General features: G+C 59.3%; 46 protein-coding genes (1 of these 46 running past the window's edge). 22 read left to right on the top strand and 24 right to left on the bottom strand.

Annotated features, from left to right (window positions below):
* Nucleotides 1-197: 197 nt before the first annotated feature.
* The 3 genes from AC1DD5_RS20195 (at nucleotide 198) to AC1DD5_RS20205 (ending at nucleotide 3160) form a co-directional block, all read left to right on the top strand.
* On the top strand, nucleotides 198-869 hold the full coding sequence (locus AC1DD5_RS20195; RefSeq protein ID WP_477522568.1) for a bifunctional 4-hydroxy-2-oxoglutarate aldolase/2-dehydro-3-deoxy-phosphogluconate aldolase: 672 nt from the start codon (nucleotides 198-200) through the stop codon (nucleotides 867-869).
* On the top strand, nucleotides 866-1828 hold the full coding sequence (locus AC1DD5_RS20200) for a sugar kinase (RefSeq protein WP_477522569.1): 963 nt from the start codon (nucleotides 866-868) through the stop codon (nucleotides 1826-1828). Before AC1DD5_RS20195 ends, AC1DD5_RS20200 begins: the two co-directional genes overlap by 4 nt.
* A 315-nt stretch (nucleotides 1829-2143) precedes the next feature.
* Nucleotides 2144-3160, top strand: coding sequence for a DUF4862 family protein (locus tag AC1DD5_RS20205; protein WP_477522570.1), 1017 nt, complete (start codon nucleotides 2144-2146; stop codon nucleotides 3158-3160).
* A 130-nt stretch (nucleotides 3161-3290) separates the two neighbouring features.
* Here AC1DD5_RS20205 and AC1DD5_RS20210 read toward each other — a convergent pair whose 3' ends face one another.
* Nucleotides 3291-4877: a GMC family oxidoreductase gene (locus tag AC1DD5_RS20210; RefSeq protein WP_477522571.1), complete on the bottom strand. Its 1587-nt coding sequence runs from the start codon at nucleotides 4875-4877 to the stop codon at nucleotides 3291-3293.
* Nucleotides 4878-5035: 158 nt separating this feature from the next.
* Nucleotides 5036-5989: an AraC-like ligand-binding domain-containing protein gene (locus AC1DD5_RS20215; RefSeq protein ID WP_416416352.1), complete on the bottom strand. Its 954-nt coding sequence runs from the start codon at nucleotides 5987-5989 to the stop codon at nucleotides 5036-5038.
* A 310-nt stretch (nucleotides 5990-6299) separates the two neighbouring features.
* On the opposite strand from AC1DD5_RS20215, the gene AC1DD5_RS20220 reads away from it, so the two are divergent.
* The 4 genes from AC1DD5_RS20220 to AC1DD5_RS20235 are packed head-to-tail and all read left to right on the top strand — an operon-like array spanning nucleotide 6300 to nucleotide 10759.
* Entirely contained in the window at nucleotides 6300-7484 is a 1185-nt protein-coding gene (locus AC1DD5_RS20220; RefSeq protein ID WP_416416353.1) for an ABC transporter substrate-binding protein, read from the top strand.
* Entirely contained in the window at nucleotides 7484-8341 is an 858-nt protein-coding gene (locus AC1DD5_RS20225; protein WP_416416354.1) for an ABC transporter permease subunit, read from the top strand. Before AC1DD5_RS20220 ends, AC1DD5_RS20225 begins: the two co-directional genes overlap by 1 nt.
* Nucleotides 8328-10073 carry a branched-chain amino acid ABC transporter ATP-binding protein/permease gene (locus tag AC1DD5_RS20230; RefSeq protein ID WP_416416355.1) on the top strand — a complete coding sequence of 582 codons (1746 nt, stop codon included), beginning with the start codon at nucleotides 8328-8330 and terminating at the stop codon, nucleotides 10071-10073. Before AC1DD5_RS20225 ends, AC1DD5_RS20230 begins: the two co-directional genes overlap by 14 nt.
* A complete protein-coding gene (locus AC1DD5_RS20235) occupies nucleotides 10070-10759 on the top strand; it encodes an ABC transporter ATP-binding protein (protein WP_416416356.1) in 690 nt (229 codons plus the stop codon). Before AC1DD5_RS20230 ends, AC1DD5_RS20235 begins: the two co-directional genes overlap by 4 nt.
* 84 nt (nucleotides 10760-10843) lie before the next feature.
* Here AC1DD5_RS20235 and AC1DD5_RS20240 read toward each other — a convergent pair whose 3' ends face one another.
* Nucleotides 10844-12136, bottom strand: coding sequence for a PucR family transcriptional regulator (locus AC1DD5_RS20240; protein ID WP_477522572.1), 1293 nt, complete (start codon nucleotides 12134-12136; stop codon nucleotides 10844-10846).
* A gap of 255 nt (nucleotides 12137-12391) precedes the next feature.
* On the opposite strand from AC1DD5_RS20240, the gene AC1DD5_RS20245 reads away from it, so the two are divergent.
* The 4 genes from AC1DD5_RS20245 (at nucleotide 12392) to AC1DD5_RS20260 (ending at nucleotide 15496) form a co-directional block, all read left to right on the top strand.
* On the top strand, nucleotides 12392-12955 hold the full coding sequence (locus tag AC1DD5_RS20245; protein WP_477522573.1) for a cupin domain-containing protein: 564 nt from the start codon (nucleotides 12392-12394) through the stop codon (nucleotides 12953-12955).
* Nucleotides 12952-13383 (top strand): nuclear transport factor 2 family protein, encoded by a 432-nt coding sequence (locus AC1DD5_RS20250; RefSeq protein WP_416416359.1) that lies wholly within the window; start codon nucleotides 12952-12954, stop codon nucleotides 13381-13383. The genes AC1DD5_RS20245 and AC1DD5_RS20250 overlap by 4 nt, the downstream gene beginning before the upstream one ends.
* A 131-nt stretch (nucleotides 13384-13514) precedes the next feature.
* Entirely contained in the window at nucleotides 13515-15086 is a 1572-nt protein-coding gene (locus tag AC1DD5_RS20255) for a long-chain-fatty-acid--CoA ligase (protein ID WP_416416360.1), read from the top strand.
* Nucleotides 15083-15496: a carboxymuconolactone decarboxylase family protein gene (locus tag AC1DD5_RS20260; RefSeq protein ID WP_416416361.1), complete on the top strand. Its 414-nt coding sequence runs from the start codon at nucleotides 15083-15085 to the stop codon at nucleotides 15494-15496. Before AC1DD5_RS20255 ends, AC1DD5_RS20260 begins: the two co-directional genes overlap by 4 nt.
* Nucleotides 15497-15766: 270 nt before the next feature.
* Here AC1DD5_RS20260 and AC1DD5_RS20265 read toward each other — a convergent pair whose 3' ends face one another.
* From AC1DD5_RS20265 to AC1DD5_RS20295, 7 genes are all read right to left on the bottom strand, one after another.
* Complete coding sequence (locus AC1DD5_RS20265; RefSeq protein ID WP_477522574.1) at nucleotides 15767-16786, bottom strand: Gfo/Idh/MocA family protein; 1020 nt, start codon at nucleotides 16784-16786, stop codon at nucleotides 15767-15769.
* Nucleotides 16783-18189 carry a glycoside-pentoside-hexuronide (GPH):cation symporter gene (locus AC1DD5_RS20270; protein ID WP_477522575.1) on the bottom strand — a complete coding sequence of 469 codons (1407 nt, stop codon included), beginning with the start codon at nucleotides 18187-18189 and terminating at the stop codon, nucleotides 16783-16785. Before AC1DD5_RS20270 ends, AC1DD5_RS20265 begins: the two co-directional genes overlap by 4 nt.
* 231 nt (nucleotides 18190-18420) lie before the next feature.
* Nucleotides 18421-19974, bottom strand: coding sequence for a sugar ABC transporter ATP-binding protein (locus tag AC1DD5_RS20275; protein WP_416416364.1), 1554 nt, complete (start codon nucleotides 19972-19974; stop codon nucleotides 18421-18423).
* A gap of 32 nt (nucleotides 19975-20006) precedes the next feature.
* Nucleotides 20007-21008, bottom strand: coding sequence for a substrate-binding domain-containing protein (locus tag AC1DD5_RS20280; RefSeq protein WP_477522576.1), 1002 nt, complete (start codon nucleotides 21006-21008; stop codon nucleotides 20007-20009).
* A 22-nt stretch (nucleotides 21009-21030) separates the two neighbouring features.
* Nucleotides 21031-22065 (bottom strand): ABC transporter permease, encoded by a 1035-nt coding sequence (locus AC1DD5_RS20285; RefSeq protein WP_477522577.1) that lies wholly within the window; start codon nucleotides 22063-22065, stop codon nucleotides 21031-21033.
* A 140-nt stretch (nucleotides 22066-22205) separates the two neighbouring features.
* The gene (locus AC1DD5_RS20290; RefSeq protein WP_416416367.1) at nucleotides 22206-22850 is read right to left on the bottom strand and encodes an SIS domain-containing protein; all 645 of its coding nucleotides are present in this window, start codon (nucleotides 22848-22850) and stop codon (nucleotides 22206-22208) included.
* Nucleotides 22851-23007: 157 nt separating this feature from the next.
* Nucleotides 23008-23946 carry a sugar-binding transcriptional regulator gene (locus AC1DD5_RS20295; RefSeq protein ID WP_416416368.1) on the bottom strand — a complete coding sequence of 313 codons (939 nt, stop codon included), beginning with the start codon at nucleotides 23944-23946 and terminating at the stop codon, nucleotides 23008-23010.
* Nucleotides 23947-24216: 270 nt separating this feature from the next.
* On the opposite strand from AC1DD5_RS20295, the gene xylB reads away from it, so the two are divergent.
* Genes xylB through AC1DD5_RS20310 form a run of 3 tightly spaced genes read left to right on the top strand, consistent with a single transcriptional unit; the run spans nucleotide 24217 to nucleotide 26893 of the window.
* Nucleotides 24217-25683 carry a xylulokinase gene (gene xylB, locus AC1DD5_RS20300; protein WP_416416369.1) on the top strand — a complete coding sequence of 489 codons (1467 nt, stop codon included), beginning with the start codon at nucleotides 24217-24219 and terminating at the stop codon, nucleotides 25681-25683.
* Nucleotides 25656-26348 (top strand): beta/alpha barrel domain-containing protein, encoded by a 693-nt coding sequence (locus AC1DD5_RS20305; RefSeq protein ID WP_416416370.1) that lies wholly within the window; start codon nucleotides 25656-25658, stop codon nucleotides 26346-26348. The genes xylB and AC1DD5_RS20305 overlap by 28 nt, the downstream gene beginning before the upstream one ends.
* Nucleotides 26345-26893, top strand: coding sequence for an SIS domain-containing protein (locus AC1DD5_RS20310; RefSeq protein ID WP_477522578.1), 549 nt, complete (start codon nucleotides 26345-26347; stop codon nucleotides 26891-26893). Before AC1DD5_RS20305 ends, AC1DD5_RS20310 begins: the two co-directional genes overlap by 4 nt.
* Nucleotides 26894-27017: 124 nt before the next feature.
* Here the strand turns inward: AC1DD5_RS20310 and AC1DD5_RS20315 are convergent, their stop codons facing one another.
* From AC1DD5_RS20315 to AC1DD5_RS20330, 4 genes are all read right to left on the bottom strand, one after another.
* Nucleotides 27018-27812 (bottom strand): SDR family NAD(P)-dependent oxidoreductase, encoded by a 795-nt coding sequence (locus tag AC1DD5_RS20315; RefSeq protein ID WP_477522579.1) that lies wholly within the window; start codon nucleotides 27810-27812, stop codon nucleotides 27018-27020.
* 103 nt (nucleotides 27813-27915) lie between these two features.
* A complete protein-coding gene (locus AC1DD5_RS20320) occupies nucleotides 27916-28932 on the bottom strand; it encodes a zinc-dependent alcohol dehydrogenase (RefSeq protein ID WP_416416373.1) in 1017 nt (338 codons plus the stop codon).
* A gap of 31 nt (nucleotides 28933-28963) precedes the next feature.
* On the bottom strand, nucleotides 28964-31225 hold the full coding sequence (locus AC1DD5_RS20325; RefSeq protein ID WP_477522580.1) for a beta-glucosidase: 2262 nt from the start codon (nucleotides 31223-31225) through the stop codon (nucleotides 28964-28966).
* Between the two features lie 31 nt (nucleotides 31226-31256).
* Nucleotides 31257-33722, bottom strand: a complete 2466-nt coding sequence (locus tag AC1DD5_RS20330; protein ID WP_477522581.1) for a glycoside hydrolase family 2 TIM barrel-domain containing protein — start codon at nucleotides 33720-33722, stop codon at nucleotides 31257-31259.
* Between the two features lie 191 nt (nucleotides 33723-33913).
* On the opposite strand from AC1DD5_RS20330, the gene AC1DD5_RS20335 reads away from it, so the two are divergent.
* The 3 genes from AC1DD5_RS20335 (at nucleotide 33914) to AC1DD5_RS20345 (ending at nucleotide 39194) form a co-directional block, all read left to right on the top strand.
* On the top strand, nucleotides 33914-35278 hold the full coding sequence (locus AC1DD5_RS20335; RefSeq protein WP_477522582.1) for an MFS transporter: 1365 nt from the start codon (nucleotides 33914-33916) through the stop codon (nucleotides 35276-35278).
* Nucleotides 35279-35346: 68 nt separating this feature from the next.
* On the top strand, nucleotides 35347-36519 hold the full coding sequence (locus tag AC1DD5_RS20340) for a glycoside hydrolase family 1 protein (protein WP_416416377.1): 1173 nt from the start codon (nucleotides 35347-35349) through the stop codon (nucleotides 36517-36519).
* Nucleotides 36520-36557: 38 nt separating this feature from the next.
* Complete coding sequence (locus AC1DD5_RS20345) at nucleotides 36558-39194, top strand: glycoside hydrolase family 3 N-terminal domain-containing protein (RefSeq protein WP_477522583.1); 2637 nt, start codon at nucleotides 36558-36560, stop codon at nucleotides 39192-39194.
* A 242-nt stretch (nucleotides 39195-39436) separates the two neighbouring features.
* On the opposite strand, the gene AC1DD5_RS20350 is transcribed toward AC1DD5_RS20345, so the two are convergent.
* Nucleotides 39437-40399 carry a LacI family DNA-binding transcriptional regulator gene (locus AC1DD5_RS20350; protein WP_416416379.1) on the bottom strand — a complete coding sequence of 321 codons (963 nt, stop codon included), beginning with the start codon at nucleotides 40397-40399 and terminating at the stop codon, nucleotides 39437-39439.
* A gap of 563 nt (nucleotides 40400-40962) precedes the next feature.
* Between AC1DD5_RS20350 and AC1DD5_RS20355 the strand changes: the two genes are divergently transcribed.
* Nucleotides 40963-41562, top strand: coding sequence for a GDSL-type esterase/lipase family protein (locus tag AC1DD5_RS20355; RefSeq protein ID WP_477522584.1), 600 nt, complete (start codon nucleotides 40963-40965; stop codon nucleotides 41560-41562).
* Between the two features lie 198 nt (nucleotides 41563-41760).
* Here AC1DD5_RS20355 and AC1DD5_RS20360 read toward each other — a convergent pair whose 3' ends face one another.
* The 4 genes from AC1DD5_RS20360 to AC1DD5_RS20375 form a co-directional block, all read right to left on the bottom strand.
* A complete protein-coding gene (locus tag AC1DD5_RS20360) occupies nucleotides 41761-42432 on the bottom strand; it encodes a response regulator (protein ID WP_477522585.1) in 672 nt (223 codons plus the stop codon).
* Nucleotides 42429-43565 (bottom strand): sensor histidine kinase, encoded by a 1137-nt coding sequence (locus AC1DD5_RS20365; protein WP_477522586.1) that lies wholly within the window; start codon nucleotides 43563-43565, stop codon nucleotides 42429-42431. The genes AC1DD5_RS20360 and AC1DD5_RS20365 overlap by 4 nt, the downstream gene beginning before the upstream one ends.
* Nucleotides 43566-45812, bottom strand: a complete 2247-nt coding sequence (locus tag AC1DD5_RS20370; protein WP_477522587.1) for an MMPL family transporter — start codon at nucleotides 45810-45812, stop codon at nucleotides 43566-43568.
* 131 nt (nucleotides 45813-45943) lie between these two features.
* Nucleotides 45944-46906, bottom strand: coding sequence for a LacI family DNA-binding transcriptional regulator (locus AC1DD5_RS20375; protein ID WP_477522588.1), 963 nt, complete (start codon nucleotides 46904-46906; stop codon nucleotides 45944-45946).
* Between the two features lie 1126 nt (nucleotides 46907-48032).
* On the opposite strand from AC1DD5_RS20375, the gene AC1DD5_RS20380 reads away from it, so the two are divergent.
* The 4 genes from AC1DD5_RS20380 to AC1DD5_RS20395 all read left to right on the top strand — a co-directional run bounded on the left by AC1DD5_RS20380 (nucleotide 48033) and on the right by AC1DD5_RS20395 (nucleotide 51287).
* On the top strand, nucleotides 48033-49256 hold the full coding sequence (locus AC1DD5_RS20380; protein ID WP_477522589.1) for a cytochrome P450: 1224 nt from the start codon (nucleotides 48033-48035) through the stop codon (nucleotides 49254-49256).
* Nucleotides 49253-49450, top strand: coding sequence for a ferredoxin (locus AC1DD5_RS20385; RefSeq protein ID WP_477522590.1), 198 nt, complete (start codon nucleotides 49253-49255; stop codon nucleotides 49448-49450). The genes AC1DD5_RS20380 and AC1DD5_RS20385 overlap by 4 nt, the downstream gene beginning before the upstream one ends.
* Nucleotides 49447-50661, top strand: a complete 1215-nt coding sequence (locus AC1DD5_RS20390) for an NAD(P)/FAD-dependent oxidoreductase (protein ID WP_477522591.1) — start codon at nucleotides 49447-49449, stop codon at nucleotides 50659-50661. The genes AC1DD5_RS20385 and AC1DD5_RS20390 overlap by 4 nt, the downstream gene beginning before the upstream one ends.
* A 194-nt stretch (nucleotides 50662-50855) precedes the next feature.
* The gene (locus AC1DD5_RS20395; RefSeq protein WP_477522592.1) at nucleotides 50856-51287 is read left to right on the top strand and encodes an ACT domain-containing protein; all 432 of its coding nucleotides are present in this window, start codon (nucleotides 50856-50858) and stop codon (nucleotides 51285-51287) included.
* A gap of 224 nt (nucleotides 51288-51511) precedes the next feature.
* On the opposite strand, the gene AC1DD5_RS20400 is transcribed toward AC1DD5_RS20395, so the two are convergent.
* The 5 genes from AC1DD5_RS20400 to AC1DD5_RS20420 form a co-directional block, all read right to left on the bottom strand.
* Nucleotides 51512-53668: an amylo-alpha-1,6-glucosidase gene (locus AC1DD5_RS20400; RefSeq protein ID WP_477522593.1), complete on the bottom strand. Its 2157-nt coding sequence runs from the start codon at nucleotides 53666-53668 to the stop codon at nucleotides 51512-51514.
* Between the two features lie 144 nt (nucleotides 53669-53812).
* Nucleotides 53813-54079 carry a hypothetical protein gene (locus tag AC1DD5_RS20405; protein WP_477522594.1) on the bottom strand — a complete coding sequence of 89 codons (267 nt, stop codon included), beginning with the start codon at nucleotides 54077-54079 and terminating at the stop codon, nucleotides 53813-53815.
* A 69-nt stretch (nucleotides 54080-54148) separates the two neighbouring features.
* The gene (gene ald / locus AC1DD5_RS20410) at nucleotides 54149-55264 is read right to left on the bottom strand and encodes an alanine dehydrogenase (protein WP_477522595.1); all 1116 of its coding nucleotides are present in this window, start codon (nucleotides 55262-55264) and stop codon (nucleotides 54149-54151) included.
* 96 nt (nucleotides 55265-55360) lie between these two features.
* On the bottom strand, nucleotides 55361-56401 hold the full coding sequence (locus AC1DD5_RS20415) for a YeiH family protein (RefSeq protein ID WP_477522596.1): 1041 nt from the start codon (nucleotides 56399-56401) through the stop codon (nucleotides 55361-55363).
* Nucleotides 56402-56605: 204 nt separating this feature from the next.
* Nucleotides 56606-57671 carry the 3' portion of a bifunctional FO biosynthesis protein CofGH gene (locus tag AC1DD5_RS20420; RefSeq protein WP_477522597.1) on the bottom strand. Its footprint extends 1487 nt past the window's final position, so the window shows 1066 of its 2553 coding nt (coding positions 1488-2553); the start codon falls outside the window, past its right edge — the gene reads right to left on this strand; it ends in the stop codon at nucleotides 56606-56608.

Raw genomic sequence — 57671 nt, forward strand, 5'->3', positions numbered from 1 at the left:
CGTCAGCTTCATCGCCACACGGATGTCGCCGGAAACACTGAACCGAGATCTGACCGATCCCGAGGACGCCCGCCCAAACCGGCCCCTGCTCCAAACAACGGTCGTAAATAACCAGCTCTCCGCCACCGACGCCTAGCACCCCAGCGCTCGTTGACTGATCACCCATGACTGATCACCCCACACCACGAAGGAACATCATGCTCCAGCTCGATACCAAGGAGATTCCCATCCGTCCGGACCTGTCAGCGACGCTCCGCGAAACCGGCGTCGTCGCTGTCCTTCGGGCCCGGCACGCACGGGAGTATGCTCCGGTGATCGACGCACTCCAACACGGCGGTGTGCTGAGCATCGAACTAACGCTAAGCACACCAGGCGTCTTCGATGAACTCCCACTGCTGCGGGATCGATTCGGCGACAATGTGGAAATCGGCGTCGGAACAGTAACTACGGCCACTGACGCCGAAACGGCGTTGGACCTCGGCGCTGCGTACATCGTGACCCCCACTACCGAGCCGGAGGTCATCGCCGCGTGCGTACAGCGGGACGTCCCCATCTTTGCCGGTGGATTGACGCCCACCGAACTGCATGCCAGCTGGAAACTGGGCGCCACGGCCGTCAAGATCTTCCCAGCATCCGCTGTGGGTCCAGGATATGTTCCGCAACTGCGTGGCCCGTTCCCGGACATCCAGGTGGTTCCCTCCGGAGGGGTAGAGATCGAGGACGTCCCAGCCTGGATCAAAGCCGGCGCCTTGGCGGTCAGCCTGGGAGGCCCGTTGCTGGGTGATGCCTTCAACGGCGGGGACCTCGGTCAACTGACGGACAGGGCGCGCCGCCTTCGAGCCCTCGTTGACGAAGCGCGTGCACTGTGAACCGCGGAACGTATGTAGTCACGTTGGGCGAAACCATGGCCCTCATGGCCGCGGACCAACAGGGACCCTTGGCCCATGTATCAAGCATGAGCCTGGGCATAGGAGGCTCGGAATCAAATGTCGCAATCGGCCTTCAACGCTTGGGCGTCCAATCAGTGTGGTGTGGCAGGGTTGGTGACGATTCCCTGGGGCAGCTCGTGGAACGTGAGATCCGGGCTGAAGGGGTGGACGTGCGCATCACCGTTGATCACGAAGCCCCCACGGGCCTGATGATCAAGGAGCGTCGGACGTCCGCCTCCCAAAGAGTCATGTACTACCGCTCAGGCAGTGCAGGATCCCGTATCGCCCCGGACGATGTCGATGAACAACTCATCTCCGGGGCGGCGCTGCTTCACGTCAGCGGCATAACCCCGGCGCTGTCACCACAAGCCGCCACAACGCTTCACTATGCCATTGGTACCGCCAGGGCGGCCGGTGTTCCCGTGTCGTTCGACCTGAACTACCGTTCGCGGCTATGGGACGAAGCAGCCGCTGGAAGCGCTTATCGGGACATCATCGCCTTGGTGGATATTGTCTTTGCCGGCCTTGAGGAGGCTGAACTCGCTGTAGGCGCAGCACCCTATGGCAATGGTCCTGAGGTTGCCGCCCGAAGGATTGGAGCGCTGGGCCCTGGCCAGGTAATCATCAAGTTGGGCGCCGCGGGAGCGTTTGCACTCATTGATGGCACCGAATTCTCCCAAGAGGCCACACTCATCGATGCCGTGGACACCGTCGGCGCCGGTGACGCCTTCGTGGCGGGCTATCTGGCTGAATTGGTTAGCGGAATGGAGCCGCAGAAACGGCTGGAGACCGCAGCAAGTGCCGGCGCATTCGTTTGCCTCGTCCCTGGCGACTGGGAAGGCCTCCCGCGCCGCGAGGAACTGCCGTTGCTGAGGGCCCATGAACCGGTCAGCCGTTGATCAAAATCCTTCTGCCTCCTGGCGCCAGCAGTGAGACGCGCCCTGAGTTTGTTGGACGGAACGGACTGGGACGCCTTCGAATACGGGGCGAAAGATCGGTCCTGGCAGGCGCGCCGTCGGCATCAGTTAGTTTGTCTTGGCTGCGGCGGCCAGGCAGTCTTCAAGATGGGTCCCGTGAGGCAACCGTGCTTCGCCGCACGGCACCGCCGCGGCTGCTTGATTGCCACAGCATCATGGAGCGCGTTCCGCTACCTGCAGTAAACACCCCCGTTCAGCTCGTCACATCACCCCTCCGGTCAAAAACGTGGAGCGACAATGCCTCAACACTACGAACAAAATGCTTTCTTCATCGGAGCGTATGCAGCTGCACCAAGCCTGATCGCGTGGGACCCGACCGCCGAAGGAACATTCCTGAAATCAGTTCTCGAGCTGCCAAACGTCGCTGGCCTGGAAGTTCCGTTCACCGGAGCCCTTCATAAAGACGACGAGGACTGGTTCCTCCAGCAACTTCCCGAACACGCAGACTATGTCGTGACAACCATCCCCGGAACCATGGCCAGGCTCGGGGCGGACCCGGCATTTGGCCTGGCGTCCACGTCCGCAACCGGCCGCCGGGCCGCCATTGGATTCGTGCATGAAGCCCTGCAGGCCGTCACCAGGCTGAATTCACGTGTTGGACGCCCGGCCGTCACGGCGGTGGAAATCCACTCAGCCCCTGTGGCCCGCAATGGCAAAGCCTCAGTCACCGCTTTGAGCGAATCCTTGGCCGAGATCTGCTCATGGGACTGGCAGGGAGCGCGCGTTGTCCTAGAACACTGTGACGCTCATATCGCTGGCCAAACCCCATCCAAGGGCTTCCAGACATTGGAAGCTGAAACCGAAGCGGTTCATCGCGCCAAATCCTCAGGCGGTGCCTTGGGCATGTCCATCAATTGGGGACGTTCAGTCATCGAGCAGCGCCGGCCTGAAGCAGCGCTGGAACATATCTCCTATGTCCGGAACGCTGGCCTATTGGCTGGCCTAGTACTCTCCGGTTGCACAGACCAAGACACACGCTTCGGGCCTGCATGGGCCGACGTCCACGTCCCCCCGGTGCCCGCCACATCCGGCACCGGCCAAGAGACGGCCGCAGCGGGACGGTTTGACCGAACACTCGAGCCCGCCTCCCTGATGACAGCTGCACGGATCCAGGAATGCCTCCTCGCTGCAGGACCGGAAGAAGAGACAGGGTTTCGCGGAATTAAAGTAGCCGCCGCGCCGAACGCCAGCGTGGAAGAGCGAATATCCACAATTGCCGGGAGTGTCGAGTTGTCTCGCCGCATGGTGCCATAGGCCGGACACGGCCGGTAGGGCCCAAATGGCGCCTTAGTTGGCATGGATCTTCGTCTCCGGGCGATGGACACGTTAGAAGGCTTAGGTTATTGCGGTGCCCTCTAAAGAGGGCACCGCAATAATCCAGCGTTTACGCTCGCAGTGAGTCCAACTGCTCTTCTTCGAGTCCTCTTCGGTCGTCCCGTTTGCCGGTCCGCATCGATTGAGCCTTGATAAAGCGGGCGGCCCGCTCTGCAATCATGATCGTCGGTGCATTCGTGTTGCCAGTAGGTACAAGCGGCATTACCGAGGCATCGGCAACACGAATGCCGGCCAGGCCTCGAACCCTGAGCGTTCGCGGATCCACGACGGCGTCGCCACCAACACCCATCTTGCACGTGCCAACCTGGTGATGGTAGGTGATCACGGTTTTGCGAACATACTCTTCCAAATCATCATCGGCCACGTTGGGTCCAGGGTAGAGCTCGACGGCACCCCACTTAGCCAAAGCGGGGGCGCGCCCAAGCTCGCGGCATTGCCGCACGGAAGCAACGAGGGCCTTCGTGTCTTGGTCTTCACGCAAGGCACCTAAGTCGACCAGCAAGGGGTCCTCAACGGCCGGCCCGGAGAGTTTCAACGACCCGCGGCTTATCGGACGAACCAAACCGGCCATAAGCGTAAACCCATTTTCCGGGCCTTCCATCCATTCAGGATCGTACATTGGGAAGGAGAAATGGATGGGCTGGGTGTCCGGTACGGCAAGGTCTGGTTCGCTCTTCCAAAATAGGTGCGTCTCTGCCGGTGCGACCTCGGGGAAGGGCACTCCCCTCTTGGTCGTCGTGTATATGACCGGGGAAAGCAAATGGTCTTGGAGATTCCGTCCCACGCCGGGAAGGTCATGGACCGGGTCCACTCCCACTCGGCGCAATTCCGCCGCGGGACCCACACCGGAGCGCAGCAATAGCTCGGGAGAATTGAGGGCACCAGCTGTCAGAACGGTTTCGCTGGCTAGGAGCCTGTGCAGGGCGCCGTCCTTTTCATACTCGACGCCAAGAACAGTGCCCTCATCGATTATCAGCCGCCGGACGTGCGCCCCGGTGATGAGATGGAGGCTTTCATTGCCCATAATTGGCTTGAGGTACGCATGCCACGTATTAAACCGTTTGCCGTCCCGAACGTTCAGCTGCATTTTCGAAACGCCCTCGACGTCGCCGCTGTTGTAGTCGTCGTTGAGCTTGAGTCCGATTTCCTGAGCGGCTTCGAGGATCGAGTCTTGCACGGGGTTCATTGGGAACCCCTTAACGACATCGAGCAGGCCTGACCCACCCCGTGTCTCCGAGGCTCCGCCGTCATAGTTCTCGATTTCCTTGAACACCGGGAGGACATCCTCCCAGGACCAGCCCGAGTTGCCAAGGTAGGCCCAGTTGTCATAATCCTGCTTTGCGCCACGTACCCAGATCGCGGCGTTGAGGGCGTGGGATCCTCCCAGCACCTTGCCTCGCGGTAAATGGAGTCTACGACCCGCGCAGTTTTCCTGCTCGATGGTGTAGTAGTCCCAGTCCTCGGGTCCATGCCATAGGCCAGCCAGGGAAGTGAGTGCCGCAATCATTGGGTTGCTATCCTCACCACCGGCCTCCAACACAGCGACTTTTTTGCCATCATCGACGAGCCGGCGGGCGAGGACGGATCCGGCAGATCCGGCTCCGACCACGATGAAATCAAAGGGAGTGTTTGTCATCGTTGACCTTTCAGGGGTTTTGCGCATACAGCAGTACGCTCCCCTCAATACTGGTTCCAAAAAGCCACGGTGCCATGGACGCGAGCGCATTACCGGTAGGACAAACGCGCACGATTAGCAAAGCGGCAATGGCTGCAATCGGATGAGGATCGCCTTGGCTACCGATCGCGGTAATTACTGGGAGTCTCCCCGAAAGCAGTCCGGAACAGTCGGCTGAAGTGGGCTGCATCGCTAAAGCCCCATTTTGCGGCTATTGCGCAGATTGAACGATGGGCGTGGACTGGGTCTTTGAGGTCTCTGCGGCATCGCACGAGGCGTCTGTTGCGGATCCAGTTGGCTGCCGATTCCCCTTCGTCCTGAAAGAGGTTGTGCAGATAGCGCGTTGAAATGAAATGAGCCGCGGCCACAGTTCCCAGGTTGAGATCCGCATCGCCGAGGTGGGCGTCGATGTAAGTACGGATCCGGACCATTAGTTCGGCTCGCGGATTGGTGGCTGGCCCCCTGGAAAGATCCAGCTCTTCTGAAAACATTGTAGTTACCAGATCCAAGGCGTTATAAGCCAACCTTGTGCCGGTCGCATTCGAGAATTGGTCCAAGTTCCGTGCGATCTCCCCCAGGAACGGACTGATGATCTTACCCAGCCGTTCATCCCTGCCCATCTTTACGGCGGTGAGCTGGCCTACCGCGCTAATGGGCAATTCCATCAACTGTGGCGAAAACATCAGCACCAAACAGCGGAACTGTTCTTCGAAGGCCAGGGTATAGGGGCGTTGCGTGTCATAGACAGCAATGTCCCCTGGTAGCAGGAGAGCTTCCCTGTTGTCCTGGATGAGAAGTCCAGAGCCGGCGAGCATGATGCTCAGCTTGAAGTAGTGGCCGTCGGAGGGCCGAATCAGGGAAGCCTTCCGGAGGACCGCATGCCCGTCAGCTGAAACTTCTATTGCTGACACGTCCCCCATGGTCCGCGAACGCATCTTGCCGTGGAAGCTACCACTGCTGGAATTTTCTACGTCGAGTGGGACGAAAGACTCGGTGACAAGCTGCCGCCACGCGTCGAAGTCTGGTGCTTCAGTGGTCGCTACGTCTTGCCGCGATGATAGGTTGAGTGCCATTTGCCCTCTTCTCTCCATCGCCAGACCCTCCCCATTGGGGGTCGATGGGAATGTGCTAACGAGTATTGCTCTGTGATCCCTGTGATCCGGATAACATCCTAGGCCCGATTCCGGGAAAGTCACGCTTAATCTGGCATCGCCTCAAAGTCGCCGAACGAAGTGCTTCGCATTCTGACAAGGGCCGTGCCCATTTCGACAACGCCCAGATGAGGGCGGATACGTAGATTGGCAACATCAACGTCTTCGGGGGAATCCGAGTATCGGCGGATGGACGTCGAAGTCCATCCGCGACGCGAAAAGGAAGTTCCACATGATTACAAAAGCACTGGCAGCAACGGTCATCAGTGCCGCCTGCCTCTTGGCCATGACAGCCTGCGGAGGAAGCGCAACGGGTTCGACGGCGACCGGGGAACCGATCGTCGTAGCCTCAGTGAACGCGCTCAGCGGCTCCGTCACGTTCAGCGAAGCATCGCAGGCTGCCAAGGCAGTTTTCGACAAGTTCAATGAGGAGGGTGGGCTCAACGGCAGGCCGATCCAGTACGAGGTACTGGATGACAAGAGTGATCCTGCAGCAGCCACGGGAGCCGCCCGTGACGCGGTAGGCAAGGGGGCAGTAGCGTTGGTGGGCTCGGCGAGCCTTCTGGATTGTGAAGTCAACTCCAAGTACTACGCGCAGGAAGGCATCGTCTCGATTCAGGGAACCGGCGTGGACCCCTACTGCTTCACCACACCCAACATATCCCCTGTCAATGCAGGCCCTTATCTCGACGCCGAGCTTACGCTGACCTTTGGTAGTGAGACTCTGGGTCTGAAAAAGATCTGCGGTCTCCTCGAAATTGCCGGATCCACACGACCGGCTTACCAGAAGGCCTTCGATTCATGGACAAAGGCGACAGGCAAGGATTTCGCAATGTTGGATGACACTGTTCCATACGGTGCTTCTGACTACACGCCATACGTGATCAAGGCGAAGGAGGCCGGCTGCGACGCCATATTTTCAAATGGCGTTGAACCGGATGCAGGGGGTGTCCTGAAGGCCGCCGAGGCTCAAGGAATGAAGGACATGACGTTTCTGTTTCTGACCTCCGCCTACTCCGAGCAGTTCGCACAAGCGGCCGGCTTTGTCGGCAAGGGTGTTTACGTCCCAGCAGAGTTCGCCCCATACACCGTTGAAGGAGTTGCGGCCAACGAAGACTGGAAGAACCTGATGAAGAAGAACAATATCCCCTTGACCTCCTTCGGTCAGGGCGGCTATCTCGCAGCAACCCATTTCGTCGAAATGCTCAAGACGATAAAGGGTGATGTGACGCGGGAGGCTGTTACTGTTGCTTTCAAAACCCAGAGCAAGCCGTTCGAGAACCCAATGACCGGAACCCCCTATATCTTTGGCGACGGGGCCGGACACTCATCCAACGCCGGGGGCTGGCCAATCGTTATCAGGCCGGGATCCACCATCTGGGAGAGCGCGGCCAGCGACTGGATGCTGATTAGATAATGTTGCAGGGTGCAATTGCCGGTCTGGCTGCTGGCGGCGTTTATGCCGTCATCGCAGTCTGCCTTACGCTCATGGCGCGGCTGGTTCGGGTCATTAACTTCTCACAGGCCGCAATAGGCATGTTTGGGGCATTCCTTTCTGTCACTCTCGCAGGAGTGGGCATTCCACAGTTACCTGCGATTGCGCTAGGAATAATCTGCTGTGCACTCCTATCCGCCGCTTTGGGGTGGATTATCGCGACCTGGTTACCGGAAGCATCAATAAGCGCACGCTCCGCTGTTACAGTGGCAGCCCTTCTGCTCTTGATCTCTATATCCTTCATTTCTTTCGGCACAAAGCCCCGAACATTCCGCGCCGTGTTCCCTGGACCTGCGTTCAGCTTCCAGGGCGTCGTAATTAGTCAGGTCACTGTTGTCATGGTTGTTCTCGCGCTGGTAGTCGCCGTTGCCGCGAGACTCTTGTTGGGCAGGACCTCTATCGGCGTCAAGCTCAGGGCCATTGCAGACAGGCCAGTCGCCGCCGAGCTGCTGGGAGTGCCGGTGAAGCCTCTGGCCATCGGGGTCTGGGCCGCAACCGGAACTGTTGTCGGCATCGCCGTCTCCATCGTTGCCCCAACCCAGACCAGCGATGCTTCTTCGCTGTCGATGCTCGTCATTTCTGCCTCCGCCGCAGCCCTGCTTGGTGGGTTCAAGCGTCTTGACCTCGCTTTGATTGGCGGGCTCCTGCTGGGAATGGCGCAAGGCGCGGCCGCTCAGTTCAGCCAACTGGTCCTACTGCGGGACTGGATACCGCTGATCGTCATTGTTGTTTTTCTTTTGTGGAACCAGCGCCGGGAGGTATGGGATGCAGCTCGCTAGAAAGGGAATTTCATCAAGGCCTGCTGTGGCCGTCGCCATTGGTGCAGTGGCTCTTGCCGCGGGCTGGGCAGCGAGCGTCCTACTACCGAATTACCTCGTCTATTTGGCGACGACAGCCATAGTCGCCACCATTTCGCTGCTAGGCCTTGGAATCGTTACAGGGACTGCTGGCATGATCGTCCTGTGCCAACTCACTTTCGCCGCAGTAGGGGCTTGGGTTGTGTCATGGCTCAGTCAGATAGGAGCAACAGGCGGATTAGTCCTCTGGGTGCTGTGCGGAGGCATCGTTGCGGGACTGGCGGGAGTGGTCATTGGCTTGCCGGCACTACGGCTTCGGGGTGTTAACCTCGCCGTGGTTACCCTCGGTTTCGCTGCTGCTGCGGACCTGACACTGGGCAAAACACAGTTCCCCGGCGCCGTTAACGGTGCCAAAATTCAACGGCCCGACCTCTTCCTCACTGATCGTTCATACTTTTTCCTGACCGTGGTGGTCCTGGTAGCCGTTGCCTTGGGAGTGTTCTTCCTTCAAAAAAGCCGTTGGGGCAGCGGGTGGCGATCCGTAGCCTTCTCCGAACGCGGGACTGCATCCGCCGGCAGCAGTGTTCGGGTCGCCAAGCTGACGGCCTTCGCCGCTAGCTCGGCAATCGCGGGAATCGCTGGTGGCCTCATCGCTGGACAGGTGTCCACGGCGTTTCCGTCAGGGTTCAGCACCCTGCAGTCTCTGGCACTCTATGTACTGTCCATCGTCGTCGGCGCGCACTTGGTGGAAATGGCCTTGATCGGGGGCATCCTATGGGTGTTGATTCCTGAGCTGCTCAAGCGTTGGGGTGTTCCCCAGGATTGGGCGTTGGTGGTCTTTGGTGCCATGGGCATCCAAGCCCTTACCAGCGGCTCGAATCTTGGGCAGGACATCCGCAATGCCCTCCTGAGCCGTAAGCGCCGCAAATCCGGCCAGCTCGCGTTGCGAGTGCCGTCCCTGCCCAAAGACGCACTGCAGGCCCTGTCGCCTGCCCCGGTTGACGGAAAAGTGCTCCTCAAAGTCGAGAACCTGACCGTCGAATTTGGACAAATCAAGGCCCTTCAGAACGTGAACATGACCCTCCGGGAGGGCACAATAGTCGGTTTGATCGGACCCAACGGTGCCGGGAAATCCACATTCGTGGATGCGGTATCCGGATTCCTGCCCCAGCATAGTGGCGAAGTCTGGCTGGGCGAGGACCGTCTGGGCGACCTCCCACCCCACCACAGAGCCCGTTCAGGACTTAGGCGCACCTTTCAGCAGGACCGGGTGCCACCAAGTTTGACCGTGTATGAGTACATGAAGTTCATATCCCGGGGCCAGGCAAGCCAGGAGGACATTAACGACGTCTTGGACTTCTTCGGCTGTCCCGATCCAGAAGTGAGAATCGCCAACGTCGACGTGGGTACACGCCGGATTCTAGAGGTCGCCGCCAACATCGCAGCCCGGCCCCGGTTGCTGATTCTTGATGAACCAGCCGCGGGCCTTTCCCATGAGGAACACGTCGACTTTGGCCAACGGCTACGAGAGGTTCCAAAGCGCTATCAGACCGCGATCCTCCTCATCGAGCACGATCTCGACTTGGTGCGCAGTGTATGCCAGTTCATCACCGTGCTGGACTTCGGTGAAGTGCTCGCCAGCGACGTACAGGAAAAGGTCCTTGCCGATCCACGAGTCCTGGCAGCTTACATGGGCGAAAAGGAGCTGATATGACAACACTGACACTGGATGACGTAGCAATAAGCCGTGGAGCAGGGCCGGTTGTCTCCCATGTCTCCCTGACGGTTCGGCCCGGAACCATAACAGCGCTTATAGGGCCAAACGGAGCCGGAAAGACCAGTGTGCTCGAATCCGTATCTGGAATTGTCCAAGCCAGCGCTGGCAAGATCAGCGTCGACGGCGCGGACATCGCAACCATGTCCCGACGGAAACGCTTCAAGCTGGGCATCGCACATGTGGAGCAGGGCAGGGCCGTTTTTCCTTCGCTGACGGTTCGTGAAAACCTTGAAATCACGGCGAAAACAGCGACCCATTTCGACGATGCCCTGGCGCTCTTTCCTGAACTGGAGAAACGCCTGACATCGGCCACCGGCCTGCTCTCCGGCGGGGAACAACAGATGGTAGTTCTCGCGCGGGCATTTGCCGCGCGGCCGAAATTGCTGCTGTTGGACGAAATGTCTTTGGGCCTTGCGCCGGTAGTCTATCTTCGGCTGATGCCGATAGTGAGTCACATTGCGGACACGGGTGTAGGCATTCTACTCGTGGAACAATTCGCGCATTTGGCTCTGCAGATTGCCACAGAAGCAGTAGTGATCACCGGTGGGCGCGTTACGTATTCGGGCAGCGCTGGAGTTCTTCTCTCCAGTCCGGAGACTCTGCACAAGGCCTACCTCGGATAATACAAACGTGTGTTGGAGCTCTGGCCGTAGCTCGCAGGGCTCCAACACGACGAGGACGGGTCGGGGCAGCGTTCTGGGCCTGCCTCAGTCTGAGCCCAAGACGCGGCTTTCGAGGATGTCGACGAGCATGAGAGCGACGTGTACGTCAACATCTTTGGTCAGGTCCCGACCAACCTGCTCATTTGCTTTGGACACTCGTTGGATGACCGTGTTCTTATGCAAATGGGTAGATTGGGCCACGGCAGTATGACTCTTGTTTTCTTGGAAGAACGCCAACAGCGTCCCGCGGAGTTCATGGGAGCGTTCATCGGCGCCTGCAAGTTTACCCAGGGTGGAAGCAACGAACTCCCGGGCGGCCGGAATATCCTTGACCAGCAGGGAAAGCAGGCGCACCTGGTCGTAGTACGTAATCCCATCCAGCCGACCGGGAGCAGCCATCTGAAGAAGTTGCAGAGCCTCTTGGGCCTCTCGATGAGACTGGATGAAACCTGGCAAGCCCTCAAATGACGATCCAACACCCATCATCACATTTTCGTGCGCCGGGTTCTCCGGTCTTTCGAAATGCGCCGGGACCGTGACCCAGGCGTCCATGGTGGCCAGCCCTGTTGCGAAAGTCAGCACCCCGGTTGCGCCCACGGCCGCAGCGAAAGAGCGAACTTCGGCCTCGAGGATGTCTACTTGCTTTGAATTACCGCCAGAGGCATGAAGGCTGAGGGCCATATGCCGGCCTCGCAGGGGGTAATGCAGCTGACGGGAAGTTTCATCGAGGTCCGTAGCATCGCCGCTGAGTACGGCACTCACGAGTGCTGCACGACGAGCGGCGCCAGATGTCGCACGACCGTGTAATTCGCGCTCATACTCAACGATCATGATCTCGGACAGACGGTCGATATATCTGACAGCAGTCCTGACGGAGAATTGAAGCTCTTCTGCTTGATCCAGCAATCCACTGTGGCGTTCAATAGCCGGCGCACACCACCTTAGCCAGTGTTCCACCCCCAAACGATAGCCGCGCAGAATAGCGGCCAGCGGAACTTGACGCACAACGGCCTCGTCGGCGAACTCAAGAGCCTCTCTTGGAGGTTGCGGCACTGAATCATCCGAGGAGAGGTCGAGAAGAATGCCCAGGATGTTGGCTTCCGCGCTTATCTGGAGCCCTTGGGTGAAGTCGGCCGATCGCGCGAGTTCGGGAATCGATACCTCGACGTACTCGCGCGTCAGATCCTCTGCCAGGGCGTGGGCCCAGTTCAGAGCCCCAACGCCCAGCAGCGCTCGGGCGTCATCGTCGAGGGACAGCTCAGGCCTTGGATGCCGCGCGGGGACGAGTATATCCTCCGCCCGTAGCAGCTGCCACCATCGCATCATATTAATCCCCACCAAAGAAGGAGAGTCCGATAGGAACGAACTCCGATGCTCATCCCTAATGGATTATGACCGTGGGCGGCAAGCATCGTCCGCATCCCGGAACAACGATTCAATAGTTGCCATTGCCTCTTGATGGTCTACGAAACCATAACCGTGCACGATTTGTGGTGCGGCGGTCCATCGACTGGGGTCTCCTCGACGGGCAGAGTTTGTTTTATCGACGCGGAACCAGCGTCGGCATCGGCCTAGAAGAAAGTCAGGAAGACAATGACGTCAAGGACAGAAGATCGCACCCCGGTTCGCTTGGAAGCCCCGGGTGGCGCCTATGTGTCAGACCCCGCGAACTCCACAATGGTGATGGGTGGAAGTGAATGGGACGGTGCACCCCAGATCCCCGGAGCGAAACTCGTGCTTCACGCCATGGGCGACCGGACCGACGGCCAGCTCACGTTTGCGGAGGTCACGTTTCCCGTTGGGCAGCGTCCGTGGTTTCACACCCATCACGGCGAAGATGAAGGGTTTTACATAGTCGAAGGCCAGCTTACGGTCACCGTCCTGGATGACGAGGGCAATCGTCATACCCTGGTTACCAATCCCGGTGAACTGGTCTGGGGACCGAAAGACTATGCACACAGCTACCACGTCACCAGCAACGTGCCTTGCCGGACGATAATTGTGCTCACTCCCGGCTCCGTCCTCCCGGCATACTTCGCGTACAACCAGAATCTCGAGCTGGACCCCACAGACAACGCGGCTGTTGAGGCTTTCTGCGAGGAAACAAACCGACTGTTCGGGCTCGAATTCCTACCCCACATTCCTCTCGACGCGTGACCGCGGCCTTGGGAATAGTCGAGAGTCCAAACGAGAAACTTGTCCGCAGCTTCCTCGCCGCCATGGGGCGCACAGACATTGAATCGTTGAGCGATCTTTTGGCGGAGGATGCAACATGGTGGTTGGCAGGCGAGCTTCCGGTTTCAGGACTCTATGAAGGCAAGGCGGCTATTGTTGGCGAGTTCCTTCCATCGGCTGCAGCTCTGTTCGAGCAGGGCTCGCTCGGCTTCGAGCTTCGGAACGTCATGTCCGATGGTGAAGCGATAATTGCCGAATACGTGGGCACGGGCACCGGCACAAGCCAGCGCCCGTATCACAACCAGTACTGCACCATCTTTCAGTGTCATGGCGGCAAGATCAGATCGATTCGGGAGTATCTCGATACAGCGCATGTTTACGGCGCTCTATACCCGGCAATCAGCGAATAATTCCGGGCGAAGCGGGTTGCCGGGCTGCAGTTGGCTACACCCATCTCCGCAGTCCGGCAACCCAAATGAGTCGCTCAATTCAGCCCCTCCCCTACGCAATCCCGCGGGATAAGAGTCCAAGGAAAACAGAAATGTTAGAAGCTTCACCCACACTGGACAACAGTACGATCTCCGTTGCAGCCATCTTGGCCGAGTCCGCGGTCCGAAATCCCGACGTCACCGCCTTGATAGTCGGTGCGGAGTATCTGACCTATCGGGCACTCTGGGAACAAGCCTGCTCTTATGCCGGAGCCTTACGTGAACGTGGCATCGGGCCGGGCGACCCGGTCGGACTGCTCATCCCCAATGTGGCCGACTTCGCGCGCGTGTACTACGCCGTGTTGGCTTTGGGCGCGGTGGTGGTCCCCATCCATGCCTTGCTGAGGGCAGGCGAGATTGAGTACGTGCTCCAGGACAGCGGGGCCCTGCTGCTCGTGTGCGATGTCGCCCTACTGGAAGAGGGAACGAAGGGCGCTGCCGCAGCCCGTGTTGACGTCCTCACTGTTGGGGCACCAGAAGAAACTGGAGGACCTGCCCGGATGGAAGCTGAAGCGGCTATCGCGAACCCGCTCGCCACTTACGTCACCCGACGACCTGAGGACACTGCGACCATCCTGTATACCTCGGGGACCACAGGGAAACCAAAGGGCGCTCTGGGCACGCATTTGGCGTTGGTTCAACAAGTACTGGTGTTGCTCAACAATACCTTTGACCTAAGATCGGGCGACGTGGTCTTTGGCGGGCTTCCCCTGTTCCACACCTTTGGTCAAACGTGTGTCCTTAATGCAGGTCTTGCGGCTGGTGCAACTTTGGTGCTGTGTCCGAAGTTCACCGGTGATGCTGCTTTGGACTTGATGCGGCATCACGAGGTCCACATCTTCTTCGGCGTACCCACAATGTATGTTGCGCTCCTTGAAGCAGCCAAGAAGGATCCAACTCGGCTGTTCTCGCTCCGGTACTGCGTGTCAGGAGGCGCGTCGTTGCCTATATCCCTGATGGATGAATTCCGGAATACCTTCGGTGTTGAAATTTACGAGGGATACGGCCTGACGGAAACATCCCCCGTGGCAAGCTTTAACCACGTCGGCGAGACTCCGCGTCCGGGGACAATCGGGACTTCCATCTGGGGAGTCGACATCGAAATCGCGCGTCCGGAGATCCATGACGCTATCGAACTGATGCAACCGGGAGAGCTGGGAGAACTCGTGATCCGCGGGCACAACCTTTTCAAGGGTTACCTAAACAACCCCCGCGCCACAGCCGATGCGGTAGTGGATGGCTGGTTCCGCACTGGCGATCTTGGAACCAAGGATGCTGATGGGTACCTGAGGATCCTGGATCGCAAGAAGGAAATGATCATCCGCAATGGGTATAACGTCTACCCCCGCGAAGTTGAGGAAGTCCTGAACCGGCATCCAGACGTCGTAACTGCAGCAGTATTTGGGGTGTCTGACGATGTGCATGGCCAAGAAATAGCCGCGGCCATAGTCTTGTCCGAAGACACGTCAATCACGGCGGAAGAAATAACCGAATACGCGCGCACTCACCTGGCTGCATACAAATATCCTCGTGTCATTCACCTGGTCACGGATTTGCCGCAGGGGCCCTCTGGCAAGGTGCTCAAGCGGGACCTGACAGCACGCTATGGGCAGGTTTCCCCATGACCGAATCCTGTGGGGAGCGGTACCAGTTGGGGATTGATATCCGACGTAAGGTCATGGGAAATCTTCACGTTGAGCAGGCCTTGGGACGGGCAACCGATTTCTCCCGTCCAATTCAGGACCTCATCACTGAATACGCTTGGGGGGAAATCTGGGGCAGGCAGGGACTCGATCTGAAAATCCGCAGCATGCTCAACATCGCCATGCTGGTGGCACTCAACAGAACACACGAGCTTGCCGGGCACATCCAGGGAGCTCTTAACAACGGTGTCTCTGAGAAGGAAATTCAGGAGATTCTGCTGCAGACCATGATCTATTGCGGCGCCCCGGCAGCCCTCGAATCCTTTCGAGCGGCGGAGAAAGCCATCGCACAATACGAGTCCCAGCCCTGTGCGGATTCACAGCCCACTTAGTCTCGGCAACGGATGGACTTATCCAGCACGACGACGAATTGCTTCTCGCCCTCGCCATAGAACGTCGTGGCATCCTACTCATTGACCGGCCGGGACTCTTCCCAACGAATGGCAAGGTCGGGACTGGCAATGGCGGGCCTTTCCCACCGCCGTTGGCTTGGTTGGACATCCCGCCTCAAACTACGAACGTCTCCAGCGCGCACGGGAAGCAAATAATTGGGCTTGCCGGTACACCTGACGACGTCGCAGTGTACCCGGGCTTGGTGCGGCTCACTTTCCGCCTGCGGCTACCTGGGAGCGGTCGGCTGGATTCAGTATTTCTGCCCGCATCCGGTCAAGGAGGTCGATGACCGCCACAGTGTCATTTGGGGAATGCTCTGCGCAGTAGCGGTATCCGGCGTTTATGGCGTTAGTGATCGCCCGTATCATGGGCCCATATCCGAAGCCATCTGCCGCTTGCTCTGTTCGCACCGGTTGGGTGAAGGCGCTGGCGATGTCACCGCTGCGCAGGGTGAGGCCTGCTGAGGCCCAGAAGGGCGCATCAACGGAGATCCATCCTCCTGTTCCGTTAATCGACGCACTCGGATCTGTGTATTCCTGCATGGATCCCGCGATTTGAGCGAAGCGGCCATCGGAGAACTCGAATGTGATCCAGTGCGTGAGGTCGACACCTGCTAGCGCGTGACCCGAAACGTGGACGCGTTCAGGGTCTCCCATTAGTGCACGGACGAGGGAGACCGCGTAGATCCCTTGATCAAGTAGAGCGCTACCCCCGAGTATTGCGTCACGACGGCTGCCGGCATCCTTAGGGAACGGAAGTCCGAAGGACGCCCGGATGCTCCGCAGCTGGCCGATTCTTCCAGCATCCACCGCCGCTTGCAGTGCGTGGAAGGTGGGGTTGAACATCATCCACATTGCCTCCGTGAGGAAACGGTCCTCCCTACGGGCGATAGCGAACAGTTCTCGAGCCTCATCAGCATTCATCGCGATGGGCTTCTCCACGACAACGTGCTTGCCCGCGTTCAAGGCGGCGGCGGCCATCCTATGATGCGTGGCCATCGGTGTCGCAATATAGATCACATCAACCGATTCGTCGTTCAGTGCGTCCTCGAATTCATAGGCGGAGGCGACCCTGTAACGATCGGCGAATTCACGACCCCGCGCGGCGTCGCGGGACACGATGGATACCGGGACAGAGCCTTCCACGTTGTTTAGATCAGAAACGAAATATTCGCTTACCCCGCCCGTGCCCACGATCGCCCACCGCAGCGGCTGTTGAACGCCAGTCACTTGCTGACCACAGGATCGATTGCGATATCTGCATGACGAAGGATATGAGCCTGAATTTCCGGCGCATGGCGTTCAACCCGCAAGAACCACACGCACACGCCCATAGCAACAAGGCCGAGCAGCGGGATGTAGAAGGATAGGGCGAGTATGGCCTGGATGACCCCCTGCTCTTGGGCCGGAAGAGCCGCGTTGTAGCCGCCGGCGGCGAGCAACCAGCCGCCAACCGCGCCGCCCAGACCGGCACCGACCTTCTGACCGAAGACGACGCTGCTGTAAATGAGTCCGTCGGTTCGAACGCCGAATTTCCACTCACCATAGTCGACAACATCTCCCACGATCGCGAAAACACCGGCCATCAGCGGCACCATGCCGAGTCCCCGGACCATGGCGCAGCCGATGACCAAAGGTGCGTTTGTGGGTGCGATGAGAGCGACGACGATGGAAAGGATCATTATCGCGATGCCGATCAGGAACATTCGGCGCTTCCCGAACCGTTCTATGAGCCTTGGCATGAAACCGATTGTCAACAGAGGCGGGAGTAGTGCTGCCGCACTCAAGATTCCAAACAGTGAAGGGTCGCCCAACACATTATTTGCAAGGTACACCCCTCCTGCCGCCATGAGCGACGTCACCAGATAGAACGTCAGAAACAGGCCTGCCGCAAGGAAGAAGTACTTGTTGCGCAAAAGGGCGGACCCAAGCACCCGGGCGGGTTGCTTTACGCTGCTGTCTTCATCTCGGACCGCTTGGACCCGTTCGCGCGTTCCAAAAAACACAGTGACCATCGCGGCGATTGCAAACATCGCGTAGATAGCTGTTGCGATCGTCCAAGCAGACTGTCCGGATCCGAGCGCTTCGACAAGCGGCAGAGTAAGGACGCTGACTACGAGGCCGGTGAGGAGTGCCGCGAAGAATCGGAAGGAGGTCAACGTTACTCGCATGCGCGAGTCTGTCGTCATCAGACCCATGAGCGCGCTGTATGCGATGTTTGAAGCTGTAAAGAACACCGCAGTGACGAGCGTGTAGGACGCAAGGGCCCAGGCGACCCGCGCGTTCCCGTCGAGGTTCGCGGGTATCGAAAACATCCCCACGAAAGCAAGTGCAAGCGGCAATGCAGTCCACAACACCCAAGGTCGTGCCTTTCCCCACCGGGTGGACGTCTTGTCTATTAGATAACCAATGGCCAGGTCTGTCACCCCGTTGAGTAACTGGCCTACCAGGAGGATTGTCCCGGCGACCGCGGCCCCAATGCCGGCTACATCTGTGAAATAGAAGAGAGCGAACGTCGACAGAGGGACGTATATGAAATTCGAGCCGATGTCCCCCACTCCATACGCCACTTTCTCTCGGAGCTTGATCCCGATGCGGCTCGTTCCATAGGGCGCGGGGTCGACAACAGACATTCCAACTCCTTCGTGGGAAACCATGGGGCGCTTTTAGCAACGCCGGAAGACAAATTCAAACACGCGCATTGACACGCGTCAATAGGCAACATCTCAGCAGGATCTGACAGTTGATGGCGCCTTCGCGCCCATGCATCGCTGACTAGCTAAACAAAAGAGGCGCCGCCAGGAAGGTCCGGCGGCGCCTCTCTTCGGTTCTTGCAGAGACGGCATGTAGAGGGGAAGTACCTTCTACACGTCCTCCTTTGCTTCTGCCCAGGCGAGTTCGCGTAACTGCGCTGGTGTGACTCCGTTACGGGGATAAACCATGCCGTCGCAGGCGCCGTGCCGGAAGACGACAATTGAGTCGGCCAGCATGGTGAGTTCCTCTTCTTCGGAGGAGACAACTATGACCGCAACATTTTGCTCGCGAGCCAGGTCCCTTACGATTTTGTGGATTTCACCCTTGGCTCCGATGTCCACACCTTTAGTGGGTTCGTCCAACAGCAGCAGCTGGGGGTTCTGCATAGTTGCGCGAGCGAAAAGTGCCTTCTGCTGGTTGCCACCGGACAACGATGTGATGGGGTTAGTGACGTCCCCTCGGATCGTTACTTGAGACAGCGACCGTCGCGCAGCGTCGTGCAAGGCCCTCCAACGCAGAACCCCAGAGGACTGGAAGCGGTCCAGGACCGGCAACACGGCATTGTCCATGGACGACATCTGTGGAATGAAACCATCAGACTTTCGCTCTTCGGAAAGAAACGCCACTCCCTTCGCGATAGCCTCGGCGGGCTCCTTGGGGCAGAACGGCTTGCCGTGCAATGCGAGTTGCCCAGGTGCTACCGGCTCGGCACCGAAGACCGTCCGAAGGAACCGGGAGCGTCCAGCACCGATGAGCCCGTAAATACCGAGGACCTCGCCTGCGCGAACATCCAACGAAACCCCTGCCAGACCGTTGCCGATCACGTTCTCGGCCCGCAAAACCACGTCTCCGAACCGGTCGCCCCGAGCAGCATCGTCGAGGACTTCCAAGTCACCGATGGAAAGCTCGGCGTGTGAGATGAGGCCGTCGTCGACGCTAGCATGGTCTCCGACGATGGCATCAATGACTGCCATCCGGTCAACGGTGTCAACGGGGCTGTCCAGAACAATGGCTCCGTTCGCGAGGCCCACAATGTGGTCGGCGATGGCAAAAACTTCGTCGAGCTTGTGATCCACCAGCAGGACACCGAGCCCATTCTCTGCCGTCAGCCTTCTGATGATGGCCAACAGGTTCTCGACCTGTTCCTGCTCCAATGCCGTTGTGGGTTCGTCGAGCAGAAGGTATTTGGCATCACGGTTTATACCTCTGACCACTTCGAGGAGTTGGCGTTGCGCGACGGGCAGTTTGCCTACCGGATCGGTCCCCCGAGCGGGAATTCCGTATTCACGGCACAGTTCGTCTGCCCTGCGATTCATTTCCTTTCGGTTCAGGAAGGGACCGGTCACCCGTTCGGTTCCAAGAAAGAGATTTTCGGCGACGGTCAGTTCGTCAACGAGGCTGAGCTCCTGGTAGACGCAGGCGATTCCCGCTGCTGTCGCGTCTGCAGGTGAATGGAACTGATCTGAAGTCCCGTCGACGACGATGGTCCCGTTGTCGGGGACTTCGGCGCCGGAAAGGGATCGCAGCAGCGTTGATTTACCGGCACCGTTATGTCCGATGAGGGCGACCACCTGGCCTGGTTGGACGTTGAGGCTGACGTCGGTGAGTGCCAATGTCTGCCCGTAGGATTTGGAAATGCTGGTCACGATAAGACCTGAGGCCACGATGGTCTCCCTTCAAGAAACGTTTGTTTTGCTTAGCCGACTTCGCCTTGACCCGGGGTCTGGCCATCTACGAAGACCTTCAATGGCTCAAGCACTTCTTTCTCAACGCTCTGACCAGCCAAGTGCTTTTTCATGTTGTCCAAGACAATCTGTGCGTACTTGGCTGGTTCCTGGGCCGCGCAGGCAGCGTAGGTGCTGGTGAGTTTCTGATCCGCGGCGCAGAAGGCGTATACCTTCACCTTGTCGGCTTTGCCCTGTTGGGCGACTGCCTGGAGGGCGCCTACTGCGTGTGGACCGGCATCTGCGAAAAGGACGTTGATCTGCGGGTTGCCCTGCAGGAGGTCGCCGGTGACCTGGAGGCTAACGCTGGGGTCAATCTTGCCGTTGACGGTCTGGACCGTCGAGGCGTTGGAGTTCTTGGACAGGGCATCCTTGAATCCCTGGTCACGCTGGTTTGTCGGGATTTGATCAGGGTTACCGATGATGCCGGCAACGATCTTGGCGTCAGCGCCAAGATCTTTGAGAACCTGCGCGCCCATCTGGGTGCCGCCGGCAATCTGGTCGGCGCCCACATACTGCACGAAGGAGGCGTTCTGGGTCTTGAGGTCATCAGGCGAAATTATGACGTTGACGGTGAAGACGGGGATGCCCGCGGCGTTCAATGCCTTGACGCTTGCCGCGCCCGGGCCGGAGTTCACCGCATTAAGGGCTACTGCGCAGACACCCTGCTGAATGAATGAATCGACCTGGGAGAGCTGGGTGGAGTCGCTGTCATTGGCGATGGCGACTTTGACGTCGTAGCCAAGTTCTTCGCCATGCTTCTTGAAGCTGTCCTGCATCGCGACGTAATAAGGATTGATGGTGTTCGGCAGCGCAACACCGATGGTGGGCTTGTCGGTGGAGCAGGACGCGGGGAGCTTTCCGGAGCTGCTGTTGGCCGAAGGTGCCTCGAGGGCAGGATTTGAGCAGGCTGCCAGGCTCATTGCCAACAGGCTTACGGCAACGGTCGAGCCAAAAGCTTTACGAATCTTCATTGATGTTCCTTTCAGGGAAACGCTACGGGTGTTGCTGGGTGATGGGGGTTTGAGCTTCGGTGCGTGGAGTTGTCGTCGAAACGGGGGTCGTCCCCGCAGCGGCGCGTCGGAGGATTGGCCTTCCGCTCCGGTACCGCCGCAAGGTGTCGAACGAGACGCCGGCGAGGATGATGAGGCCGATGACCAGTGACTGCCAATAGCTCTGCACGTTCAGGACGTTCATGCCATTGGAGACAACTGCGATGAGAACGGCGCCGATCATGGCACCCAGGACGCTGCCGGTGCCGCCGAACAATGAGATCCCGCCGACGACAGCAGCTGCGATGGAATAGAAGAGCTCGTTGCCCGTTCCGGTGGAGGGGAACCCGACCATGAGGCGCGAGGTTGCTATGAGCCCACCCATTCCTGCGCAGAAGCCGCTAACGGCATAGACCAAGATCGTGGTGCGGGAGAGGCTGACTCCGGCCAGGCGGGCGGCGGCTTTGTTGCCTCCGAAGGCATACACGTGGACGCCGGGTCGGGTCATCTTCAGGAACAATGCTGCCGCGATGGCGGCTACGGCCAGAAGCAACACGGGAACGGGCACGCCGGCGATGCGGCCCTGGCCTATCCAGGAGAAGCCGGCCTCACGTACGGCCACGGAGTTGGCTCCGGTGATGATGAGCGGTATGGCCAGGGCGACACCTTGGGTTGAAAAGGTGGCGATGAACGGGGGAATCCTCAAGTAGTGGATGAGGAGACCGTTCGTGACCCCCAAGGCGGTGCCGACAAGCACCGCAAGAGCGGCTCCCACGGGCCAGGGCAGCCCAGCCTGCATGAACAGTGCCGACACCACGCCGGTCATTGCGACGTTGGCCCCAGTAGAGAGGTCGATTCCGCCTGTGAGCAGCACAAAGGCTTGCCCGAGGGCAAGAAACGCGATGACGGTTCCGTTGACAAGAAGAACAAGCCCGTTGTCGAGGGTGCGGAAAGTTGGCGACAAGACGCTGAGCACCGCCACGACAGCGATGAGAACGGCGAAGATACCCGCTTCTTCAGGTATGCGTCGCTTATTCATGGGAAACCTCTCTGTAGGGATAGAACGTTTGCTCATATGAGACTGAAAATGTTGTGGAAACGATTGAGGGACGGCGGCCAAGGTGGGGAGCTGAGTTCGCTCCGATCCCGTGTGACCGCTCGAAAGAGCCGCTCATGAGGTTACGACGAGGGGGGAATTTGCAAAGGATCGAGGGCGACCGGCAGCACCGTGCGGCCGCCGACGGCCCCTCCGGGATGGGTGTAGTGCACTCGCGACCAACTGTATTGCCTGGCCCTCATCAGCATTAGCGCCATCGCGTCCAACCAGGCACTGTGAGCCAAGGTGCTGCCCATTGCTATCAAGCCGCCCGGGTCTGCCGGCTGGTAATGCCGCAGGACGATTGGAATGTCGGCTAGTTGATAGAGGCGGGATTCCCGGGAACACGTCAGCGCAACGACTATCACGCCCTCGCCTTGTACGCGTTCGACCAATTCGTTGACTTCGCTGCTGCTGCCGCCCTTGGAAAGGGCGATCAAGACATCGTCCTTCCGGACTGCGCCCATTGAGCCGTGCAAAGCGTCGGTGGGATTCATATAGAAGGATGGAGTCCCCGAGACCGATAGCAGGTGGGCCGCCCGCCGGGCGACGAAGCCGCTGGTACCCGCCCCCGTGAGGATTACTTTGCCGAGGCCATCCAAAAGCAGGGAGGCTACTTTGACGAAAGATTCATCAAGTTGGTCGGCCACCTCAAGCACGGCTTGGCTTTCGGCCGCGATGAATGTTCGTGCGGCGTCGAGCACCTGCTCCGTCTGTGAGTCGGTCATCTTCGAACCCTTCTATTCCTGTGGCATGGGCCACAGTTCCAGTATTCGAAGCCACAGGCTCATTTGACAAGCGATACTCTCAAACGAGCGCTTGGCTCAATTGAGCCCTTATTCTTCCGGCGGGGTACGAAACCTCCCCGACCTCGATAATTCCGGCCTAGGGCAAACGCATAAGTGCCCGGGCGAGAGACCTGTCCGTGACCAAAGTAGTCCCCAGTCCGGCGTGGAGTGCTGCACGAATGGCATTGGCCTTGTTTGCCCCGGCAGCAACAAGAATCAATTCCGGGATCCGCTTCATGCCCTCGTAGTCGAGGGCATTTGTTCGTTCGTCAAGGTCAGTAACAATGCCTCCGTCCTTTCTGATGAGCGTGGCAAGAATTTCGGCAGCGACACCCCGCTTAGTCAGGGCATCACGGACTTCAGGGGTCAGTGCATCGCGCATCTGCGACTCCGGTGGGTCCCAGCTGCCCACGGCGACCGCCGCCACCGTGATCTTTTCGAAGAGCCGATACGCCGACTCGACGCCAGGTTGGTGGCGAAGCCCTGCAGCGGTCGCTGCGTCGGGGACGACCAGGGGGACGAACATCGGGAAAGCCCGGCCCCCGCCGACTTCACTGACGCGACGAACCAGTTCCAATGAGTTCTCATTGACTGAACCAGCCATGCCTCCAAGTTGGACGACCGGGCAAGGAGCGAGGTGGGTCAGTTCAACGGCCATGGCACTCATCGTCCTGCCCCAGCCGATACCCAGGACATCCTTGTCGGTAATGAGGTCGCTGATCAACTTCGCGGCTGCGGCCCCAACACGCCGCCGCAGACGCGCCGGGTGTCGTTCATCCTCGGGAGCATCCACGACAACGACCTGGCGGTAACCGAAACGCTTCCGGACCATCTCCGAAAGTTCAATATTCAGGGCCAATGGCGCCGAGATGGTGAATCGGACGATGCCCTCGGCGACGGCGATCTCGAGGAGACGGGCCACCCTGAAGCGCGAGACTCCCAGATCCGAGGCGATCTTCACCTTCGATTCGCCATCAACGTAGAACCGCTGCGCAACCGTGGCAGCGAGAATTCCTTCCCCGGAATTTACAGGCACGGGCGTACTCCTTCGAACCGTTATCTGCGCCTCAATTCAAGCGCAGTTCATTTGAGCATACCGCTCAAATGAGAGATTAGGTTGTCATTTGAGTGCAGTGCTCGAATACTTGACGGTAAGGCGATGCTGAAGTCTTTCTCCCCTGATCCAGACCTCGGTCAGAGCATGTCGTAAGCGCGATGCCATCCTGATCGGCTCGACGCGACGCGATGCGATCCTGGCTTTCGCCCGGAGCCGCTCAGGAGGACGGCGGTCAACGAAAGGACACTAATGCCCCTAATAGCCGGCGTCGACTCATCGACCCAGTCCACAAAAGTAGTCCTTTGCGATTCCGATACAGGACGGGTCCTGGGTACCGCTTCCGCGCCCCACCCCCGGACCTCGCCCCCGCTCAGTGAGCAGCACCCGTCTTCCTGGTGGGAAGCCATGCTGAAAGCATGGCACGCGGCCCTGAACGCGGCCAACGCCGACGGCGCCGATGTCAGGGCGATTTCGGTCGCCGCCCAATGCCACGGCCTCGTCGCTTTGGATGGATCTGGTTCGGTTATCCGGCCGGCAAAACTGTGGAATGACACCACGACCGCACCAGAGATGGAAGAACTCCGAGAGGCAATGCCCTCGAGTGAATGGGCGCGGCGCATCGGTTCTGTTCCGACAGCAGCTTTCACCGTTTCCAAGTTGCTTTGGTTCCGGACAGCGGAACCTGAGAACTTCAAGAGGTTGGCCCAGATCTTGCTGCCTCACGACTGGCTGACCTACAAACTCACGGGACAATTCGCAACAGACCGGTCCGAAGCCAGCGGGACCGGCTATTACAGCGCAGAGCACGGCCGCTATGACCACGACATCCTGGCTCTGGTTGATGAGTACACAGCCTGGGACCGCTTGCTCCCCCGGGTCGTAGGCCCCTCTGAAACCGTCGGAACTGTAACCGCCTCGGCGGCGGAAGCTCTTGGCGTCAGTCAGGCCACGATCGTCGGTCCCGGCGCCGGGGACCAGCATGCAAGCGCTCTGGGATTGGGCGCGCGCCGCGGCGACCGTGTTCTGTCTTTGGGAACGTCGGGGGTGCTGTTTACAGTGAGCGAAAAGCCGGTGCACGACGACCAAGGCATCGTCGACGGCGTCGCGGATGCCACAGGCGGGTACCTTCCCTTGGTCTCCACTCTCAACGCAGCCAGGGTCACGGATGCTTTCGCTCGGATCTTGGGGGTGGATCACCAGGAACTGTCCAAAATGGCCTTGTCCGCTTCTCCGGTGGACATGCCAGTCCTGGCGGCCTTCCTCGACGGCGAACGCAAGCCGAATCTTCCCCACGCGACAGGAACGCTGGCGGGCATCCGCACCGACATCACGCGTGATCAAATGGCCCGGGCCGCCATCGAAGGGGTCATCTTCGGTCTCAGGCGAGGAGCCGAGCATCTGGACCGGGTCGGAGCACCATCGGACGGGAGAATTATCCTCACGGGTGGGGCGGCCCGGTCCGAAGCCTACCGACAGCTGACCGCAGATGCCTTCGATTCGGTCGTTCATACATCGGCCAGTCTGGAATCGGTCGCCGTAGGCGCCGCCATCCAAGCCTCCGCATGCCTTCAAGGCCTCAGCGTTCAGCAGCTCCGTGACTCTTGGGCTCCAGAGCCTGTCTTCGCCGCCTCACCCGCAGATGCGCCAAGCAGCAACCAGGCTTTCGAACGGTACAAAGCAGCCGCAGAATGGCGCGGATCGGATCGGCTGCTTTGAACACAAAACTCGAGGATAGCGCCCGCGTTGCGGGAGTCGTGCTGGCCGGAAGTGTCATAGCCGTACCCGCTGATCAGCGTGAGAGCCTGACCGGACGGCTTCTGGACGCACGACACTGGGTCCATGCAGACATGATCGAAGGGCGCTACCGGGGACAGGAAGGCGTCACGATCGAAGAGATCGTCCGCCTCGCAGAACTCGCCGGCCAACGCCTTGATACACATCTGATGGTCGACAACATGGTGGAGACGATCCGTAACCTGCCTCGTGACATCGGACGCATCACGATCCAGTATCCGGCGGTGGACTCCATCGAAGAAGCGATGGCACACGCCCGCCCGAAGGCCCGGTCGGTCTGGATCGCGCTCGACAATCCCTCGACGTCGGAACTTAGCAGAGCGTTAGCCTGTGGCCCCGACGGGTTGTTGGCCATGCTAACCCCTCCCGGAAAGCCCGGCCAGACCGCAGACCTACGGCGACTTGACCCCATCAAGGACGCGGCCGGCACGAGGGTGCCGTTGGGAGTGGACGGCGGCGTTAATGAGGAAAACTTCCATCTGCTGCGAGAGGCGGGTGTAGTTTATGCCGTTGCGGGACGGGCACTGGTACGTGCCGCATGCCCCTCGTCTTCCAGTCGCCGACCCATCAATAAGGCAAAACCATGACCTCCAGACCACATGACCGATCGGCCGCATGGCAGAGGATTGGCACAGAAGTAAGCCAGGTATTAGAGAATATTGACCCTCTCGCCTTTGGGAACTTCACCCAGGTCTTCCGCGAGCAAAGCCGCCGTTGGTTCTTCACGGGCCAAGGCCGCTCGGGGCTCGTCGCCGAGATGGCCGCCATGCGTTTCATGCACCTCGGGTTCGAAACGCACGTACTCGGCGAGGCCACCGCACCGGCCGTGCGCGATGGCGACGGCCTCTTCATCATTTCAAACTCCGGCACGACACCCCTCAGTGCTGCCTTCGCCGAAATTGCCCGGACAGAAGGGGCCATGATCGTCCTGCTGACCTCTGGACCCGGCAGCCCTCTCGCTAGTCTGGCAGACGCTACCCTTACACTGGCGTCTTCTCCGTCCGAGCAATTCGGAGGCAGCCTTTTCGAGCAAGCGTCATTGATTGCCTTGGACGCCCTGGTGCTGGAATTGGCCACCGCCGACGCTGCATCGTACGAACGAATGAGGCGCCGCCACACGAACATGCAGTAAACCAGTGCAAATGAAACTCAGAAACGCCACGGCGTTGTCGAGAACGGCATGAAAGAGCGTCATTTCAGGTCCATGACACCGCGCGGACGTCCGCAGTTTTTAGTTTTTGGGATTGAGCTTGCCATCACAAAACAGACTTCATCTGACGACCTATGAATTCTGTGGCGATTCGTGAAGATATTCGTGTTGCGGCATCGAGTATCTTGGCGTCTGTTCCCACCAAAACGCGGAAGCTGCCCTTCTCCAGACCTTGGACGATCTTGGTCGCTGTTGCTTCCGGCGTGGTGGATGGTGCTTTTCGGCCCTTTGGGTCAATTGCTTTCACCCCGGAGTTACCACTGATGTCGGTGCTGATGTTTCCCGGGAACACGGTCGTGACAGCTACGTTGGTGCCGCTCAATTCCTGGTAGAGGCCCTCGCTGAACTGTTTCACAGCTGCTTTCGTCGCCCCATAGAAGGTCTGACCGGCGAACGGAAGCAACGCGGAGAGGCTGGAGATGTTCACGATTGCCGCGGCGGGCCTCTCTCTCAGGCCAGGAAGGAACGTCTTGCACATATTTACTGTGCCCCAAAGGTTCACGTTCATGATGCGCTCAAGCTCTTCAAAGGACAGATCGGAGACCGGGACGAAGCGGTGGATGATGCCCGCCACGTTAACGATCCCGTCGACCTCTCCGTGAAAAGCAGTGACATCATCCAGCAGTGTTGCCACAGATGGACGGTCGGTCACATTTGTAACATGCGTACTAAGTCGTTCACTGTCACCATCGAGCGTCAGAGCGCGGGTGTCACCGAGAGCATCAACGTTCACGTCGACGGCGGCAACGGCTGCCCCGTGCTGGAGGAGGCCCAGCACTACCTGGCGGCCTATGCCGTTACCGCCACCCGTGACTACGAACTTCCTACCTTGGATCTGCATATCTTCATTCCTTTGATCGAAGCGAATTGGTGGTTCAGAGCCGTCTGCAGTAGTTCCCAGGCATGCCGCGATACGCTGACCGGCTGCTGTGATGGGAGAACGCCTAGTCGAAGACGACAACGACCTTGTCGGTTGCCCCGGGGGTGGAGGCCAGTTTGAGCGCTTGCTCGACTTCGGCAAAGGGGACAATGTCACTGATGATGTGCCTGTACGTCTGCCAGTCGCTGATCAGCGCATCTGTGACTTCGAAGATTTCCGTGGGATATCCCATTGCCAGCCGGATGTCGGGCTCGCTGGGTAGGATGTCTTGGAAGTCGATTTCGACGGGCTTTTTATGGACACCGACAATGGTCAGAACTCCGCCGTGCTTGATGCCATGTAGCGCAGTGGTGACGACGGGCGCCACCCCTGCCGCGTCGAGATACACATCGGTCGCTGCGCGGGGTGTCTGGCCGTGGATACCGGGGACCTCACCGTGGAGTTCCTTCAGGCGGGCGGTGACGTCCTCTACGGACGAGTTGATCACTGCGTCGGCACCAATGAGAAGAGCCTTTTCCAGCCGGTTGGCAACGACGTCGACGACGACCACGTGCCCAGCACCTTTGAATTTGAACCCGATGGCTGCTCCGAGCCCCACCGGGCCAGCGCCAAATACGACCACCTTTGAGCCTGCCCCGGCTCCGGACCTGTTCACACCGTGGTACGCAACGGCCATCGGCTCATTGAGGGCTGCGACCTCCCAAGGAATGTCGTCGGGAATTACACGGAAATGCACACCGGCTTGAGCGTTGGGGATCCGCACAAATTCACTGAGTGCACCTTGTTGTCCGCCGTTGCCGATGATTCCGTCCTCGTTTGCCATCGGGTTAATGACCACGTGGTCACCCACGACTACGCCCGTTACATTGTCACCCGCTTGGGCTACCTCGCCGGCTGCTTCATGCCCAAGGGACATTGGTGCAGTCAAGTGGGGCAGCCCACCAATGCTGGTATAAAAAGCGTCGGTACCACAGATACCGCAGGCCTTGATGCGAATGATGAGGTCGTTAGGGCCAGCGGTAGGCGTTTCTTCTTCATAGATCTCTACAGTGTTCGGCGCGGGAATTTTGAGGCTTTTCATGAGGTGGGGTTCCGTTCCTGGGTCTTCCATTTCAGGCGGGACGACTGTCGCGCATCACGCGGGCAAGGACCTCAGCTTCGACGGGCAGCCCCGAGATGTGGATGAACTGGGTCATGGTCATGGAGGACATCATGGCGAGGTGTTCCGGAGAAATATCAACACCCGTAAACCCGAGTGCATCGTAAACCTGCGCGCCGACTTGCGGGTGTTCGAACCACTCCCCCAAGGGCGTGTCCATCGTCAGTTCAGTGATGATCTTGTCTCCGGTGAGGGAGATCAATTCGTCGTGCAGAACCGTCGCGGCATCTTGGCAAACTTGGATGCGGTATTCACCGGGTGCAACGACCCAACGACTGTACTGGATGTCCCAGTAGGCGAGGGCTCGCCGTGGAAGATCTATGCTGACGGAGGTTGTTTCCCCCGGTTCGAGGTAGACCTTGGCGAATCCGCGCAGCTCACGGGCAGGGCGACGGACAGGTCCGGCTTCGGTTGCAACATACACCTGAACCACGTGTTTCCCGGCGATGTTGCCAGTATTGGTCACCTGAAGGCTGACAGTGACTTCTTCGTTTGCTGAGACCACCACGTGGGGCGCCGAGCTGGTGAAGGTGGTGTAGGAGAGGCCATGACCAAACGGGTACCTGACCGGGGAGTCGAAAGTAGTGAAGTAGCGGTAACCTACCATTACGCCTTCGCCGTATCGCACGTGCCCCCGTTCGCCAGGAAAGTTCAGGCTGCTTGGGTGATCATTGAGGCGCAGCGGGATGCTTTCTGCGAGATGGCCTGAGGGGTTTGCGAGGCCGAAGAGGATGTCAGCGATCGCATGTCCGCCGCCCTGCCCCAAAAGGAATGCCTCGAGGATGGCGTCGACGTCGTCGTGCCAGCCCTCTAGTGAGACAACCCCACCATTGGATAGGACCACGACGGTCCGTGGTGCGATGGCTGCCACGGACCGGATAAGCTCTACCTGGTTCGCAGGGAGATCCAGGTTCTCGCGATCGATTCCCTCGGATTCCGCCCGTTCATCCAGACCCGCAAAGATGACTGCGACGTCGCAGTCACGGGCGGCGCCCCGTGCTTCATCCAGCAGGCCAGTGTCTTCAGCGCCATCAATCGCGAATCCTCGAGAATAGGCGAGCGATACTCCACGATCCGCAGCGAGCAACTTGATGGCGTCGAGCGGCTGGTCGACCTGGGTGGCGTTGACGTGCGCGCTGCCTCCCCCTTGATAGCGGAGCTTTTCAGCAAATTCGCCGAGGACGGCCAACCGCACGCCCTGCCCTAGGGGCAGGGTCTGTGCGTCGTTCTTGAGCAGCACCGCGCAATCAGCTGCGAGTTCACGGGCAATTTCGTGGTGGGCAGCATAATTGACATCAGTGGGTTCAGTGGGGATGTACTTGACGAGTCCAGCGAGGCGGGCCACGCTGGCGTCCAGTTCGGATTCCTGCAATTCGCCCGAGCGAAGTGCCGCCCGAACATCGTCGTCATGGCCTGCGCTGCCACCTGGCATCTCCAAGTCCAAGCCGGCTCTCAGGCTTTCTACGCGATCGGTGACGGCATTCCAGTCGGAAACGACCACGCCCTCGAAGCCCCATTCGTCTCGCAACAGGCCTGTGAGAAGCCAGGGGTTTGCAGCCGCGAATACTCCGTTTATTTTGTTGTAGGACGCCATGACGGTGGCGGGCTGCGCTTCAGTGACGACGCGTTCAAAGGCGGGCAGATAGATTTCACGGAGCGTGCGCTCATCAACGTCTGCACTGATTGTCTGCCGATTCGTTTCCTGATTGTTGGCAGCGAAGTGTTTGACGGACACTCCGGGGCCTTCTTTCTGCAACCCACGAGTGAATGCAACCGCCAGAGCACCAGTAAGGCAGGGATCCTCCGAGTAGTATTCGAAGTTGCGACCACACAAAGGTGAGCGCTTGATATTGATTCCGGGGCCAAGAACGATGTGCACGCCCTGAGCAAGCGCTTCCTTCCCGATTGCTGAGCCCAGCCGGGCCGCCACCTTTGGATCCCAGCTGGAGCCAATCGCCACCCCTGGCGGGAAGCACGTGGCGGGATCACTATCGTACATAGCCAGGTGGTCGTGGCTTCCTGACTGGTGCCGCAAGCCATAGGTGCCATCGGCTAAGGTCACGGCAGGGAGACCAAGCTCTTCGATGGGTTCGGTTTCCCAAAAGTTTCGCCCCGAAAGCAGGGCGGCTTTCCGTTCAGCAGGAATACCGGCGATGCCTTGCTGCATACCGTCGTCGGTCGTGACGTTTGTCGAAATCGTCGTGTGATTATTCATTGCTTGTACTTTCAAAAGTCGAGGGTTTGCTCTAGCGAGTGAGTGCGTCTGCGACGCGGACGATGGATTCCGCTGCCGCGTCTGCCGGTGTCACCGCTTCGATCACGAGGGTTGCTGAGCCCACGTTTTGGGAGGTGGCCGTGATAGTTATGCGGCCAGCTTTTCCCGTTGAGCGTATGACTGCCAATGCTCGGCCCCGGAACGTGGTGCGCGCTTCTGCGGTGAATTCCTCCTCGGGGGCAGGTGCTGCGGTTCCGAAACCAATTAGTTCACCCGGGCCTGCGACATGCAGAGCCACTTTCTCATCGGCGAGCATCTCGACGATGCCGTTCTGGTCAGTGATCGCGATCTCAGCGAATATGAGATCGTTCCCGTCCGCCGCAATTGAGTGCCCCTCGCTGACCATTCGCAGCCCGAGGTCTCCTTCGGCGCTTCTGAGCATAGAGCGGGAAACCTCGACGCCGTTGCGGTAACCGACGGTAGTAAGAATGCCAGCCTGGTAGGGCACAGTGAATTTGGCGAGGTAGCCGCGGCGGCGCCCTGCACGACGTCGGCCAATACGCTGGCCGTTCAACAACAGGGTCACTTGATCGTCCGTGGAGTACACCTCAACCTCCGCCTTGCGCCCTTCGCACCCCCTCCAGGACCAGCTTTCCACTGCGTCTGTGGTGCGCCACGCCGATCTGACCATGGGGACACCGCTGCGGTCCAAGGGACGGACCCCAATGGCGGGGGCTTCAAGCCGACCCCATGCGGCCTGGGCAAGCCGAAGGGTAATATCCGGCTGCCCTGTGAGGTCGAACATTCCCGGACCGGCGATCAGGTATGGGAATGGTTTGGACAGCCCGGCACGTTTCCCTGGCACCCAGACAGCAACACCTGCCTCACCGAGGTACTCCCATCCGGCCCACACGAAGTCACCAATGACGGCGGAGTGTTCCTGCACCAGGTGCCACGCGCGGGCCACGTCGCCGGGAAGGGTTTCGGATCCAAGGATGACGCGGTCGGGGTAAGCACGGACGTCACGTTTGTAGCGGCCCAGACCGTAGTTGTAGCCGGCCACGTCAACTACCGCGAAGGCGTCTCGGGAGGCCTTGTCTGCACGGGGCAGCCGTGAGACGAGATTCATCATGCGGCCTATCTGGTTAATCATCACGTTAGCCTCCGTGGAACCGGCCATGGATGTTTGACCGTCCGCGGAAGGTGTCTCCTTGTACGGTGACTTATCCATGGATACCAGCGTGTTGAGAAACAGGTTGGTTGCAAGGGTGACGGGGCGGTCCGGATCGATACTGTGGAGGTATTCCGTTATTTCCCGTGTCAAGGCAACGCCTTCAGGCGTTGCAGTCTCCGGGATCTCGTTGCCTGCCGCGTACATGATCACCGACGGACGGTTACGGTCTTTATCGACGAGGCGGTCTGCGTCTTCTTGCCATGTGGTGCGGAATCGCCAGGCGGAATCGTGCTTTGACTTTGAAACGACCCAGTAGTCCGCAAGCTCGTCCAGGACGTACATACCTATTTCGTCGCAGGCATCCAAGAGGTGGCGGGACATGGGATTATGTGCGCTGCGAACCGCGTTGAAGCCTGCATCCTTCAGCAGCCTGATACGCCGGTATTCTGCGGCCCGATGGGTGGCAGCGCCGAGCACCCCGTTGTCGTGATGAATGCACGCGCCCCGCAGCAAGACGGTATTGCCGTTGATCCGCAGCCCGTGACGGGCATCAACGGAGATGGTCCGCAGACCTACCCTTTCGCGCCGTTCGTCCACGACAGTGCCTTCAGACTCCAGCCGAGCATCAAGGTCATAAAGGTACGGCGTATCAGCGGTCCAGGCCTGTGGCTTTTCAACACGCATAACGACCGAACCCGTACTGCCGGTGCCGCTGCCAGTGCCGACCACTTCATCGCCCTGCAGGAGGTCGACCACAACACGGACATCCCGGTTCTCGACGTGAGCAATCTCGTACGCAATTTCCACAATCGCAGCATCGTCAGCAATGGCACGGGTGCGCAACCGTAAACCGTCCCGTGCGAAGTGGACCTCAGGCCGCAGCACAACAGACACGGCACGATACAGACCTGAACCCGGGTACCACCTGCTTGCAGGCTGGGCAGAATTGTCCACTTCGACGACTACTTCATTGCTCTTACCCCATATGACGTGGTCCTGAACAGGCAGCTCAAATTCGGTGTAACCGCTACGAAGCGAGCCCACCGATGTGCCATTCACAAACACGGCAGCCTCCCCTTGGATGCCCTCGAACCGCAGGGCCACGAAAGGAACCGGGTCCTCCGCCAGCCATGTGGTCCTGTAGACGTAATGCCCCCCTGGGAAATAGGCGACGTCTGCGCCGCCCTGTGCATCTGGTTGGCGAGGTTCGCGAATCATCGCGTCGTGGGGCAGCCGAACGGCGGACCATATGTCAGAACCCTGGATGGAAAACTCCCAAACATTCAAATTCTTCGTCTCGGTGGCATGAGATACCACGGTCATCTTTGTCCTTCCGGTGCGCGCTTCATCGTCGCCGCTGGTTTTCTAATGAGGTCAAGAGAACCACATCAATTAACGCGCGTCAATGACCATCGTTACTTCTATTGACACGCGTTAAAACCGCGAGTACGCTCACCATGTTCGCCAGATCACACCTTTTCTCTCATCTGTTACCGGATGCCAATGGAGTCACCATGACAACACAACCTTCACTACCCGACCTCTCCCCGGCGCAGGCGTTGCCTGATGCGGCGGAGGCCGTTGCAGAACATGCACTGCACAGAGATACAGTTCATGGCTCGTCCTCCCTAACGCCCACGCAGGATCCGGAGCCTGAAAATATTCCGCGCGTTGGCGCCGGGTTCATAGCGACGTACATGTTTGCGTACTTCGGGCTGAACCTCGTGATGCTGATGCCAGCACTGTTCAGCCTTGCTTACAAAGTCCAACTCATCGATCCAGCTGGCAAAGACACAAGCCTGGGATTGGTCATCGGTCTGGGTGGCATCATTGGTTTGGTCCTCGGACCTATCGCCGGCGTCCTCAGCGATGGCACGAGACTTGCCTGGGGCAGGAGGCGGCCCTGGATTATCGGAGGGCTTCTTCTGGCAACGGCAGGCGCCCTGGCGGTCGCCGTTGTTCCCACTGTTCCTCTGATGATCGTCGGTTGGTCGATCTGCCAGCTTGCCGTGGCCGTGATCAGTGCCGGATTCAACCCTGTGCTGGCCGAGCGTGTACCTTCCGCCCAGCGGGGCAAGGTCGGGGCGCTCGGCGGTGTGGCCGCCTCGTTCGCAGGTGTCGGGGCCAGCCTCATTGGCAGCTTCCTGACTGGAAATATCATGCTGCTCTTCATGCTCCCCCCGTTGGTGTTCGCCGTCGGAGTGCTGCTCTTTATCTTTGTAATCAGGGACAAACCCGCCCCTGCCGGCACTCCCCGCCTAGCGGTCAGTGATGTCTTCAAGAGCTTCTGGTTCAACCCCCGTGAGCACGCCGACTTCGCTCTGGTTTTCCTCGGAAAGTTCCTCCTCCAATTCGGTTTCAGCTTTTTCAGCACATTTTCCTTCTACTTCCTGCTTGACCGGCTCGGTTTCACTCCCGAACAGGCCGGGCAAAGCCTCGCAGCAGCAGGTGGCATCAGTTTGCTTGCCATGATGGGCTTTGCTGTGTTCGGTGGCTTCCTCTCCGACCGCCTGAAGCGGCGCAAGCCATTCATCTACCTGGCTTCGACACTCATCGCGGCCGGACTCATCACGGTTTCAATTGCGCCTGACATTACGCTCTTCATCGTCGGTGGCGTCCTGCTGTCTGCAGGCACCGGAGCCTTCACTTCGGTAGACCTCGCCATGGCAACAGACGTGCTGCCGGAACCCGAAAAAGCCGGCAAATACATGAGCATCTACTACCTCTCCTCCGGAATTCCCGGCGCCCTGGCGCCCATCATCGCACCAGTCATCATTGCTGTTGGTGGTGGTGGTAACTACCCGGCACTCTTTATTACCGGTGCCATTCTGGCAGTCGGAACCGCAGTCACGACCTGGAGAATCCGAGGCGTACGGTAACTTCCCTACCCGCCCGGATAGCACGGACAAGCACATCACAGTTATAACTACCGCAAGGAGCCACTCAATTGACTCGAAAATTCCCTAACGACTTTCTCTGGGGTGCCGCTACGGCAGCTCACCAGGTGGAGGGGAACAACATCAACAGCGACGCGTGGAAGTTCGAGCACGATGCTGCGGACTACGGCGTGGAATTCAGCGGAGATGCACTCGACAGCTATCACCGGTACGAGGAGGACATGCAGCTTCTGGCGGATGCCGGGTTCAACACCTACCGGTTCAGCATCGAGTGGGCCCGGGTAGAGCCAAGCCGGGGGAAGTTTTCCCGCGCGGAGTTGGCTCATTACCGGCGAATGATTGATACGTGCCTGAGTCTGGGCCTCAAGCCCGTTGTGACACTCCACCACTTCACTCACCCCTTGTGGTTTGATACCGAACGATGGCTCGCGGAAGATGCAGTGGACCTCTTCGCCCGCTACGTAGAGCAGGTCTGCACGATCTTGGACGGCGTCGAGTGGGTTTGCACCATCAATGAGCCGAACGTCGTTGCCATCAACCACGGCATTCAGCTCAGTCTCGCCGCTGGTGAACCCTATGATCCGAACCGAAGCTACCTTCCTAACCCTGCAGTTGGCCAAGCACTCATTGCTGCGCACCGCGTCGCCGCGAAAATAGTCCGCAGCAGAACCACCGCAAAGGTCGGTTGGACCGTAGCGAACCAAGCATTCACGGCGGCTCCGGGCGCTCAGGACAAGCACGCTGAAATCCAGCACATCTTTGAGGACATGTACCTTGAAGCAGCCCGGGGTGATGACTTTATTGGCGTTCAGTCGTACACAAGCCAACCCATCGATGCAAATGGAATCGTCCGTCATCCGGAGCACCAGGACAACACCATCATGGGGTGGGCATACCGCCCGGACGCCCTGGGCATCGCCCTGCGTCACACTCGCGAGATGCTGCCTGACACCCCAATTGTCGTCACCGAGAATGGCATTGCCACTGCCGACGATGAACGACGGATTGCCTACACCACCGAGGCACTAGGCCACCTGCAGGACGTAATCGAAGAAGGGGCCGACATCCGCGGTTACATCCACTGGAGCCTGCTCGACAACTTCGAATGGGGCCGCTGGGCTCCGACGTTTGGTCTTGTTTCCGTCAACCGCGAAACCTTTGAACGCACTCCCAAACCGAGCTTGGCTTTCCTGGGATCTGTGGCAAAAGCGAACGCAATCTAACTCCCAGCAACCACCAATACACCGTGAAAGAGAACGCAATGACTTCCGAAGATCATCCCTACCGAAATCCTGCCCTGCCCGTCGAGGAACGGATACAGGACCTTCTCGGCAGAATGACCCTCGAAGAGAAAGCTGCCCAGACCGCGTCGCCTTTCGGCTCAGCCGTCGACGTGCACAATCCACCGCCCACGGGGTGGGGAAGCGCAACTGCTGCGCTCTCGACACTGGGCCTTCCGCCCCGTGAGGCGGCAGAAAAGGGAAACGAGCTGCAGCGAAAGCACGTGGAAGACACCCGTTTGGGCATCCCCGTGCTGCTTGCCGAGGAAGCACTCATCGGGCTGAAAGTACAGGACGCTACAACCTACCCGGATGCGATTGCCCAAGCCGCTACCTGGGAGCCCGAGCTGATTGAAGAAATGTCACGTGCCATAGGTTTGCAGATGACCCGAATGGGGGTCCGACAGGCTCTCTCCCCTTTGGCGGATGTGGCCCGGGACCCTAGGTGGGGGCGTGTAGAAGAAACCTATGGGGAAGAACCCTATCTCGTAGGTTCCATGGCAACGGCCTTTGTCCGGGGTCTTCAGGACACGACCGATCACGCGCCCGTTATCGCGACATTGAAACACTTCATCGGATACGGCGCCAGCGACGGTGGACGAAACACCGACCCGGCACAAATTGGCCAGAACGAACTTCGGGAAGTGCACGGTGTCCCCTTCGAAATGGCTATCAGGACCGGCGGGGCAAAAGGTGTCATGCCTGCCTACAACACCCTTGACGGCGTTCCTGTCACTGGCTCAAAAAAGTACCTGACGGATCTGCTGCGCACGGACTATGGATTCGACGGACTCATAACGTCCGACTTGAATGCCGTCTCCCAGCTCTACACCAAACATGGCACGGCTGCCAACAACGCCGAAGCGTTCGCGCAGGCTCTTCGGGCGGGCGTAGACCTTGACCTGGACAATGCCGTGAACTCTGACCACATTGCTGAGGCCGTTAGGACCGGAGTGCTGGCAGAGGCAGATCTCGACCGGGCGGTCGCTAGCGTACTGCGCGCAAAATTCCGTCTCGGACTCTTCGAGCAGCCGTATGCAAACCTGGACGAGGTGCCCGAGACCCTTGATACCGACCAGGAACGGGCACTTGCCCGTAAGCTCGCCGAGAAAGCGGTCGTCCTGCTGCAGAATAAGCCCGTCAACGGGACACCCCTGCTCCCCCTTCGCCAAAAGGGCGGCACTATCGCCGTCATTGGGCCCAACGCTGACCGGGCCATGGGACAGCTTGGAAACTATAGCTACCAAGTGCTCGACAGCATGACGAAGCGGTTCGCCCTGGCCGCCGATCCCCAAGCCCGCCTCAACAATTCCGAGGCAGCTGCTGCCGGCGCGGACGGCGCCGAGCTCCTCGTAAAATCGGTGCCGGTTGTAACCTTTCTCGAAGGTATTAGGCGCCGCGCCGGCGCCGATACCAATGTTCTTTATGAACGCGGCTGTCCCGTTGCAGCAGAAGACCGTTCGGGTTTTGACGCTGCAGTCGCTGCAGCACAATCAGCAGACGTGGCTGTGCTGGTGGTCGGCGACCAGGCAGGGATTGGGTCCTACGGCACTGTAGGCGAAGGGCTCGACAGCACCGATTGCGCCCTTCCCGGAGTTCAGCGCGAAATGGTTGAAGCAGTAATTGCTACCGGCACCCCTACGGTCGTCGTGCTCAGCCACGGCCGCCCCTACGCGCTGGGCTGGATGACCCAATCGGTGCCTGCGATTCTCACGTCGTTTTTCGGCGGCGAGGAAGCCGGGAACGCTGTTGCATCCGTGATTTTCGGCGACGTGAATCCGGCCGGACGCTTGCCGATGGCGATGCTTCAGTCAGCCGCCGCCGCACCCCTGCCCTACTGGCGTACCCTCCAGCAGAGTTCCTACTTCGATAGCGCCACCGCGGCGGTGTTCCCCTTCGGACACGGGCTCAGCTACACGGAATTCCGTTACCGGGATCTAGTGGTGTCATCCCAGGAGGTAGCAACGGACTCAACGATCCAGCTCACGTTCACGGTGACGAACGTGGGTGATACTGCGGGAGAAGAAGTCGTACAGGTGTATGGCCGCGACGTCATCGGACGCACGGCCCGGCGCGGCCGGATCCTGGCGGGCTTCCGCCGGATCGCCCTCGTCCCAGGCGCTGCCGCGAAGATCAGCGTCGACGTTCCGGCGAGCATGTTCGCTCTCTGGGACTCCGAAGACGGCTGGGTGGTCGAGCCGGGGATGATCCGCTTCTACGTTGGTGCGTCCTCGGCTAACACCCCCCTGCAAACCAAGGTCATGTTGACTGGGAATGAGCATTTTCCTGGACCGGATCGGGACCTCTTCAGCACGGTGTCGGTGGAGATCGGCGAATACGAGGAATTTGCAGCTCAGATCGCTGCGACCCTCAGTTCAGAGCGCGCGCCGGTGCTCCCCGTGACTGCCGAAAGCACTATCCGAGATTGGCTTGACCACCCAGTCGGCGGGGACTTGTTGCGTGCCATGATGGGCGGTGTGGACGAAGACATGCTTGCCTCGGCGATGGGCATGACTCTAAAGCAGGTGGCGTACTACAGTCAGGGCCAAATTTCGGATTCTGTTGTTGATGATCTGGTCGCCAAGGCCCAGTACGCTTCCGAGCCTGGTTCTGCCTGAACCAGGCCGAACGGGGCGGGCACCTGTTTGTGTATCTTTGCACGATCGGTTCCCGCCCCCGTTTGCGCCCTTGGCGCAGTGGTAGCTGGTTAAAATCGCTACGTTTCTTGGTGCCCCCAGACCGTAGGGCGGCAACCGTCCAAGACCTATTCGGCCGGTGAGTTAGAGGGCTGCTTCTGACGACTTATTCCCACGTGGTCTCATCTTTTCTTGTGGCCCTGACCTATACACCCGCTGGTCCTTTAGCTACCCGTGGTCTCTCCAGGCACGATTTCGAGCCCTCGAAGATACTCATCCATTGCCCCATCCGGGACCTGCAAGTCTTGCCCCGAAACGATATGGCTGATCAGCTCGCGTACGTTTAGCTCCAGGTTCATGTTCACTGACGTGATCGTTGGCGTAGAGGCGCGGGCAATGACAGAGTTATCGACACCGATAACTCCCACAGCGCCGGGAACGCTCAACCCTAGATGGCGGCAAGCCCCCATCATGGCCAGCGCGACCTCATCGTTGTAGCACGCCAGGCCTACTCTGCCTGAGGGCAAAGAGCGCACAGCCTTAACGGCTTCCTCGCTGCTTAAATCGATTTCCAGGGTAGGCAGAACGTCAAGGTTGTGCAGGCGGCAATATTCAAGTACACCGGCTTCGCGATGTGGCGCGTTAATTTGCTCCCGTTTGGAACGCGGCCGTACGGCCACAATCCTCGAATACCCCTGTGCTTGGAGGTGCCCGGCCTGTAGACGGCCAATGGCTTTGTCAGCAGCGATTTGTACAGCCTGGGACTGCCCGATGACTTGGATTCCCTGATCCGTCAGGCGGGATGCTTCTTCGGGGCTCAAATGAGCCATTGCCACGATGGCATGCGGACGAAGACCGACAATCGCATCCTGAAGGGTTTGCTCTGAGGATGAGAGCCGAAGAAGGTTTGTGAGACCCACCTTTGCCAGTCCTTCAGTCAGTAGATCGACGAACTCCCGAACCGGCGGACCAAACGTTATGTCAGGGATAAGCGTAATGACGATGTCACTTCTCCCGCGGGCTAGTGTCCGCCCGGCCAGTGATGGTCGGTAGCCCATGCTCTGCGCTGTCTCCCTTACCCGGGCCACAGTTTCCTCGGTAAACAGATGCTCTCGGCCGTTCAGAATCTGACTCACCGTCGACCGGGAAACACCTGCGCGCAATGCGACATCGGCACTACTTGTCACCAGGGCCCCCTTCCCGTTCTGCTTAGACTTCCAAGCTTAGCGAAGCTTTGACGCGCAACAATCGTCAGCTCCAGAGTACAGGAAGACTCCTTCAAACAAGGCCTGACCCACGCATTGCGCTACGCCTAGGTGGGCTGCGATTTTGCACCCTGCAGTCCGGGCGATCCGCTGTCGTATCAAAGCGATTTCACGTTTGTTACGGGACCAACCGCTGATCCATTGACACGCGTTAACGAACGCGAGAAGCTATCAGTCGAGCAATAGAAGAATGTTCTATGAGATCAACTGCGTCTCGCCGTGGGATCCGCGGACCCCTCGCCAAGTGGGCCATTCCAGAGTGTTGGGATCACGCTAAGGATCCGTCACTGCAGCTCCTGTCGAACCTATTTTGGAGGCCTGTTGCCTGTCTTTTCAAAAGCTCCATGCGGGACAAAGGACCCGAAAACGTGGACTGCTCCCGTAGCCAGCCCCGCTCCGATCCAGGAAGCGACGTCGTGAACGGCTGGATGGCGGGTGCGAAACGTATCCTAGCCGGCCGGGTAAGTTCCATCTTCGACCCTTTAATGCGTCCCCAACAGGAGCATCGCCGCACGCAATTTGCTGCGCTCGGAGTCGAGCCAGGCCGTGTTGTCTTCCTGGGCGACAGCATCAGTGAGGGCGGATTGTGGGAGGAGTGGTTTCCGAGCGTACAGGTTCTGAATAGAGGCATTGGTGGTGAAACGTCGGCTCAGGTCTTGGATCGGTTGGACACTGCGATCAACGAACCACGTGCCGTCTTTCTCCTCATTGGCACTAATGACCTCACGCGGGGTTTGACGACCGATGTGATCGTGCGCAATGTCCGGGACATCCTTCAAGGCATTCGTGAGCGTTCCCCGGAATGTGTCGTCTTCGTGCAAAGTGTAATGCCGCGGACAGCATCCCGGCGAGAAGAGCTTCTGGAACTCAACCAAAGGCTGGAAGCGCTGTGCGGGGCTGCCACGCCGAGTTGTCGCTTCATTGATCTCTGGCAGGTGTTGGCAACCGATGCGGGAACGCTCAATCCAGGGTTCTCCAAGGACAACCTCCACCTCAACGGAGAGGGCTATCGAGCATGGGTCAACCTCATCCGCCCACTTGTCCTTGAGGCGTCAAGTAGGTCCTCCCCCAGACTCACTTACTAGGCGCTCCGCCGCGGCTAAGGCAGTATCGCCCTCCCCTGCCAAGTAACGGGTGCCAGACAAACGACAGAACGCCTGCAGTCGCTCACAGGTCGTGAGCGGGTGCCGGCGTTCTGCTGTAGTGAAGCTCTGAAGTGGTCCGCAGAGGATGGTTCGAAGTGACGCCGGACAGACGCTGCGTATGGTCCGTCCCGACCGCTCTCATATGCCTCTGGCTATGCCCGTTTTATAGGCTACTGCCACCAATTGTCCTCGGTCCCTGGCACCGAGTTTAGCCATCGCCCTGTTCAGGTGGGTCTTCACCGTCAAGGGGGAAATATGGAGTGCTCGGGCAATCGCGATGTTGTCCATTCCGGTTGCGGCGGCCGCCACCATGTCCAGCTCCCTCGGCGTTAGTTCTTTGATCGATGCGACAAGGTGAGGATCGGGAGTTTGCTTCGGGGCGCTGGCAGAGGCTGAAATGTGGCGAACAGCAGCGCCCGCCGCTGTTGCCGACAGTGTGGTGATCCCGGACGCCGCCCGCTCTACCGCTTCAACCAGTTCATCAGGGCTTGCCGCTTTGCCCAGGAAGCCTGATGCGCCAGCCTCGAGAGCAGCTATCACGTCCCTGTCGCCGTCGAAGGTCGTCAATACGAGAACGCTGATGCCCGCCAGCTCGGCATCTGCGCGGATGTCCCTGGTCGCTGCGATTCCGTCCACAACGGGCATGCGAAGATCCATGAGAACCACATCGGGCCGAAGTGCCCTCGCCATGCGAACGCCGTCCTGGCCATTCCCGGCCTCCCCGAGAATGCGGATGCCTGAGTTTTCGAGAATCCCCCTCAGCCCGGCCCTGATCATGGACTGGTCATCGACGATAATTGCCGTGGTCATTGTTTCTCCCTACCTGATTTGATCGGCAGCGTGACGTGGACACGGAACGTTTCGTCGTGGTCGTCCAACCGGAGTTCGCCGCCGGCCGACTCCACTCTTTCCCGCATGCCTATGAGTCCATGGCCGCTACGCGTGGACTCCTTTGTGCGGGTGTACCCGTTGGTGATGCTCAGAGACACGGAACGAGCTTGCGCTTCAAGCACAAGTCGGGCACGGCCGTCGCCGTAGCGGTGTGCATTAGTGAGGGCTTCCTGCACCACGCGGTACAACGCTGCTTCCGTTGCCGCGTCCAAGCCCGGTAGCTCATCAAGATGGCTATCGATCTCCAAGCCCAGTTCTTTGCCGGATTCGAGCAGCGCCGGAATGCCTTCAACCGTAGGCATCGGACCAATGTCATCGAGTTGACCGGGCGAACGAAGTATCAGGAGAATGTCCTGCAACTCTTGAAGCACGGCCCTGCTCGCCATTCTCACCTGCTCAAGCGATTCGATGGCCCGATGGCTGTCAATTCTCATCGCCTTCTCCGCGGCGCCGGCGTGGACGTTGATGACGGCTATATTGTGCGCCACTGCGTCGTGCAGGTCCCTGGCGATACGAATCCTTTCCTCACCAAGGGTCCTCTGAATTTCGCTGTCTTTCGCCTCCGCCGTGACACGGACCATCTCGTGCAGTGCAGCAATGGTTGCTTTCTGAGAGCGAAGGGCATAACCGGCAGACGCCGCGGCCGCTGTCCAAAGTGGCAGGCCGAACGACAAAGGCTCGAACGCCAGCAGATGCAGAGCGACAAGACCTGCTACATAGAGAGTTGACGCATGGATAATCGGCAAAGCCACCGAAATAGCACCTTGCCGACGAAGCGTTAGCGAAAAAATGCAGACTTGCGCAACTACCCAGACCGGTACTGCAGACTCAGGCAGAACCGCGGCAAGACCGCTTCCCCCGATGGCAGCCACGGTCGCAGCAGCGGGCATTCTTCGCCGGGCGAGGGCGGCAATGACCATAATGGCCATCACCGCCAGCCCCTCAAACTTGCCGGTGGTCAGCGCGGTGGACAGCTCCGAAACGAGGGCGGCTACGACCGCAACGTCCAGGGCAATCTCCCACCGGGAACCCGGCTGAAGGGCGTGACTCACCTAGCCTCGACTTCCCGACAGCACGTCATCCTTGGTCTCCGGGGCGGTCTCGCCTAGCTTCAGAAGGCCCCCTCGCTGCTTAGTTTCGTCCAGCGCGTGGCCCTCGACGTCCACAGCGGGCAGGCGCCGCTTGAGGAATTCCGGCAGCCACCATGCAGCGTCACCCAGAAGTGCCAGCGCAGCGGGCACAATGATCATTCGTACGATGAACGCATCGGCCAGGACGCCGACGGCAAGTCCCAAGGCGATCGAGCCGACCAGCGATGAATTGCTGAGCGCGAAGCCACCGAAAACTGCAGCCATAATGGCTGCCGCTGCGACCACAATCATCGCTGATTTCGAGAAGCCGCTGACGATCGCCTCCCGGGGGCTGAGCCCCTTGTTATAGGCCTCGTGAATCCGCGATACAAGGAACACTTGATAGTCCATCGCGAGGCCGAACAAAATACCGGTGACTATGATCGGCAACAGGCTCAAGAGAGGGTTCCCCTGGGGCGCATTCACCACCGCATCCAGCCAGCCCCATTGGAAGACTGCTGTCGTAGCGCCCAGCCCTGCCCCAAGCGAGAGCAAGAAACCTGCAGTGGCGACAACGGGAACCAGCAATGAACGGAACAGAATGACCATCAGGATCAGCGAGAGCCCGACGATCAGGGCTACGTACAGCCCGAGCGCCTGCCGGAGTTGGGCGTCTGAGTCCAGACCAATGGCGGTAGCTCCGGTTACAGATAGCATGATTCCGGGAAGGCCCTGCCCTTTGGACCGGATGTCCTTCACGAGTTCAGTCGTCCGCTCGTCAAGGGCACCGCTTTTGGCGATCACGGACACAATTGCGGCGTCCCCGCTGGACGAGGTCCCGGCAGGCAGGACTGCCGCCACGTTGTTGAGACGGCCCAGAAACTCCTGCACCTCGGGCATCTTTGTCTCCACGCGGCCGTTGGCCGACTCGACAAGGACGACAAGAGGATCCTGAGCACCGGCCCCGAATTTGTCGCTGACCATCTGGTAGGCCGCCCGCTGGGTTGATTTCGGATCTTCTCCTCCGGGCACAGCCAGAGTTGTCTTCATGGATAGCAGCGGGATTGCGACAACTGCCAGCACAAGGGCACCCCCGCACAGGGATAGAAGGCGTCGACGAACGACAAGCCGCGCCCAGCCAACGAGGAATCCCTTCCCGCTACGGGAAGTACCCTGCGCGGTTGAATTCACGCGCTGCTGCCGTTCACGCTTAGGCAGAGCCCGGCGGCCCATGAACGCCATCAGAGCAGGCAACAGCGTCAGGGACATCAGGACAGCTACTGCCACGGCGAAAGCTGCTGCAACACCCATCTCGGCGATGAAGGGTATGCCGACGACTGACAAGCCAGCCAATGCGATTATCACCGTCGCTCCGGCGAACACCACCGACGACCCTGCGGTTCCGGTGGCCCTGCCGATAGCAACCTCAACCTCATACCCGTCCCGTAGTTCGGAACGAAAGCGAGCAAGAATGAACAAGCAGTAGTCAATGCCAACGGCCAGTCCCAGCATGACGGCGAGGATGGGCGTGACGCTTCCGATGGGGCTCAGAGCAGAGAACGCGAGAATGCCAAGAATACCTGTCGCCACGCCAACCAATGCACTGAGCATGTTGGCTCCGGCCGCCACAAGGGAACCGAAGGTAAGTACCAGGACTACAAACGCCAGTCCTGCACCGACAATTTCAGACGGACCAAGTATCTCGGGCACTCCGGGAGCGAGGGATCCGCCCACTTCTGCGGTCAACCCGTCTTCGCGGAGTGAACTGGCTACGTCCTCGACGCGTTCCTGGATGGCTTCGCGATCAATCTCGGAAATGCCCGAGAGGGTGAGCTGCACGACCGCTGTGCTTCTGTCAGCGGAGATATACGGGTGCTGAGGATCCAGTGGATCCACAACCCTCTCGATGTTGGGCAAGACGCGAAGGTGTTGGATGGCCTGACCCATTTTGGAGCTCGGGGCCGGTGCGGTGATCAGTTCACCTAACGGTGCCTGTACGACCAACTGAAGGCTTCCGGAGCCCTGTTGTGGGTCGGTCGGAAAATGCTGTTTCAGCAGATTCATGGCCTTGCTGGATTCGGTACCAGGGACATCGAAAGTACCTTCGCTGAACTTCATGCCGCCTAAGGCGACCGTCCCTACGCCGACTAGTACCGCCAACCAGGCAGCGATCGTCGCGATCCGGTGGCGGCCTGCCAGCCTTCCTATTCGGGCGAGAAACAAAGCCATGGTGTCCTAACTGTGGAGAATGAAATTGGTCCGAAACGAACCGCTGCTTCCAATACTCACCATTCGGTCAGGTCTGGACATCCTCTGGTTGCGGGTAGCGATCTACCGTGTTCGCAGTAGACCACGTCTGTTCAGGCCCCCGTGGTCTCGCGGGCAATCACCTTCAGGCCGCTGATGTGCTGACTTATCGACTCCGCCTCCACTTCCAGTTGTTCGCCGGAGAGGATATAGCCAATCAGTTCGCGGACGTTCACCTCATTGTTGATGTCAATCGTCGAAATGGTTGGAGTGGAGGCCAAGGCCACGGCAGAATTGTCGACCCCGATGACACCGACATCGTCTGGGACCCCGAAGCCACGCCGCTGGGCCGCCCCCACCATCGCAAGGGCAACGTCGTCGTTGTAGCACGCCAGCCCCACCCTCCCGGCGGGCAAGGAGTGCAACGCGGCCAGCGCTTCGTGGCTGGTTAAGCCAATTTCCAGGGTAGGAAGGACAATCATGTCATTTCGGCCCCCGAACTCGGTCACGCCATTTACCCGATGCGGCGCACTGTATTTCTCCCGCTTGTCCACTGGGCGGACAGCAATGATCTGGTCATAACCCTGTTCCATCAGATGCGCGGCCTGCAAGTGGCCTATTTCTCGGTCCACGGCTGCCTGCGCAGTCGGAAAGAAGCCCATGACGTGTACACCCTGGCGCTTAAGTCGCGATGTTTCCTCATCACTGAGCTGCGCCATGGCGACGACTGCATGGGGTCGCAATCCCACGATTGCGTCCTGAAGGGTGTTCCCGGAGGAGGCCAGCCGGAGAAGGTTGGTAAGCCCGGCCTTCGCCAAACCGTCAGTTAGGAGGTCCACAAATTCCCGGAGCGGAGGACCAAAGGTGACGTCAGGGATCAATGTGATGACGATGTCACTTTTTCCACGTGCGAGGGTGCGCCCGGCCAAGGATGGCCTGTACCCCATGGCCTCGGCGGTATGCCGAACGAGCGCTACGGTCTCCTCTGTGAACAGGTGGCCGCGGCCATTTAAAATCTGACTCACCGTCGAGCGCGATACACCCGCACGCGTCGCCACATCAGCACTGCTGGTCATCCATTCCCCATTCGTCGACCCGCCACATCAGAAAATTGCATTGACGCGTGACAACAGTCTATTGGAGAGCGCACAAAATGCATAGACGTCACGGGTTGACGCGTGACAATGCCCGTGTTTCACTGGAAGGCGTTAGCCTGCCGATTTCTGGTCTCAAGAAAATGCCCAGACCGAGCGGCCGCACCATCTCTACAGCCGGAGGGCAAATGACTCGCTCCTACCCATTGCAACGAGCAGTGATAGTCAAAGATGCGCAGGGCCGCGACACGGCCCTTAGTGAAGCCGTCCAGGAACTCATTCCAGAAGCCCTGAGACAGCGGACAGGTATCTCAGTAACCCGACAAAGCTGGACGGAGTACAACGTGGCAGTGGATATCACAGTCCCATGCGGCCAGATCCATGAACGCCATAGCCATGTCACGAATATGGCAGAGCTTTCGTAAACTCTCCCCGACCACGCACCACAGGCCAAGCGGACCATTCAGACCCTGACGAACAGCGTCTCCAATCAGCGGAGGCAGGCACCCGACGCGCCGAACCGGCGAAAGACCGTACCCGGGGCACCACACATGATTTGGTGCATAGGACGTTCTGACGTCGTCTGGTGCGCTTTATGAAGGGTCAACTCCGCCTGGCGCCCCCACACTTTCAAATTCTGTTGGACGGCGTCGCACCCCGGGCTTCCGGTCGGGTCCACGAAGTGAAAGTGAATCCATCCTCGTAAGGACCCCCCGTGCCACGAAGGAACTCATGCCCCAGCACCCACAAACCCAGCCGGACTTCTCTCAGTCGGACCGGCGGTACGTAACACCGGCTCCTGATCCGGCCAAGCCCACAGCTCGGCACCGACGCGCGGCGGCCACCGAAAATCCCGGACAAAGCGCCCTAGCCTATACATTCGTCTGGACATCCGGACCATACCGGACCGAACTCCAGCTCGGGGGCGGAAGACTAATTGGCACCGAATCAGGCGGCACCGGTGGTGAGGAGGGCCGTACCGCCACTGCAGTACACGATGTACTGCCACCGCCGGATGTGCCCTGACCTCCTTCGGCAAAGGATTGGTACAACGAGTTCAGAACTCTCCAGTGCCGTAGCCAATCGGCGTTAAACAAAAGCAGGGACTATGAGTACAGACACCAAATCACCACTTGAGCCGATCCCGGCGCTGCCAACGAATCGCTGCCCGTTCGATCCGGACCCCCGCTACGAGACCATCCGCACAGAGGCCCCGGTGCTCAAAGTGAGCACGCCTGCGGGCTTCGACGTATGGATTGTCAGCGGCTACGAGGACGCAAGGACTGTTCTGGCTGATGCTGAAACGTTCAGCAACATCGATGCGAGCTCTTCACATCTCATGGGGGACAAAGACAACCTGGGGGCTCCTCCGCCTCCCGGCGTGATGCTCAGACATGACGGCGACTCTCATTCCCGGCTTCGCCTCCGTCTTGCCCGCGAATTCATGGTCAAACGAGTGGCCAAGCTTGAGCCCTACATTCGCCGTCTGGTGAAGGAACATATTGACAGTCTGGCCGAACGCAAAGGCCCGGTAGACCTCTACCGAGAATTCGGGCTACCGGTGCCTGCGCTGGTCATCAGCGAAATTTTGGGAGTCCCGGAGGAACAGCGGGACGAATTCGAACGCGCGACGGCCTCCCAAGTTGACCTGACCCTAAGTTTGGAAGAACGCCAAGCAGCGGCGATGGAAAGTGCAGGATTCTTCGTCCGCTTGGTTCAGTCGAAGATGGATGAACCCGGCGACGACCTGCTCAGCAGGTTGATCGGCGAACCGACCGAACGTCCAATGGACGCCCAGGAACTGCAAGGAATCGCCCTGCTCCTGCTGGCGGCAGGCCATGACACGACGGCGAACATGATTACTCTCAGCACGTACGCCTTGCTCAAAAACCCCGAACAGGCCGCCAAACTCCAGGACACTGCCGTTCTTGACACCGGCATCGACGAACTCATCCGGTACCTGAGCATCATCCACAATGGAGTCCTACGCAAAGCCGTCAAGGACGTGACCATCGGCGGCCAGAAAATCAATGCCGGCGACCATGTGGCCGTCGTCCTCGAATCGGCCAACCGGGATCCTCGATTCCTCGACGACGCAGACCAGTTGGATCTCGAACGTCATTCAGCGCACCTCGGCTTTGGATACGGCCCTCATCAATGCCTGGGGCAACACCTCGCGAGGCTGGAGCTGCGCATCGCACTCCCCGAGCTTTTCCGTCGTCTCCGAGGACTCAGGGTTGTTACCCTGCAGGGGGAAATCCCCTTCAAGAACGACATGCTCGTTTATGGAATCAAGAAACTAATGATCGATTGGGATGAGGTCATCGCGTGAAATTCGACATCAACGTGGACAAATGCGTAGGCGCCGGAGTTTGTGCCCTCGCAGCTCCTGAGGTGTTTGACCAGAATGACGACGACGGCATCATTGTTATCTTGGACCCGAACCCGCCTCGGGAGCAGGCACAGCGAATCCAGGATGCTGCGACGCGCTGCCCGGCAGCCGTCATCACCAACGTTCAACCATGAGCCGCTCCGGCGGCATGGACGCCAAAGTAGTCATAGTGGGTGCGTCCGCCGGTGGCGTCAGCGCGGCTGAAGCACTCAGAGCACGCGGCCATGCGGGGCCGATTGAGCTGATTGGTGCGGAGAAACACGCCCCCTACGACCGTCCGCCCCTGTCCAAACAGCTCCTCAAAGGCGAACTGCTGGCCTCTGACGTTGCTCTCAGAGCCAGTAACCACCTTAAGGACCTGGACGTGACGGAACGATTTGGAGTCGGGGCTACCGCCCTGGACACCAGAACCCGGACGGTGACATTAGCCGACGGGACGCAGACGGACTATGAGCGCCTCATCATCGCCACAGGAGTATCAGCCCGACGATTGCCCAGCTGGAACTCAGTTGGCGGCGTGTATACCCTTCGAACACTCGACGAGGCACTTGCTGTGCAGGCGGCCATTAGGGGCGCCAAAAGGGTTGTGGTTGTCGGAGGTGGATTTCTGGGGACAGAGATCGCCGCCGTGGCATTAACTCTGGGCGCTGAGGTCGTGCTGGCAGGCAAAGCATCAGCATTGTTGGAAAGTTCCTTGGGCGCGGCCATCGGAGAACAGGTAGCCAGGTTGCACATATCCAGGGGAATCCAGTTGATCACCGGCCCCGCCGCAACGGTTCACCAGTTGCGGGTCCAGGACGGACAGGTCACTGGTGTCGAATTTCGGTCCGGGGAGTTCGTGCAGGCTGACCTCGTGATCCTTGCGATTGGTTCCGAACCTGCCGTGGACTGGTTACGGTCAAGCACTCTCTCCTTGACCGACGGCGTCGACTGCGGCTCCGATTGTTCGGCGGAGGAAGGAATCTACGCTGTGGGAGACGTCGCAAGGTGGCACAACCCCCTGTTCGATGTGTCGATGCGGATCGAACACAGAACTAACGCCACCGATCAGGCCATCCATGTGGCGGAGCGCATCCTTGACGGGGACACCGCCGCATATGCTCCCGTGCCCTATTTCTGGTCGGACCAGTTCGAGGTGAAGATCCAGGCCCACGGCTACCTTCGCGGTCATGATGAAGTGAAGATCATCGAGGGAAATCTGGATGAGGGACGCATGATCGCTATCTACAGAACAGGCAGGACGCTGACAGGGGTAGTCGCCGTCGGGGCAGCCAAAGCGCTGCGTGAATGGCGTGGACACGTAGCTACCAAAATGGACTGGCAGGACGCTGTCAGCCTCAGTTGACCACCGAACTCAGGAACGCACACGCCGAAAGGGAAGATCACAGTTGGTATGAGCATTATTTTGGCGGCCGCTCTCCTATTCCTAGAAACCCAACAGACGATGGGCCAGCAACCGCTGTATGCGAGAATGGTATCTGCGATTAACGTGGCGCTCCCATTCTCAGACGCCTTCCGCTGCAGTGAGGACATTAGTCCATGAACTCAAAGCCCCTTCGCCCATCAAACGACACGGCTCATTCCATTAGCCTGGTTCTACTTGACGGTGACTACTCGATTTGCCGGTTCGAGCCGAAGACTCAGGTCCCTCCCCTTAGCGGTCCCTCCGACATCTACTCCCTGACGACCACCCATCTGGAAACCTCACTGGTCTGCAGCACTGCTGCAGTACCCGCGGGAGGCCGAACGGAGTCTGCCTGGCGAGTCCTATACGTGGAAGGGCCTATTCCTTTTGACCTTACGGGCGTTGTAGCGGGGATCACCTCAGCCGTCGCGGCCGCCGGGCTTCCCGTATTTGTCCTTTCTACGTTCGACAGTGACCTGCTACTGCTCAGAGACGAGAGTCTGACCAAAGCCATTGCAGCCTTGAACGGAAGCGGCTACTTGGTCGCAACACCAGCCATCACGTAGCAAGCTTGGGCCCGATAGGAGAGCCGTGGCCGTAGCATCTACTGCAGACGCGGCTCTCTTGCCGGACTCGTACGTGGCGCGACGTCTACCAAGCGGCCACACGTCTCCGATGTTCGACCTCGGCAAGGCCCTTCTTCAGTTCGTCGGACGTCAGCGTGTTGACCCCAGCGCGGCTCGTACCAAAGACTTATCCTCTGTTCTTGGGTGCCCGTAGCGGGACATGACTAGAACTCCCTGCGCAGTCTTGCCTCTTCAACGAGCTCAGTCATCCACGGCCTGTGGCCCCGGTTCAGTGCCATCCCTTCCGGGAGACCGTGCACAGTTGGGATGGAATCGACAATGTCTATGGTGATGCGACCTCCGGCCAACGGGGCATTCGTGATGTGCAGGTCCCCGTAGGAGGCCGGAAGAACGGGGTCCATCCAGAGCCCGCCGCGAGAGACATGCGTGTCGTATCGCATCAGGCTGGTGACGAGAAGAATCGGAGTTGTCGCAGCCCACGCTTGAGGTGAACAGGCCGTGGGATACGGCACCGGGGCAACCAGGCGATCGCGGCTAAAGCCACAGAAAAGCTCAGGCAGCCGTCCTTCGGAAAATTCCGCGGCCTCCAACAGCGCTGTTGAGATCCGCTGAGCCTCCTCAACAAACCCATAGCGCAAAAGCCCCGCGGCAATAATCGCATTGTCATGCGGCCAAACGGACCCGTTGTGATAGCTGACTGGATTAAAGGCCCCCATATCACTGGCCAGCGTTCGCACGCCCCAACCACTAAACATCTGAGGCGACATCAGATGTTCGGCCACCAGCCGGGCCTTGTCATCATCAACGATGCCGAGCCACAAACAATGACCCATGTTCGAGGCGCATGCGTCCACCTGGCGCTTCTTACCGTCCAGAGCCACCGCATAGTAGCCCCGCTCCGGAATCCAAAATTGCTCATTGAACTTCTTCTTGAGTCTTGAGGCCTCATCTGTTAGCTCATCACCCAAGGGCACTTCGCCGGCGTCGTAGGCCATCCACGCTCGTGCCATCAACGCGGTGTAGACATAGCCTTGAACCTCACACAACGCTATCGGAGGTTCTGGCAGGGAGCCATCAGCGAAATTTATGCCATCCCAGGAGTCCTTCCAACCTTGATTGATCAGACCCCGGGGATTGAGCCGCTCGTATTCTACAAACCCATCACCGTCTTTGTCCCCGTAATACCGAATCCAGTCGAGCGCTCGGTCTGCGTGCGGAATCAGCGCGGCAATGGTGTCCTTGGCAAAGCCCCACCGGCTGACTGCTCCGAGAAGCATTACAAATAGAGGTGTCGCATCGACACTCCCGTAGTACGCCGGTTTCCCGCTAAGGGAGAGTTGACTGGAGATGTCGAGCCTGACTTCATGCAGAATCTTTCCCGGTTCCTCCTCGGTCACCGGATCTACGACGGCACCCTGACGCTCGGCAAGCGTTTGCAGGGTCCCTAGGGCCAAGGACGGGTCCACCGGCAGCGCCATCTCCGATGCCCAAAGCGAGTCACGGCCGAAGAGGGTCATGAACCACGGCGCCCCGGCGGCGACCACGACTCGATCCGGGTGGTTTGGGTCCTCAATTCGAAGAGCACCCAGGTCATCGTAGCTGCGACGCAACGTGCGTTCGATGGATCGGTTTCCCATCTGGAGCACCGGGATCTTTGCAACCCACTCCCGCCGACGCTGGTCACGCGGCGACAACCCGTTCTCATCGGGATGAAGGAAGGGCGACTCCTGGCCCGAACTCTCATTGACCTGCACGACCGTCAGCGTCGTACTCCAGCTACCGTGCGACGGCACCGTTGCCGAGTACGCAATAGCGTCGGGCAAGACGTCCCCTCCCGGAGCCTCCACGACGATGCTTTTCTGAACGTTCTGCCAGGCAGCCGTTATGGTCAGCGTTTGAGCGTCTACCCGGCGGGTCTCATTCCAGCGACGATGAATCCGCGCCTCTTTTACTTCAAAAAGATCTGCAAAGTCCGCATGAATTCTCAGAACAACCGTGCATTCAGCCACGTCCATTGAGTGGTTATAAATGATGATCTGCTCTTGCAGTCCTGCGCCAACTTCACGTAATCGCTCAACAACCAGTGGGCTATCTGCATATTTGTCCGATCGTGTGATACGGCCTACAAACAGGGCACGGTACGGCTCCTTCGTTTCTGCCGCAAGCGGTTCAAGCTGCTGGCCGTCCACCGTGAGTTGCCAGCCGGAAAGAATCCGCGTGTCTTGGACGAAAAGTCCGTGTGGATCATCGCTTCGGAAGTCGCCGTTGCGTAACGAAATGCAGAAAGAGGATCCCTCCACCAAGGTGACCGTCCCGGGGCCTAAAGGACCGGCCCCAGTATCGGAATTCCAGCCAGCCATCGTTGGCTCCTCCAAGGCAACGCACGGAGCCACCATCAATGATGGTTCGAATAACTCCTGTCGCTTTCGCTTCTAGGAACGGACGCTACTCCTCTGGAACCAAAGACACCAGATACCGAAGATTCCCATGAGGCCACGACCTGGCTACTCACTAGAGCTATGCCAAGAGCTCTCGATCCAATCGATGTCCTTTGCGCTCCCGTTTTCCCACCGATAGGCGATCCATACCTCGAAGCCGGCGGACCTCTCGAACAGCTGCCGGTGTGCCGTTCCTTCCGAGCTCAGCCACAGCACACCATCGTCCAGGGTTACGGCGTCCACCGTGCCGTGACGCACTATGTGGCCATGGCGCCGAATCACTACATGTTGACCAACGAGGGGAAACCACTCGGTCTGCAGATGAAATGCCATTCCGTGCCCCGTTTCTCGTAGCCCGGGTTCCTTGCCTTGGCTGTCCAAGGCAAGGAACCTCGAAACCTTTTACGCAGGAACTAGATCCTGCCATGATGCAAGTTCAAGCCCGTGGGCGTCGCTCACCGACTTGTGGCATACCCTCCCCGCCGCAATATTGAGACCCGCGGCCAGGGATGGGTTCTTTTGCAAAGCCGCCCTAACGCCATGGTTCGCCAATGCAAGAGCATAAGGTAGGGTGACATTCGTCAGAGCATAGGTAGATGTGTTCGGGACAGCCCCAGGCATGTTGGCCACGCAGTAGAAAACGCAGTTGTGCACGGAGAATGTCGGTGTTTCGTGCGTTGTGGGTCGGCTGTCTTCGAAGCAGCCCCCTTGATCGACTGCGATGTCGACGAGGACGCTGCCTGGCTTCATTCGGGAGACGAGGTCGTTGCTGACGAGTTTGGGAGCCTTCGCCCCTGGAACGAGGACTGATCCGATGACCAAGTCGGATTCAACGACGGAGCGTTCTATTTCGTAGCTGTTGGAGGCCACTGTCTGAAGGCGGCCGCCGTATTGAGCGTCCAATTCACGCAGACGGGCGACGTTGATGTCGAGGATGGTGACTTGGGCGCCCAACCCGATGGCCATTGCGGCGGCATTTGTACCGGCCACCCCGGCGCCGAGGACGGTTACTTTGGCGGGGCGAACCCCTGGTACACCACCAAGCAAGGATCCTTTGCCGCCTGCCGGTGCCATGAGGGAGTTGGCGCCGACCTGAACGGCAAGCCTTCCAGCGACTTCACTCATGGGGGCCAAGAGCGGCAGGAAGCGTCCCTCTTGGACCGTTTCATATGCAATTGCGGTGACACCCGAAGACAGGAGGGCTTCTGTGAGGGCTGGCTCCGCGGCAAGGTGCAGGTAGGTGAAAAGCGTTAGCCCTTGCCGGAAATGACGGTATTCGGAAGCAACTGGCTCCTTGACTTTCAGCACCATGTTCGCTCGGAGCCAAAGGGCATCGACGTTAGTGACGATCTCCGCGCCGGCGAGGAGGTACTCCTGGTCGGTGATCCCGGATCCTTCACCGGCACCTTCTTGAACGAGGACTTCGTGACCGTTTGCCGTGAGCTCATGCACTCCAGCTGCCGTAACAGCTACACGGAACTCGTTATTCTTGACTTCTTTGGGGACTGAGATGATCATCCTGTTGCTTTCTGTATAAGAGGAATGGGCTGAAACGGAGGCGAATCTGGGCCGGCTGCCAAGACTGATGGCTGTTTCGGCGCCGCGGAATTCGGCTTAGGTAATGATGAGAGCCCCTGCCAGGCCCAGGGCGCAGACGATGGCAGTGGAGCCTCCTGCCAACGCGAGTGTGCGACCACCGCGCTTCAGCAGGGTTTTCAACCGGACACTTGTACCCAGCGCGAACATCGCCGTCGCAAGCAAGAAGCTTTGGATGGTTGTTGCGGCAGCTAGTACGTCCGTGGGCACAGGCATCGTGCTCCTGAGCAGGACCATAACCATGAACCCGATCATGAACAGAGGAACAATCGGAGGACGCTTCTTCCCGGCTACGGCTCCCGACCGCCGCTGACGCCAAGACAAAATCGCGACCGTCGGGGCGAGCATGAGGACTCGGGCGAGTTTGACTGTGACTGCTGTAGCCAGCGCAGTACCGCCGATGATCCCTCCCGCAGCCACGACTTGGGCCACCTCATGAATGGAAGCACCAGCCCAGACTGCGGCGGCATCGCTGGGGAGGCCCAGGAGTCCGGCAAGCAGCGGAATGCTTGGAATCATCAAGGTGCCGAACAGGACCACGAGTGCAACAGCAGTGACTGTTTCTTCCTCGTCCGCGTCAAGAACCCCTTGGACTCCGGCGACTGCGGCAGCGCCGCAGATCGAGAATCCGCAGGCGACCAAGAGGCTCTGCCGTGTGGGAACCTTGAGGATCCGGCCAAGCCCCAAGGTGCCGAAGATGCCCCCGGCGACTACCACGGCAGCCAGGATCGGGATTCCCCAACCTAGTCCGGCGAGGTCGTGAAGGGACAGCTGCAGGCCCAGAACGACGATGCCGAGTCTCAACGGCACCCTGCTGGCAACTGTGAGTCCTGCGGTGAGGCGTTCGGGAAGCAGACCGAGGTTGCGGGCTGCCAATCCCATGGCGATCGCGACGAGAAGCGGACTAAGCCCCCGAACTAAAAGTGTGATTCCGATTGCTACAACCGCACCACCGACGGCCACGCCGAGACCAGGGGCCAGCAGCGTCAAAGTGCGGCGTCGGTTGTCGGTTTTTACGGGCCGGTTCGCCGCTGCTGTCTTGTCATCAAGAGCTTCCATGTTTCCATGCTTACGCAGTACGAAGTCGGCCAGTAGAGGCCAGTCCTCTATGCAAGCATGCATTTCCGGCATTACTTTGCCTGATCGAAACTGCTGAGGGGCCCCCAAGCGTTGTGGCTCAGAGGCCCCTCGTGTTAGGGCAGTACGACTACGATCTCGGTGCTCTTCCGCTTAGCCGAGCTGCTCGGTTGACGCCTTCCGTGCTTAGGAAATTCCTGCCAGCGGGGCTCGAGAACCGTACGTAGTTGTGCGTTCGACCACCGGACGGCCGATGCCGGCACCGATGGCAACAAGTTCCTCCACGGTTTTCGCAGACCCGTGCTCGGAACCGGCCATCCTCGAAATTGTTTCCTCCATAAGAGTGCCGCCCACGTCGTTTGCTCCAGCATTCAGCATCGCCTGCGTGCCGGCGGTTCCCAGCTTCACCCATGATGTTTGGATGTTGTCTATACGGCCATGCAACATGATCCTGGCCATGGCGTGCACTGCCAGGTTGTCGCGGGGGGTTGGCCCTGGGCGGGCAATGCCAGCCAGGTAAATCGGCGAGGAATTGTGAACAAACGGAAGCGGGACGAATTCTGTGAAACCGCCCGTTTCATCCTGTATCCGGGAAAGCACGCGCAAATGCTGGACCCAGTGCCGGGGATGATCAACGTGACCGTACATCATGGTTGACGACGACGGAATCCCTACCTTGTGGGCCGTGGTTATCACGTCGATCCAGGTACTTGTGGGCAGCTTTCCTTTGGTCAATACCCATCGGACATCGTCATCCAAAATCTCGGCCGCAGTTCCTGGGATGGAATCGAGTCCGGCCTCCTTCGCGCGGATGAGGAACTCGCGGAAGGACAGCCCCGTGCGGCTGGCTCCGTTGACGATCTCCATGGGACTGAACGCATGGACGTGCATGCCGGGCACGCGGCGCTTTACAGCCCTTGCAAGATCGAAATATGCCGTGCCAGGCAGCTGCGGATCGATGCCGCCCTGCATGCAGACTTCCGTCGCCGCGAGCTTCCAAGCTTCTTCTGCCCTGTCCGCCACCTGTTCGAGGGACAATGAGTAGGCATCCGGGTCAGTACGGCGTTGGGCGAACGCACAGAATCTGCAGCCGACGTAGCAGACGTTGGTGAAGTTGATGTTCCGGTTCACCACATAAGTGACGTTCTCTCCAACCACCTCCCGTCGCAGGTCATCGGCCAGTTTAACCACCTGAGCCAGTAGCTCGCCTTCCGCGGTCATCATCGTCAGCGCATGCTCGTCTGACAGCTGC

Source organism: Paenarthrobacter sp. 10L420, from assembly GCF_056395385.1.

Coding starts and splice junctions, on each gene's coding strand:
- AC1DD5_RS20195 (WP_477522568.1), top strand. CDS start 198: ATGCTCCAGCTCGATACCAAGGAGATTCCCATCCGTCCGGACCTGTCA.
- AC1DD5_RS20205 (WP_477522570.1), top strand. CDS start 2,144: ATGCCTCAACACTACGAACAAAATGCTTTCTTCATCGGAGCGTATGCA.
- AC1DD5_RS20210 (WP_477522571.1), bottom strand. CDS start 4,877: ATGACAAACACTCCCTTTGATTTCATCGTGGTCGGAGCCGGATCTGCC.
- AC1DD5_RS20215 (WP_416416352.1), bottom strand. CDS start 5,989: ATGGCACTCAACCTATCATCGCGGCAAGACGTAGCGACCACTGAAGCA.
- AC1DD5_RS20220 (WP_416416353.1), top strand. CDS start 6,300: ATGATTACAAAAGCACTGGCAGCAACGGTCATCAGTGCCGCCTGCCTC.
- AC1DD5_RS20225 (WP_416416354.1), top strand. CDS start 7,484: ATGTTGCAGGGTGCAATTGCCGGTCTGGCTGCTGGCGGCGTTTATGCC.
- AC1DD5_RS20230 (WP_416416355.1), top strand. CDS start 8,328: ATGCAGCTCGCTAGAAAGGGAATTTCATCAAGGCCTGCTGTGGCCGTC.
- AC1DD5_RS20235 (WP_416416356.1), top strand. CDS start 10,070: ATGACAACACTGACACTGGATGACGTAGCAATAAGCCGTGGAGCAGGG.
- AC1DD5_RS20245 (WP_477522573.1), top strand. CDS start 12,392: ATGACGTCAAGGACAGAAGATCGCACCCCGGTTCGCTTGGAAGCCCCG.
- AC1DD5_RS20255 (WP_416416360.1), top strand. CDS start 13,515: ATGTTAGAAGCTTCACCCACACTGGACAACAGTACGATCTCCGTTGCA.
- AC1DD5_RS20260 (WP_416416361.1), top strand. CDS start 15,083: ATGACCGAATCCTGTGGGGAGCGGTACCAGTTGGGGATTGATATCCGA.
- AC1DD5_RS20270 (WP_477522575.1), bottom strand. CDS start 18,189: ATGTCTGTTGTCGACCCCGCGCCCTATGGAACGAGCCGCATCGGGATC.
- AC1DD5_RS20280 (WP_477522576.1), bottom strand. CDS start 21,008: ATGAAGATTCGTAAAGCTTTTGGCTCGACCGTTGCCGTAAGCCTGTTG.
- AC1DD5_RS20285 (WP_477522577.1), bottom strand. CDS start 22,065: ATGAATAAGCGACGCATACCTGAAGAAGCGGGTATCTTCGCCGTTCTC.
- AC1DD5_RS20290 (WP_416416367.1), bottom strand. CDS start 22,850: ATGACCGACTCACAGACGGAGCAGGTGCTCGACGCCGCACGAACATTC.
- xylB (WP_416416369.1), top strand. CDS start 24,217: ATGCCCCTAATAGCCGGCGTCGACTCATCGACCCAGTCCACAAAAGTA.
- AC1DD5_RS20305 (WP_416416370.1), top strand. CDS start 25,656: ATGGCGCGGATCGGATCGGCTGCTTTGAACACAAAACTCGAGGATAGC.
- AC1DD5_RS20310 (WP_477522578.1), top strand. CDS start 26,345: ATGACCTCCAGACCACATGACCGATCGGCCGCATGGCAGAGGATTGGC.
- AC1DD5_RS20315 (WP_477522579.1), bottom strand. CDS start 27,812: ATGCAGATCCAAGGTAGGAAGTTCGTAGTCACGGGTGGCGGTAACGGC.
- AC1DD5_RS20320 (WP_416416373.1), bottom strand. CDS start 28,932: ATGAAAAGCCTCAAAATTCCCGCGCCGAACACTGTAGAGATCTATGAA.
- AC1DD5_RS20325 (WP_477522580.1), bottom strand. CDS start 31,225: ATGAATAATCACACGACGATTTCGACAAACGTCACGACCGACGACGGT.
- AC1DD5_RS20330 (WP_477522581.1), bottom strand. CDS start 33,722: ATGACCGTGGTATCTCATGCCACCGAGACGAAGAATTTGAATGTTTGG.
- AC1DD5_RS20335 (WP_477522582.1), top strand. CDS start 33,914: ATGACAACACAACCTTCACTACCCGACCTCTCCCCGGCGCAGGCGTTG.
- AC1DD5_RS20345 (WP_477522583.1), top strand. CDS start 36,558: ATGACTTCCGAAGATCATCCCTACCGAAATCCTGCCCTGCCCGTCGAG.
- AC1DD5_RS20355 (WP_477522584.1), top strand. CDS start 40,963: ATGCGTCCCCAACAGGAGCATCGCCGCACGCAATTTGCTGCGCTCGGA.
- AC1DD5_RS20360 (WP_477522585.1), bottom strand. CDS start 42,432: ATGACCACGGCAATTATCGTCGATGACCAGTCCATGATCAGGGCCGGG.
- AC1DD5_RS20370 (WP_477522587.1), bottom strand. CDS start 45,812: ATGGCTTTGTTTCTCGCCCGAATAGGAAGGCTGGCAGGCCGCCACCGG.
- AC1DD5_RS20375 (WP_477522588.1), bottom strand. CDS start 46,906: ATGACCAGCAGTGCTGATGTGGCGACGCGTGCGGGTGTATCGCGCTCG.
- AC1DD5_RS20380 (WP_477522589.1), top strand. CDS start 48,033: ATGAGTACAGACACCAAATCACCACTTGAGCCGATCCCGGCGCTGCCA.
- AC1DD5_RS20390 (WP_477522591.1), top strand. CDS start 49,447: ATGAGCCGCTCCGGCGGCATGGACGCCAAAGTAGTCATAGTGGGTGCG.
- AC1DD5_RS20395 (WP_477522592.1), top strand. CDS start 50,856: ATGAACTCAAAGCCCCTTCGCCCATCAAACGACACGGCTCATTCCATT.
- AC1DD5_RS20400 (WP_477522593.1), bottom strand. CDS start 53,668: ATGGCTGGCTGGAATTCCGATACTGGGGCCGGTCCTTTAGGCCCCGGG.
- AC1DD5_RS20405 (WP_477522594.1), bottom strand. CDS start 54,079: ATGGCATTTCATCTGCAGACCGAGTGGTTTCCCCTCGTTGGTCAACAT.
- ald (WP_477522595.1), bottom strand. CDS start 55,264: ATGATCATCTCAGTCCCCAAAGAAGTCAAGAATAACGAGTTCCGTGTA.
- AC1DD5_RS20415 (WP_477522596.1), bottom strand. CDS start 56,401: ATGGAAGCTCTTGATGACAAGACAGCAGCGGCGAACCGGCCCGTAAAA.